This window comes from Variovorax sp. YR216 (assembly GCF_900107745.1).
In the GTDB taxonomy this organism is placed as follows: domain Bacteria; phylum Pseudomonadota; class Gammaproteobacteria; order Burkholderiales; family Burkholderiaceae_C; genus Variovorax.
In genome coordinates this window covers 54133-109194 of the sequence record NZ_FNRO01000009.1, presented here as the reverse complement: position 1 = coordinate 109194, position 55062 = coordinate 54133, and the positions used below count along the sequence as shown (strand labels likewise).

The window sequence follows — 55062 nt, the reverse complement described above, 5'->3', positions numbered from 1 at the left end:
ATGTCGATGTCATCCGCTCGGGCCGTGAAGGCGGTCAACGCGACCATGCAGGCCAGCAGCAATTTGACGAAGTGGGACGATTTCATGGCAGATGCTTCCTCGGCATTTGGCAATTTGGCAATTTGGCAATTTGGAAACTGGGGTGGACGGCTCATGTCAGTTGCATGCGCTACCGACCGCGACTCGCGTCGCCACGCCCTGGCGCACCGTGACGGCAGGCGTGGCGGAAACGGCGGCATTGGGCGGCGTCGTGCTGGCAGTGATCTCCCAGTTCGAGTTCGCGCACATCGAATCACCATTGCCCGCGCCGCCGGAGATGCCGGAGTTCTGCACGGAGCCGCTGGCGTAGCAGGGCACATCGGCCGGGTTGCCGGCGTCAAGGTCGACGGATTTGATCGGGCTCACACTGACGCACGTGGGGAGAGGATTCAGATCGACCGAATAGGTCGACCCAGCCGCCCCGCTGTTGTTGATATCGACTGTGACGGGGCTAGGCGTCGCGAGTGTCGTGAAGTCGGTGCTGATGACCTTCTCGATGGTCTCCTGGGCGGCGGCTTCCGCCTCCCTTTGAGCTTGCATGTTGCCCGCGACTTTGGAATTGACATTGCTCACCTTGATCGCGGAGACGACGATGAGCGTGAGCACCACGAGGAAGATCATCGAGACCAGCAACGTGGCCCCCGATTGCGCGCGTTTCACCGCTCCAGGCCCGATGCAAATCATGGAATTTCCCTCTGGCCAGCGGCATTGTTCAAGCGCACAACGGTGCTGTAGACGTGACGCTTGATCTGGTCCTTGAAGGGGCCGAGCGTTGGAAAAGCCAGCCCCATGTTGTAGGTTCTGGTGTCCTTCCATCCGGGAGAGCTTTCGGTGTTGCGCGCGAGCACGTGAACTCGCACCGACATCACGTTGCCCCAGTTGGTCGAGGGCACAGACCAGTCGTAGACCGGAGTCGCTGCGGTCGTCGAACAGACGGCAGCCGCGACTTCAGCGACCGGCTGCTTTGTCGCCTCATCGATGGGCGGATTGGCTGGATTGCTGGTGTAGCAATCGGGTGAACCATTGCCATCCAGGTCGACGCCGTAGTCGAGCTGAAGGTTCTCGATGCCTTCGACCAGCGGCGTGACGGTGATCGCGCCATTGACGTATTCGGCCATCTTGAGCGTCGGCGTGGTGTCGGTGCCGCACACATTGCAGGTGCTGACGAAATACAGGTGCTGGACGACCTTGCGAACGGGGGCGAGTTTGCTCGACACGCAATCCTTGGTCATGAGATTGAAACTCGACGCGCTGGCGCCGCTGGCAATCACGAAAGGCTGTGTGTCCGTGGCACAGGTAGACACCTGCAGATAGGTCTCGGCGGCCGCGACGTTGGCTGGAGTGACTGCCGTCGTGCTCACGCGGGTGACGATCAGCATGGCCGTATTCGCCATGACGTTGCTGATGCACGTGGGCGTCGTGCTCACGTTGTAAAGCTGCAGTGGAATGGTTGATATGCCGGGGCGCGCGACGGCCGTATAGCCGAGGTTGGCCATCGTCAAGGGACACGTGACCGGCAGGGCGAAGTTGTACGAGCTGCCGGCGGTCTGGCCGATGAAGCCGGCGAGCTCGATGTCGTTGGTCAGAAGCTCGATCGCGTAGCGTCCGTTCTCGATTTTGCGAGACGCCTTGTCGAGCTCCGAGCGTGAGGTGACCGTCGTGACGATGAGGCTGATGAGCCCGATCATCAGGAACAGGCCCAGCGTCATGGCCACCATCAGTTCGACCAGCGTGAAGCCTCCGCTGTAGCGTGGCGGCCGTGACCGCTTGTGCATTCTCATGACAAGGTTCCAATCCGAACCTTGGTGGTCACGACGCGATGACGCTTTTCACTCCCGTAGGCGCCGCTCCCGCATGGGAACGCGGCTCCATTGCTCAGAGGCGCAGAGGTGTCCACGAGACCCTGCCAGGAAACCGCGATCAGGTAAACGTTGTTCGTCGGGTCGTCGAGCGTGACACAACCGACCGCACCGATCATGGTTCCGATCTGGACGTTGTTACCTGACGAATCCTTAACCGTCTCGGACTGGCCCTGGATCATGTTGCGCCAAGCGGTGAGATCGGCTACGGCCTGGGTCTGCTGCTGGGCAGTGCCTGCGGTGCAGGCCGGGACCGTCGAAATCGAAGAACTCAGTTGAATCCCGGCCGTGCCGTTCGAATAGCAGCTCGCAACCTTGCGGTTCGCGTTCAATCGCCCGGCCATGTCCTGCACGAGCTGGACCGCCTGGGTGCGCTGGTAGGACTCCAGCTCCGACAGATTGGCGCGGCTGCTGATGCCCGCCAGGCCGAGCAGGCCAAACAGGAGAATGACGAGCGAGACCAGAATCTCGATCAGCGCCGCCCCGCGCTGAAGTCCATGTCGGCGCGGACGTTGTTCTGCGATTTTTGACTTCATCAAGGGCAAGCTCCCACACTGCTGCTCGGCACGCCACTCAGGCCGATGGAGATGAAACGGCAACTCACACCGCTGATCGCCACGGAAGGGGCAACGGTGAATTTCGTATTCGCGGTGACCGCGCGGCCGTCCTTGCCGTATGAGACGGCACCCAGGGAGGCCGAGTCGGTGATCGACAGTCCGCTGTAGGCTTCCTGGTTCTGGATCACCGGCGCCGTGCCGTCGGTCACCGTCCACCCCTTGTCCCAGGACGTACTGCCTTTCGTGAACGACACGGTTCTGGCACGGGTGATCGCTTCGCTACGCGCCAGGGTCAACGAGGCCATCATGTCGAAGGACGCGTTGCGTAAACGCTGGTTGATCACAAATGAACGAAACGACGGAAGCGCGACGCCCACCAGAACCGCCAGCACCACCACGGTGGTAATCAGTTCGATCAGTGTGAAGCCGGTGACGTGGCGCCGCGCCGAACTGCGGCTTACCAGCATCCTTGAACCCCCGTCTGATTTCCAAGCGCCTTCTTCAGTCCCGTGTCATCGATGCTCAACGTCCCGCACTGGGTGTCTCTGGCGAGTTGACTGTTGATCGGAGTCGCCGTCACCGTGAATCCCGGCGGCGTGGCACCGGTCGGGTTGGTATCGATCTGGTAGTTGGCAGAAACGTTGGAAGGCAGGGTCAGATTCAGCTGCGCCCAAGTCGCGTACTGCCGCGCATCCAACATGTAGCGCTGCTGACGATTGGTGACTTCCAGCATGTATCCCATCGCAGCCGCGCGATTGGAGCGCACGATGTACCTGGTGTACGAGGGATAGGCGATCGCTGCCAGGATGGCAACGATGGCGACCGTCACCATCAGCTCTATCAATGTGAAGCCTCGTAGCGAACCTGGTCCAGCAGCACGTCGACCCAAGCGCGCTATCAACCAGGGCGCATTTGGCGACGTCTTCATCGTCTGATGTCTGGGGGCATCCCGCTTCACCACGGCCTGCGGCGACCGCCGATACACGAGCTCCACCCGGTCATCATCGTAATACCGTGCATCCCGGCCACGATGGTCGACAGCGTCACTGACGGCAACAAGAACCGGGTGACGATCCACAACTTTCGTCGGCGACGGCCCGCACGGCAGGAAACCTGCAAATCCACACATCCAACTACTCCTGCTTGAAGGTCGGCAGGCGTTTCGGAAGCGACGCAGATGCGGGGGGCTGCGATCTGTGGGCCGCCCTGCAAGGCGGACGACGAGTGAACCCCGTGTCTGGCTCCGTCGTGCGCCTGCACGAGGGTCAGCCACGGGTTTTGGGCAGCTGTGCGCGCATTATCACCACAGCACTTGCCACACGACTCGCTCGCAGCGACGGGCGCCGGTAGTTTTTAACGCAAAGCCCTTTTGGATTCCTAGCGCGAGCGACTGGTGATCTCTGAAGCGACCTCTACCAGGCGACGACTCTCGCTGCGAGCCATGACACGCAGCGCAGAGAACGCCTGATCGATTGTCCGTTGGTGGCGTTCAGCGAGCATGCCAACCGCCGCGCTGATTTCGCGGCCGTCGGTGAGTGCCAGCACGAGCTTGTCCTCTCTGGCTTGCCCCACCTCTGCCGCGTACAGAGCAGTGCGCACGAGCGGAATGAGTTGATCGCCACTGATGGGCTTGACGAGGTAGGCGTAGGGGTGTGATGGATCGCTCTGGCGACGAACTCAGGTCTACCATGTGCCGTCAGAAAAACGATCGGCGCGTCTATCTTTTGCTGGCGAAGAACGCCGGCGCATTCGATGCCGTCCATGCCGGGCAGTCCGACATCCATGAGAACGAGCGCCGTAGTGCGCTTGGTCGCCGCATCGACGGCTCCATCGGCGTTCGGCACGGCGATCACGTCATGGTCATCGGCCCGCTGGAGCGTGAGGAAGACATGTCTGACGAGCGGGTCGTCTTCGACGATGAGAATGTGGGCCATGGTCAACTTGATCCGCCCGGGCCCATCGGGCGCAAGAATATCGTCATGATCATCTCCTGTTGGGTACTCCTCTGCGTCACCTCGGCGATGCCCTCCGACAAGGTCGACAAGAGGCTCAAACCGATGCCTAGCCCCTGGCCGCTTTTCCAGTCCATGGTGGCCGCTGATGAGACGCGATTTGTGACGGCAACGTAGCCGCAATGCTGAGCGCCCATCCCGATGGCCACACGGACGGGCGCGGCCACACCGTGCTTGATTGCGTTGATGATCATCTTGGTCGTCATCAAGGCGACAGGAAGGGCCTGATCCGGAGGCAATACCGCCTCCGGCAACTTGTAGTCTTCTGTCAGCGCCAACTGGGGCCCGCGGAAACCCTGCACGCACCAACTTCAGCTGTGTGCGCACCAACTCGCCGAGCGCGATGCCGATGCTGCCATGCTGCGCCTGCAATCCATGGATGCCGACCAGAGCCAGAACGTGACCGTGTAGCGTCTCAAGGGCCCCGGACATGACTGGATCCTTGTCCGCAGCACGGCGATGGGTCTCGAAGAGACCGTGGTTCTTGATGCGATGGTGAACTTCGCCGATCGGCGCGGCCTTCTGTGACTGCAGCGAGGCGATGCGAGTCTCTCTCTGCGTCACCTGACGCCGCAATTCGGCCCGCCATGCGAGGGCGATCGCCAGCAGCCTCAGTGCCGCGGCGGCACCGCAGACGGCCAGCAGAAGCCGCGTGGCGGCTGCACGGGCTGCCACATCGTCAACCAGCGCAGCGATGCGCGAAGATTGGTAGGTCTTCCGTGAGGGACAGCGTGCAAAAAGTGCGGGAAGAAATGTTTGGGCACAAAGTGCGCATCGTGCGGCAGGAAGGCGCCGGAGTTCTTTGGCTAAGCAGCCTCCATCTCCCACTCGCTGTCGACGTAGCACCGTTCGTTTTCAGTATTGCCAGGCCATGGCGTTGGCCTCTCTCGAGGCCGCAGCGTCTCGTTGAGAACTGCGGCACGAACCTGGACAGGGAGATGAGCGCCTTGGTTTTCGACACTCTTCAGTGGCACAAACCGCATGCTCGGGCGGCCCACGGCCTCACAGATTGCCTGCGCATCGGCCGCATCGATCTTATTGGACTTCACGTAGGGTTTGACGAACTGCGGGGCCATCAATTTGACTGTGTGGCCCAGGGTCTGCAACTTGCGCGCCCAATGGTGTGCGCTGCCGCACGCTTCCATTCCGATCAGGCACGGTGGCAAGTTGGCAAAGAACTCAACCACCTGTTGCCGCTTGAGCTGCTTGTTCATGACAGCTCTACCGTGCTCATCCACCCCATGGACCTGGAACACGTTCTTCGCCAGGTCGATGCCAATCGTCGTGATCTTCATGGTGGCTGCCTCTGCTCGTGTGGTTGAACATGCCCCCCAATGTCGCATGTTGCGATTCAGGTGAGGCGGGGGCGTCCATTCCATTACTTCACGACACCTGAAGCGTTGCCGCGACACGCTCGTGCCGCTGTTGGCCGAGCTTCCGGGCGTGCAAGTGGCGTCAGCTAAAGTCGGCAGGTATGCCTTCTTCCGGCTCGAAGGCTTCAACGATTCGCTCGAGGTCGCAAGGCGGCTGGTGGCCGAGGCTGGCCTGGGGTTGGCGCCAGGCAATGCCTTCGCGCCCGAGGCGCGGGACTGGCTGCGCTGGTGCTTCGCATCAAAGGATCCGCAGCGACTCGCGAAGGACGCGGAACGGCGGCGAGACTGGCTCACGGCGAAAAAAAATGTTCCGCGGCCGGTTGGCTAAAGATCCGGTTGGATGACTGAACCGCCCCCGCGGCGGTGGCGCTATGCACTCGCGAGGCGGCTGCTCACTGAGGCCGCGTGGAGCCGCCGGCAGCTGAGTCGGCGACTTGCGCGACCGAAGAGAGCTGGCGGGATTCGTATGGGTTATTCGCCGATCCCGAATCGCTGGAAGAGTGCCGATTTCAGTCGCTTGATTTCCACCATCGCGTCTGTTTTGGGGGCTTGCTGCCCCGACAAGACCGCGGCGGCCTCGGCCGCAGCGTCCCTGGCAACACGAGCATTCAGCGAGCATCGAATCAATTCGCGCTTCCGATCCTCTGGATTGATGGTAGCGAAGTTTTTCATGAGCGTTTCTGCAACTTCAAGTGCTGCGACCGCCGCAGACAGCGTCATGTGGATGCCAGCGCGCACCCGATTGCCGTAATCGGTCTCTTCCTCCACAGTCAACTCTTTCCGTTTCTCGTCGGGAGAAAGCACGCCGATGTTGGTTGGGGCGAAGTACGGCACAGCTTGGACGCCGTGCTGTCGCGCCAAGATCACTTCCTGGAGCGCGACTCTGACCGTCTCAACTGTCTCTAGGTCTGGGGTTTGCATAGCTGATCTCATTCACCTCAGGAAGCGGGATCTGAAAGTACGAGTGCCGCGCGATATGCGGCGCGACCTGCGGTCTTGGCGTCGGACGCCAGCCTCTTCCACTGGCGTTCGGGCTCGAGGAGCGTTTGGTCGGGCGGTTGCTCTATCAGTGAATGGCAGACCGCAAGCATTGCCATGGATGACATCAGGCAAGAGTGAATCGCCGCCAACTCCGGGCGTTTTCGATCGCTCGCCGTCTCTTCCTCCCGCACGCGCGCCTCCTCGGCCGGAGAAAGCGAAAGCAGATCAGTCTGGGTCGCGAAGCTGAAGCCTGGCTCGCTTTCCAAGACGTGATGCATCGCCAACTCGACTGCATCAACCGCGCGTTCCAATGATTGCAATGAGTCTAAAGTTCTATGCGTCGCGCTCCCGATTCTGTTCTGCAGCTGCAAGTAATAGAGCTGCGAAGTCTGAGTGTTACATATTCCCATTTTTGCCAGTGTCTCGCATCCACCAGACGCGCGATGTAGGCCCACTTCCCGACACGGCGCAGGTTGGCGACGCGACAGAAATTCAGAAATTCGAACGCGGGCGACAACACCCTGGATCTGGTGCTGGCGGTGCTCCATTAGCAAACCGTCAGTTATTGCAGCGGAATCAAATGGGCCCCCGGTCGATGCTCTCGCGCCAGGGGACACGGCAATGTTGACGGTCGCACAGACTGCGCCCGCCGCCTTGCTGCCTGTCACCGTGTAATCGGCGACGGCGCTTGGGCCTTCGGGCGCCGCCGCACGCACCCAAGCGCAGCCGGACCAGGATGCTCAAACCCCACGCGGGAAAGCGCATGGCGAAACTTGCCAAGCGAACTCCCTGATGGAAATCACCGATCAATGTGATGCGACTCCGGCAAGGCGCATGCTTGCGTGAACTCCTTGCGTAAGACTGCAGCCTGCAGGCGTCAAATCGACTGGCGAAGCCTCCAAAATCTGGACCCAACTCGGCGCGAAGACCCTCGATGGCCGCGGTGTTCGCACCGCCCGCCCTTTTCGATGTTGATCTTCTCCAGCACGCCGTAACTCGATGCCACAGGGATTGCCTGCCGAAACACAGCACTGGCAGGATTTTGATCGATCACCGACAAACGGTAGCGTAATCGACGAACATGTCACGCTCGGTCATCATCTGTCTGCACCTTCCGGGCCCCGTTCAAGTTCGCCGCGTCAAAGCACAAAGTCGAGCCCTCGGCCATCCAATTGGAGCAACTGGACGTGGCAACGTTGATAGCGGCAACTCAGCCCAGAAGCGCACCGTCCGCCTGGCGGCCATTCGAACATTCTTTCGCTTCCTCCAACATCGCAAACCGGCAGCGCTCGAACAGATAGGCCGGGTCCTTGTGATGACGTTCATGCGGACCGTTACGCGGCCGGTCACACACGATGCCGCCTTTAGCCGTATGCGCCAGGCCTGCGGGTATGGGAGTACGGACCTGCGTAGGTCACGACCTTCTTAATCAAGGCTCGATTGAGCCCATCAGTTTGTGACATGCTATCTGGAGTATCCACGCATCGATGTGGCTCAGGGCGTCTTCGCCGATGCCGAACTCGCCTACATTTAGTCCAAGCAGCAGCCTCATCGCATAGCACGAGTCCACGAGCTTCGAAGCGCGCCACTCGGATTTCCGGCAACTGTCCGCCTGCTTCCGAATCAACTCGACGAGCGAGTTGCAGTCTTCGAGCAGCTTCAACGCTCGATCGGAGACATGGCCCGTCGCCGCAAGCCGTGCGGACAGGTTCTGACGCATTCGCAACGCGAGATCTAATGCCAGTGATTCAATTCTTTCGATCAGAGCGACCGGGTTGTTGAAGGTCACATTTCGGCCCTCCGAAGGTTGGAGACGGGCTCAAACTCTTGGGGCATTTCCTTTGAGGTCTGGCTATTGCCCGCACGCTGCAGGACATCGCATTGCCGAGGGGGTGGACGACCGTATCGGCCATAGCCGCTTGCGCGCCTGTCGGAAAGAGGCGGCGGCTTTCGAGTAGGTCGCAGAGGCAGTCGATGCTGAATGTGCGAGCATGAGGAGACGCACAGCGTCTCAGCAAGAGGCGCCGAAGAAAAGACTACCTGACTCTGGCGTATTCCGAACAAGAATCTCCAGCTCGGCCGAATATGCAACACTTCTACTTTGCCGGGGGATATGAAATTTGAACTTGGCGTTGACACAAGAAACCGCCACAGATTAAGAATACAGCGATTCAGGGGCGAGCTGTACATGAGCTTCGAGCTTGGCGGCAACTGGAAGGCGACGGCGAGCGATTCGCGTCGGCGGCTGTCTGAACAGAGTGCCTTGGAGCACCGCTCACCCTGAAGCGGCGCGCCATCATGCAGCAATCGAAGCAATGCGATGCTGCGGCTTCAGATGCTGGCAGACACTCACCCCTTCATGCCGCATCGCTAGGCGGATTCGGACACCATCCTCAGTTTGAGCATCGACGTAACCCGGAAATACACGGCGATTCGACCACCTCTCCCAAGTCACGAATCGGCTGCGCCTCATTTTCGACGCAGCAGGAAGGTCAGCTTTTCTCTTGTGTGAGGGGGCTCGAGCTCATGCGGCTCTGTCGGCGCGAAATAACTATCGCCGTCGCTTCCGCCGCGGGCTTCGAAGTTCCATGACTCCACCCGATAGCCGCCCTCATGGACCGGCCAAGTAGTCACACATCGTTCGGCGCGAAGTTCCTGTCGCACATGCTCTATAGCGTCCTCTAGGGTAGGGAACGCTTGGATTGACTTCCGGATGCTCAAATTCATTTTGTCTTTTTTCATGGTGGTGATCAATTCCGTAATGCGGCAAAGGATGACTCACTTCGATGCTTCCAGGACAGAAAGAACGAGGGCGCAGATGCTGTCGATGAGAAAAGGTCTCCAGTTTACGCCCGTGGTTTCAGCGGCCCTTGTAGGCGGTTTGCCCATGACAAGTCATCGTACTGATCGGGTACGAGGCCAGTCGAGAAGTACTTCGCGCGTCGCCGTTCGTCCACGAGTTGCACGAAAGACCCGGAATTGAAGAAGATGGCAGTCCTCGAAGCACTCGTCAGGGAAGTGCTCAGGCGGTGAAGCTTGGCGTGAGCAGGCAGACGTTGTACAGACGTCATCAGCAAGCTGACCGGCGTCAGCGGCTTGGCGCCGGCGACGTCGCGTTCACAGCGACGAATTCAAGGCAAACGCCGTGGCCAGTTGCATGCAGCCGGGCATGTCGATGGCGGCGGTGGCGATGGCCCAAGGCGTTAACGCGAATCTGCTGCGCCGATGGGTTCGCGATTCAGAGATGAAGTCGGGAACCACCGTCGTCAGCGCGACCACCGCCGAGGCCCCCAAGGCGCAAGAAGCCCAGACATTGTTCGTCCCGGTCAGCTTGCCGCCACCAGTCCAGCCGGCTCATGTCCCGGACGTTCGCATTGAGCTGCGACGTGGGCCGATGGCGGTCACCGTGACATGGCCGGCGAGCGCCGTCAGCGAGTGCGCGGCGTGGATGCGCGAGTTGCTTCGATGATCCGCATCGACGCGATGTGGCTGGCCGCCGATCCCATCGACATGCGCGCCGGCGCCGACCGCCTGTTGGCGCGCGTCGTGCAAGTCTTCGGTGCAGCGCAGGCGCACCATGGCTACCTGTTCGCGAATGTTCGCGGCACGCGTGTCAAGCTGCTGGTGCACGACGGCTTCGGCGTGTGGTGCGCGGCGCGCCGGCTCAACGCGGGGCGCTTCGTCTGGCCGGGCACGACCAACGCGACGCCCTTGCCGTCACTCACTCCTGCGCAGTTCGACGCCTTGGTCCTGGGTCTGCCGTGGCAACGCCTTAGATCGATTCATGACCGAGCCATAGCGCGATCACCGAGCAGTCCACGCCCGCCTGCAGGAGTTCCATTGCCGCGCTGTGCCTCATGACGTGAGGCGACTCCCGCTTGGACGCCAACGTTGGGCATCGCTTGCTGGCGACTTGCACATGCTTGGCCAGAAGAGCTTGAACGCTATCGCGCTGAGCCGGCCCCCGTGAAGATTGGGGAACAAGGCGCTGGAGCCGCGCCGCGCCGGCTCGTTGAGCCACGCCTGAAGGGCGATTCGGGCGTTCCTTGTCAGTGGAGTGCATCGTTCCTTCCTGCCTTTACCTACGCACCGGACGTGCGCGCCTGCGTCGAGATGGATGGCGTCTCTGTCTAAGCCAATCAGTTCGGAAAGGCGTAAGCCGGTCTGGACTGCGAGCAGCAGCAAGGTATGGTCGCGGCGACCCAGCCAGGTCATCCGATCGGGCGCGGCAAGGATTGCTTCGATTTCGAGGTGTGTCAGGAAATGCACTTCACGCTTGTCGTGTCGCTTGCTCGGTATCGCGAGCACGCGCTGGATAAGGGCGCTGTGAGCCGGCTCCTCGAACGACACAAACCGGAAGAAGGAGCGGATGGCGGTCAAACGCAGGTTGCGTGCCAGTTCGCGCTCGAGCACTTTGGGGTTGTCACGCCAGCGCTCAAGCCATTCCTGAGCTACGTCGCCCGGATACACGTCTTCGATCCCCTCTTTGAGCGCCTTGACGAGCGACGACGCCAGCGCTGCCGGCGCCAACTTCGGGGGCGGCAGGTTCTGATTCCATTCGTCGTCGACTGGTCCCGGAAATGCGTTGATCACTCGGATGCCAGCAGGCCTCATCTCGGCCCGCAGGCACTGTGCCAACGAAAGTGCAGCAGCCTTGGATGCAGAAAATGTTCCGTGCGGCGGGAAGTTGCTCAACGCATAGACCGAGAGCACATTCACCCATGCTGCCGCATGCGTCTCCCCATCTGCGGAACGTGCACGCAACGCCGGACCGAACTCCTGCGCGAGCCGCAGCAGGCCGAAGTAGTTGACGTCCATTTCCAACTTAGCGACGTCTGTGCCGCGGCGCGCAGAGATCCCGTAGGTTCGATGAGCCTCCGCGGTATTGACGATGATGTCCACCTTTCCCCCGACTATTTCTGTCGGCTTTCGCAATGCCAACCACCATGTCGGGCTATGTCCGGCGCGTGCTTGGTCGTCGGTATTTCGCCCCGCTGTAGTCGTTGGTAGATCTTCGGTAGATCGATCTACCAATTTGCTGCACTCCGCGGAGTCGGGCAACGCAGTCGGACGACTTGTCCGATGCAACGGCTTGCTCAGGTATGTCTCAAGACGATCTCTGACGCTACGAGTTCAAGGTGTCGTTCAATTGACTGCGGCGGTTCGTCCCCTCAGGCCCGCTGCGCCAACCTTCGGGGCCGCGTCGCAAATCCTGGACGGCCGGTGAGGCTGCCACTGGAGGCTAGCGGGGGCGCTCCTACGTCCAGGTCGCTTAGCGTCTCCTCCTTGCGCTTCGAAGATCTATCTCTCGACTTTCATGCCTCTCTTGCGAGCGCCAACTTCAAGGGAACGGGTCGGCGAGCTGTAGCGTCAACGCCTCGGGCCGACAGGCGTGCCTCACGGGCGAGGCCCGTGCGGAACTGGCACGCAATGAGCCCGCGGGGAGCCGGCGGCATCGCTCGCCTCAGCGTTGCAACCACCGAGCTTGCGCGGCAGCTGGGGCCAACCAGTCTCACGCTGTGGAAAATCGACAGGAAATGGTGTCGCACTCGACAAGTAGTACTGACGCACGACAGGCAGGACAGAAGGCGCGCTTTTCCGGGTCCGCCGCCCCTCCGCAACGCACTGTTTCACGACATTTTGATACGCTGGATTTTTTCTTTCTATGACAACGAGTTAGATCGTTTTTCGGCTGTTTTGATCGAGATGTTCCACGGAAATCCAGGTCCACAAAGGCTTTTCTTGCCTGCGAGTAGATGAGCGGGTCATAATTAGGTTATTAAGTAACCAAAATGTGCCTGCATATGAGCGATTCGGACATCCTCCTGCCGCCCTCGGCCAGCCTCGACGCAGTCCCCTCCTCCACGCCGGCAACCTCATCGACATCCCCGCCGTGGCCGTCGACTTGTACGCTCGCGGAACTCGGCCGCATCCTGACGATGATGCACGGGCCACAGGCACCTTCTGAATCCTCGCTCAAGAAATGGAACGCCACGGGCGTCTTCGAAGGCTGCACGTCGGACGGCACCGAAGGGATGGTCGAAGTCGACCCGTCATTCACTCGGGAGAGTCTGCGCCGCCCCCGCCGCGCAGGACGTCCTGGGCTGCGTCTGCACACCGACCTTGCGATCCAGCGGGTTCAGGATCAATGGCCTCACCTCATGCATACCGACACGCAGGCTATCGTCGAGTTGGCGGTCGCCCGCACCGCGGATCGCTTGCAGTCCGCAGTCGAGCGACTGAGACCATCGGACGCAATCGCAGAAGTCCCGTCCGCTCCCACGTATCGCCCCGACGCCACTCTGGAAAAGATCGAGGTGCAGCTCGCCGCGCTCCATGAGGAAATGGTTGCAGTGAAGCGCGAGTTGGCGCAGTTCTCCGCCTTGCGCAACAACCTGATCACCAAGCTTGACGAGGCAGTCGCTCGCGCCCAGGACGCTTTGTCGGGGCGTACGCCGGGCGCCGGGCCGGACCCGCTCGTCGAGGCACGACGGGATCGTGACATGGGTGTGTTGAAGTCGATGATGGGCGACATGCTGGAAGCGCTCGAGCGGATCGAGAACCGGAGCGGGGCCGGCTCCTGAGGGTGGTGAACGGTTCACCACCCTCCCCTCGCTCATGAAAAAAGGGGGTGGTGAACCGTTCACCACCCCCTTTTCATTCGCTCCGATTTCCTCAGCTCAGGACGGAGCGCAGTGCCTTTTCGACTTCCGCCTGAACGACCGCGCTGACCGGTCGATCGAACTTCAGCAACAGCCGTCCCTTCTTGTCCTTCGACACCGAAACCTTGCCGGCGCGTCCTACGATCTCGGAAGTCGAAGAAGCCGACGCCGCTTCCGACGCTTCGCCAATCAGCGCCGCATAGATCGTCCCCGCAGTGACGGTCGCACCGCTGTGCCGCACACGCCGGGCACGCTCCATCAATCCGTCCGGGTCGCGCTGCAACGCTTCGCTCAACGGCTTGGCCCAGCGGTACTGGATCTCGACTGGTGAATCGAAAGCCTGCACCACCACGTCCGGCAACTGCGCCACGCCCACCGCCTTGCTGACCAGCCCGTGGTCGACACCCACCGCCTCGGCCAGCTTTCGCATCGATTCGAACAGGCCGGATTCCAGGGCGTTCAAGTACATCACGCCCTGCTCGTAGGCCGAGAGATCTTCGCGCTTGCGGTTCTCACGGTCCATTTCACCGAACAGCTCGCGGTCGCTCATCTCCTTGATCACCGCGCTCACCGGCAGCCCCAACTCCAGGCAGGCGGCATGGCGGCGGTGCCCGAACACCACTTCATACTGAAGCGGCGGTTCAGCGCCCTTCTCCGCTTCACTCAAATCTTCGCTGCGCACCGGCCGAACCTTGATCGCCTGCACATTCCCACCGGCGCTCCGGATGTCTTCCTTCAGCTCGGCAAACTCGCGCATCGCGAAAGCGGTCTGGTGGCGATTCGCCCAGCGCGAACGGCGGATGGTCCGCGGGTCCAGTTGCCTGACTGGATCCGCGCCCACGAAAGGCGCATGGTCTCTCTCGAGTTGTTCAAGCCGCTTGTTCGCCACCGACTCGGCCTGCATGAATGCCGCCATGCCGCCGATCGCGGTGCGCGGCGGCCGAGCCGCAATGCCAGGCGCCACTGCACCCGGCACCGGCGAATTGGCAGCCGGTGCATGCGCTTCCGGCAAGCTCGCCACGTCGGACGGCAAAGTGATCGCGTTGCCCTTCTCGAGAAATCGACGACTCGCCATCTCAGACTCCTTCCATCATTTCGGGACGTACCGCAGCTTCCGACACGTGACTCAGGTTCTTGAGCCACACCGCGCGGACGACGCCCTCCATGTAGGCCACCAGGTTGTCATAGGCCTCGCGGGCCCGTTTGTAGGTCCGTGCATTCCAGTCGTAGCGTGAAATGTCGTAGACCGTGTTGAACTCCGCGCTGGCCGCCGACGTGACCACGGTGCGCGGGATCTCCGCCGGCAGCACCTTGTCGCCATAGGTCTGGATGATCCACTTGCGGACCATGGTGCTGGCGTCGTCGCTGTCGACCCGCGACAGCAGCACATTGATGAAATCGAAGGTCTTGGTGCTGCCGCCCGCGCCAATCAGGTTCTCGGTCAGGTCGGTGAAGAGGGTCCAGAACTGGGCACCCGATGCAAAGTCCAAGGCGTTCGGTGGCAGAGGCATGATGATCCCGTTGCTGGCCATCAGTGCGTTGACGGTGCCGTACGAGAGCGCCGGCGCGGTGTCGATGATGATCACGTCGTAGTCTTCGCGCACATCGTCGATGCCGAGATTCAGCACATTCCAGAACTCGAAGCCGTTGGCCATTTCCTTGACCTGCCGCGCCGGCAGGTTGAACTCGATGCCGAAGAGCAGGGGAGCCGCAGCCACGATGTCGAGCCCGTCCCAGTAGGTCGGCCGAATCGCGTAGCGGATGGAGTCCTCCTCCCCGAGCGCGAGCAGCATGAAGGTGTCTTCCTCTTGGACGTCGAGGTCCGGCACGAGGCCGGTCAGCGTCGACAGCGACCCCTGGGGATCCGCATCGATCATCAGGACCCGGTGCCCCAGCAGCGTCAGCCCCTGGGCCAGCGTCATCGCGGTGGTCGATTTGCCGACGCCGCCTTTGAAGTTGGCGATGCTGATCACCACCGCTTCGGCGCCCGCAGGCCGCAGCCGGTTGCGGCGGAACTCCTTGACCCAGGTCCGCGTCTCCGCGAGACTGAATTCTCTGCGTCGGCTCTTGGGGTCCAAGTTGCCTTGGGGCAGGGGAGGCAGGTCGGTATTCTTCATCCGGTAGCTGAACTGGCCCGGCTCCAGCCCGCAGCGCTCGGCGACTTCCTTCTGGATGAAGACCGGGCTGTTCTTCTGCGCCGAAGGCGCCAGCATCTTGGCCCGCACTGCGCCGACCATCTCGCTCGCCCGCTGGGCCTGCAGCTTGATGTCCGCCATGGTCGAAGTCTTCAAAAAGATCTCGGTCGGACTTGTTTGAGTTAGTTCGTTCATCCACACTCCTTCGCTTAGATGCATTTCACACATTCCATTTTGTGTGATTTGGACAAATTGTCCCCGATCACCCAAAATCCTCCAACACAAATCCCGAAATCACTCATGTGAAGGGAAAGGAGTGGGTGTTACTCGCTTGAAAAGCCCCGGGGACGGGTTGAAGAGATAGAAATTCCTTCAAAGCCTCTAATACCTTTAGGCTGACAAATATTCAATAAAATCAATAGGTTACGTTGATTTCACGAGAATCAACAGGAGACTTTCGAGCTTTGGCAGGATCCGGACAGGGTGGGTTCGGGGGCAGATCCGAGGCCCCGCGGGAGCCTGGCTGTGTGAGTTCAGGGGCGCCGAACCGTCGCGAAAAGGACGCAAAACGTCGCCTCCGGCCCCGATTGAGGTGTTTGACCTGAGCTCGAACGGGAGCAGATGGCCATCGGACGCCGCAAATTGGTGCGAAGCAACATGAGCTTTCACGGGATTTGCATGCCGCCGCCCGTGCGCCCCGAATGAGGCCCCCGGTTCAGATCGATGGATGAGCGCACTTGGCATACATGAAAATGCGCTTTCACCTGACGCCGAAGGCGGTTACAGTCCCCCCGCCCCTCTCCCCGACATGCCCCTTTCCTCCTATTCATCCGCCGACAACGAACTGCGCCACGAAGTGGCGGCCGTGGGCGTCGACGATTACCAGCCGCTCAAGAAGCCGGTCAACGCGCTGGCGGTCGTCGCCCAGAGCGAGCGCATCACCGTGCTTGCACGCAAGACCTACAACGTCCTGCTGAGCCTGGCCCAGGACGAATTGCGCAAGGGCGCCGAGGTGGAGGTCCATCGCGCGCCGCTGGAAGAAGTGGTTCACCTGCTGCGCTACGACTCGAACGACATCGCGGTCGTCAAGAAGCACCTGCGTTCGATGGTCAAGACCACCGTCGAGTGGCAGTCGCCGACGACGGGGGAGGGCAGCCGCTGGACGGTCTGCGGCCTGCTGTCGCAGTGCGAACTGGAGAAGGTCCGCAACCAGGTCTGGGTGTCGTGGGCCTTCGCGCCGGCGCTGCGCCACGAGCTGCTGAATCCGCGCGTCTTCGCGCGCATGAACCTCGCCATGGTCTCGCAGCTCACGACGCATGCCGCGGTCTTTCTCTACGAGCTGGCCTGCCGCTACCAGAACGTCGCCCGGAGCCCGCGCCAGGCCTGGCGCTGGTGGCACGACCCCATGACCGGGCGGGTGCCCGACCCGGAGCGCCTCGAGAAGCTGGATTACTCCTTCTTCAAGCGCGACGTGCTCAAGCCCGCGATCGCGCAGGTCAATGCCAACACCGATTTCACGATCGAGCTGATCGAGCACAAGAGCGGCCGCTTCATCAACGAGATCCAGTTCAATATCAAGGTGAAGGACCAGCGCCTGCCCGGGCTGCAGCAGGCGCCCGAAAAGGCCGATCTCGAATCGATGCGCCAGGCGCGGGAGATGGGCATCACCGACGCCCGCGTCGAGAAGATCGTCGACACCTACGGCTCGGAAGCGCTCGCGAGTGCGCTGCCGGAGCTGCGCCGGCGCGTCGAGAGCACATTCCCGGCGCCGGTGCGCGACCCTGAACGCTATCTGATGTCGCTCATGCCGGGCCATGCGCAGCGCGCAGCGGCCAATGCGGTGGCGAGGGAAGCCCGCAAGGACCCGGACAGCCCCGAGTCGCTCGAAATCCAGGGCCGCCGCCGCCAGGCCTACGAAACCGCGTGGAAGGAGCGCCGGCTCGCCAACATCGAGGCGGACTTCCGCGCGCGCCAACCCGACAGCCAGCAGCAGACCATCCGCGATCTGCTCGCGGCCATGGAAGCGCAGGACCTGCATCCTCAGATCATCAAGCGCTTCAAGAAGGACGGCTGGTCCCATCCGCTCGTCAAAGGGCGCTTTCTTGCGATGTACGCCGAGGCCACCATCGGCGCGGGATGGAACGTCCCCACCGACGAGGACCTGCTCGCGGTCGCCGCGCACCTGGGCGACGCCGGCGTGGTCTGACCGCCTCAGCCGGGATGCTTCCCGGTGTGATGCCTCGCCAGGTGGACACGGTCGTCCAGCGTCGAGAACACCAGCGCGAAGGCGATGCCGACGAGCGCGCCGAGCGCGGTGTCGAGTACCCGCGCCATCGGCATCGCAGCCGCGGCCGCGGGCAATGCGAGCGAAGTCATCAGCAAGGCCATCGGCGTCACGAAGATCAGCCCGAAGGCGTAGTTGAAGCCGATCACCACTTCGGTGACGAACTGCAGCACGACCACCGCGAAGAGCACGAACCAGAACGAAGGATGGTTCGCCAGGATCAGTCCCGCGATGCCGGCGCCGACCACCGTGCCGAGCATCCGCTGCACTGCCCGGTGCATCGTGACGTGCAGATGGCCGCCCTGCAGCACCGCTGTCGCGCCGATGGCTGCCCAGGCGGGAAAGGGCAGGGCGGCGGCGTGCGCCAGCACCGATGCGATGCCTGCGCAGAAGGCGACGCGGCCCGCCGCGACGAGCCAGTGACCCGCGGGCCGCACGCTGCCCGGAGCCGGGACGGGCGGCGCGGTCTCCGAACGCAAGCCGTCAGTGAGGTGGCACACGACCCAGGCGACCACCGCGCCGGCCGCAGTGAGCGCAAGACGCGCGACCACTGTGTGCCATGAATCCACCGGACCCAGCGCAGCGGAGGACGCGAAGACGAAGATGACCGCGCCCGGCCCACCGATCCGCCACTGCGTCACCGCCACGGTCAATGCGCCGGCCAGCAGTGCAAGGCACAGCAGCATCGATTCGGTCGATGCGCCCGCGTGCGCGACGAGCGTCGGCAGGCCGACCGAGACCAGCAGCACCGCGCCCGCCATGGCGACGATGCGCATGCGCCGCCCGGCGGGCGCGAACCGGCCGAACAGCGCCGCCAGGGCGCCCAGCGCGGGAAAGCCCTCGAGATGCGCCCACGGCGAGAAGTGCGCGAGTGCCACCGCCATCAGCACCGCTGCCGACACCTGCATGCCCGCGACGGCCGCATTGCGCAGCGGCGGGGAGGTCGCAACCGAGAGGCTTTCGCGGATGCGTGCCGGTGCCAGGAGGAGGCGTGCGGATTCGCCCCGTCCGACTTGGCGCGGCTCCTGGAAATCAGGCCGTGGGGTGGTCATGGTGCGTGCGCGTAGGTTCAGTTCGATGCCGCGATGCGCGATTCGATCTTCTCGAATGCACGCAGCAGAACGCGGGCCTCTTCCTCGTCGATGTCGGCGAGCAGTTCGTCCTCGATCGCCGCCAGTCGCTTGCGGATCGAGGTGACCGCGCGGCGTCCGGCCTGCGTGAGATGGAGCAGCTTCACCCGGCGGTCGGAGGTGTGCGGCCGGCGCTCGACGAGTTCCTGGCCGACCAGGATGTCGAGCAGCCGGACCAGGCTGGACCCGTCGAGCCCGGCAGCGGCGGCGAGCTGGCTCTGCGAGACGCCGTCGCCCATTTCGTGCAGGTGGACCAGCGCCGACCAGGTGGCATCGCTCAGGCCCGCCGAGGACAGCCGCGCATCGAGCGCCTGCCGCCAGCGGCGGGCGAGCCCGACGAGGCGGATGCCGATGCGCCGATGGTGTTCCGGGGATGGGGTGGCCATGAGTGTGATTATATCCAAATCATTTGAATTCAAATGATTTGAAACCAATGCACCCAGGGCGAAATGCAGGAAGGGGCCCGGAACCGTGCGCCGACGGTGCCCGTCGGGACAATCCTCGCTTGCCGAGTTCGCCCGCCTTGCCTACGCTTACGCCTTACCATTCGTTTCAGACAGCTTGCAATGGCCCTCAAGCGGTTCGTGGTCATCTTTGTTTCGCGTCGCAACACCTTGCGCAGCATCCTCGCCCAGGCCTGCCTTTCCCATCTCGGAAGCGACCGCTTTGCGGCGTACTCGTGCGGCCATCCCGCGCATCTCGGCGACAGCATCGACCCCGCAGCCATCAGCGCCCTCGCGAGCGCACGCATGCCGGTGCCAACCCAGCTGCCCCGCGCCTGGAGCGAGTTGACGCGCGGCGGCGCGCCCCAGGCCAGTTTCGTCATCACGCTCGACGCCGGGATGCTGTCGCTGCAGCCGAGCTGGCCCGGGCAGCCCGATGCTGCGCTCTGGGATTTTCCGGACGTCGCCGCCATGAGCAGTCCCGATGAGTCCGCCCGCGCGGCGCTCCTGATGCTCTACGCGTTGCGCCGGCGGCTGGAGCTGATGATCAGCCTGCCGCTGCACGGCTCGGACCGAGATGCGATCCGGTCGGATGTGCGTGATCTCGCGTACATGCAGTAACAGCAAAGCGCGCCGGCGGCGCTTCCGGCAGCTTCCCGGCGCGCTGTCAAGCGCTGCCCGAGGGTTGCCGCTCTAATCGCGCGCTTGACGCACCTCGGGCCGGGCTGGCAATGTTGCAATGCAACATGAACGATGAAAGCGTCACCGGCCAGCTCCGCGACCGCCTCGAAGACCTCGCGGCGGAAATCGGGCACGCGCGCAAGCGCATGGACCTGGGCCACCTTGCCGCACTGTGCTTCTGCGAGGTTCGCCCATGGGCCCGCCGCAGCGGCGAGAGCACGCTGGCGGATCTCTCGTGGCGCCTTTCCATCCAGCCGCTGCCGCTGGACAGAACCACATTCCTTGCACAGATCGACCGGCTGATCGAGGAGCTCGAGCAGGCCTGTTCGCGCGCAGGCGTCGACAGCGCCGCCATCACGCTGCGACAGGCCCGCGCCGACTAGGCTTATCCGGAAAGGTGCTAAGCCTGTACCTTTTTATTCGTTCACCCGCCGGCCCCGCTTTCGAAGAATGGACGTCTTTCGCACTTCCAGGGCAAGACTTCCATGCTTCATCGACAGAGCTTTCTCCGCCTCGCGGCCTCGCTGCTGCTGGCACCCATGCTCGCCATCGCGGCGCCTGCCACCGGCGAGCCTGTCTTCTTCGGCGTCAGCGGGCCGCTGACCGGGCAGAACGCCCAGTACGGCGCGCAATGGAAGGCTGGCTTCGACCTTGCGCTCGACCAGATCAATGCCGAGGGCGGCATCCATGGCCGGCCGCTCGCGTATGTGTTCGAAGACAGCCAGAGCGACCCGCGGCAGGCCGTGGGCCTGGCGCAGAAGTTCGTCAACGACAAGCGCATCCGCATCGAGCTCGGTGACTTCTCTAGCCCGGCCTCGATGGCGGCATCGCCGATCTACCAGCGCGCCGGGCTCGTGCAACTCGGCTTCACCAACTCGCATCCCGATTTCACCAAGGGCGGCGACTACGTGTGGAGCCCGTCGATCAGCCAGTCCGATTCGCAGCCGCTGCTGGCGGACCTCGCGGTCAAGACGCTGGGCTTCAAGCGCGTGGCGGTGCTCTACCTCAACACCGACTGGGGCCGCACCAGCCGCGACGTCTTCGTCAAGGCGGCGCAGGAGCGCGGCGCGCAGGTGGTGGTCGCCGAGGGCTATCAGCCCGATGAGAAGGACTTCCGCTCGACGCTGGTGCGGGTGCGCGATGCGAATCCAGACGGCCTCGTCCTCATCTCGTACTACCCCGATGGCGCGCTGATCGCCGGCCAGGTGCGCAGCGTCGGCCTCAAGCAGCCGATCGCGGCCAGCGGCTCGGTGTATTCGCCGAAGTTCATCGAGCTCGGCGGCGCGTCGGTCAACGGCATCTTCACCAACACCGCCTTCTTCCCCGAAGAGCCCCGCGCCGAGGTGCAGGATTTCGTCAAGCGCTTCCAGGCCAAGTACGGCAAGGAGCCCGATGCCTTCAACGCCTACGCCTACGACGCAGTCGTCATCGCGGCCGCGGCGCTGCGGCAGGCCGGTCCCGACGCCGACCGGAAGGCGGTGCGCGATGCGTTCTACAAGATCAAGGACGTGCCCAGCGTGGTCTTCGGCAAGGCGAACTTCGACCCCGAGAGCCGCCGCATCATCGGCGTGAAGAGCGTCGATCTCGTGGTGAAGGACGGCAAGTGGGCGCTGGGCGACGCGAAGGCGCGCGCCTCGGTCGCCTCCGCGAAGTAGTCGCGCACCCGTCGCCGCATGAGCTTCACTTCCTTCTTCGACTACACGGTCAACGGCCTGATCATCGGCAACATCTATGCGTTGCTGGCGGTCGGGCTGGCGCTGATCTTCGGCGTCTCGCACCTGATCAACTTCGCGCACGGGTCGGTCTACACCGTGGGCGCCTACATCGGCTGGGCGGCCATCACCTGGCTGCGCACGCCGCTGCCGGTGACCATCCTCCTGGTCGTCATCGGCGCCGGCCTGCTGGGCATGCTGATCGAGCGCGTGGGCCTCCGGCCGCTGCAGGGCGCGGCGCGCATCGCGCCGCTGCTCGCGACCATCGGCATCAGCTTCGTGCTCGACATCCTGGTGCAGCTGGCCTTCAGTCCCGATCCGCGCGCGCTGCCGACGCAGCTTCCGGACTGGCGCCTGCAGATCGGCAGCGGCACCATCGGCGCGCTCGACCTGCTGATCGCGGGCATCGGCATTGCCAGTGCCGCGCTGCTGTTCGGCTTCCTGCGTTTCACGCGGCTCGGCTGGGCGGTGCGCGCCACCGCGCAGGACCGGGACGCCGCGCTGCAGATGGGCGTCGACGTGAACCGCGTGAACCAGACGGTGTTCGCGATCGCCTCGGCGCTCGGCGGGCTGGCCGGCCTGCTGGTGGGCATGTACTACAACAACATCAGCCCGGCCATGAGTTTCCAGGCCACGCTCAAGGGCGTGGTCGCGACCGTGGTGGGCGGCGTGGGCAATGTGCCCGGCGCGATCGTCGGCAGCATGCTGCTCGGGCTCATCGAGAGCTACGGCGTGGCGCTCTTCGGCACGCCGTATCGCAACCTCTTCGCTTTCGCGCTGCTGCTGGCGATCCTGCTGTGGAAGCCGAACGGCCTGCTGGGCCGCAGGAAGGCATTGCCGCCCGAGCCGCTCACCGGCACCTTCATCGCCCCGAGCAAGCCGTGGCGCGTGCCGCCGCGGTTGATCGCCGCGCTCTTCGTCGCCGCTGCGGTGCTGCCGCTGTTCGATCCGTCGCCCTACATCCTGCAGACGCTCACCAACTCGTGGCTCTATGCCGCGCTGGCGTTGAGCCTGACGCTCGTCGCGGGAACGATCGGCCAGATCTCGCTCGGCCACGCAGGCCTGCTGGCGATTGGCGCGTACGCGTCCTCGCTGCTGGTGCTGGACCTTCACCTGCCGGTGGGCACCTCGATCATCGTGGCGGGCCTCGTCACCTCACTGATCGGCACCGCGCTGATCTTCCCGGCGTTCCGGCTGCGCGGCCACTACGTGTCGATCGCGACCCTGGGCATCGGCGAGATCGTCGCCCTGACGATCCTCAACTGGGAGAGCCTCACGCACGGGCCCATCGGCATCTCGGGCATCCCGCCGCTTGCGATCTTCGGTCGCGATGCGTCGTCGAACAGCGCGTTCTACTGGGCTTCGCTGGGTGCGATGACGCTGCTGGCGCTCCTGCAGTGGCGCCTCTTGCGATCGCACCTGGGCCGCACCTTCCGCGCGGTGCGCGAAGACGAAGTCGCCGCGCGCGCCTACGGCGTCAGTCCCGACCGCTACAAGGCCATGGCCTTCGGCTTCGGCGGCTTTGCGGCCGGCGTGAGCGGCGCCTTCACCGCGCACCTGTATTCGTACATCAACCACGAGAGCTTCACCTCGCAGATCTCGATCCTCGCGCTGACCATGGTCATCCTCGGCGGGCTCGGGAACATCAGCGGCGCGCTGCTCGGCGCAGTGGCGCTGGTCAGTCTGCCGGAGCTGTTCCGCGTGACCGCCGAGTACCGCATGCTGGTCTACGGGATCGCGCTGCTGCTGCTCATCCGCTTCCGCCCGCAGGGTCTGCTGGGCACCGTCTGAAACCTGCATCCACACCATCGACACCATGAGCCATCTCAACGACTACCTCGCCGAGAAGCGCGCCGCGGTTCTCGCGCGCAACGCCGCGATCGGCGCAGGCACTGCGCAACCCGCGCACCTCAAGGCGCACGTGCGCGCCGAAGGCCGCAGCGGCGTGCGCCGGCTGCGCATCCGCGAGCACCAGGTCATCAGCGACAGCCCGCCGGACTTCGCCGGCTACAACCTGGGCCCGAGTTCGCCGGAGCTCCAGCTCGGCGTGCTGGGCACCTGCGTCACCCACATCTTTCTCATCCAGGCGGCCGAGCGGAAGGTGCCGCTCGAAAGCCTGGAAGTCGAGGTGACCGGCATCATCGATCCGCGTGCCGGCAAGCCCGGCCACGAAGAGACGCCGATCTGGCCGCACCAGATCGGCTACACGGTGCACATCGATTCGACCGCATCGCGCGAAGAGATCGACGCGCTGTTCGAGGCGGTCGAGCGCAACTGCCCGATCCTCAACCTGCTGCGCAACCCCCAGACCATCCGGGCCGAGGTGAAGCTGATCGACTCGAAGGCCGGGAAGAATTCCGGCCGGAAGGAACCCGATGTCCTTGCTGCTTGAAGTCACCGGCCTCACGCGGCGCTTCGGCGGGCTGAAGGCGGTCGACGGCGTCGACCTGACGCTGAACGAGGGCGAGCTGGTCAGCGTGATCGGCCCCAACGGCGCCGGCAAAACCACGCTCTTCAACCTCGTGACCGGGCTGGACCAGCCCGACGACGGCAAGGTGCGGTTCGAAGGCGCGGACATCACCGGCTGGCCGGCGCAGAAGCTCGCGGCACGCGGCCTCGCGCGAACCTTCCAGCACGGCCGGGTGTTTGCCAATCTCAGCGTGCTCGACAACGTGCTGCTCGGCGCGCACACGCGGCTGCAGGCTGCCAAGCCCCGTCTCGGCGGCGTGCCGGGCGTCGGCGCGCTGGCGGAACTGGCGCTGGCGCTGCTGCAGCCGCCGGCCGTCGCGCGCGAGGCGCAGCGCCTGCGCGACGAGGCGCTGGAGATCATCGCGCTCTTCGGCCAGCGGCTTGCGCCCCGCATCGACCATCCGGCCTACAGCCTCTCGTATGCCAACCGCCGCCGCGTCGAGATCGCGCGTGCGCTGGCGCTCAAGCCGCGCCTGCTGCTCCTGGACGAGCCGACCGCCGGCATGAACGAAAGCGAGACCGCCGAGATGCTGGAGATCATCCGCGGGCTCAAGTCGCGCGGCCAGTCGATCCTGCTGATCGAGCACAAGCTCGACCTGGTGATGCGGCTTTCGGACCGCGTCGTCGTGCTCGACGACGGCCGCAAGATCGCCGAAGGCAGGCCCGAGGCGGTGCGCAACGATCCAGCTGTCATCGAGGCCTACCTCGGCCATCGGCATGTGGGCGACCGGACGGCGGTGGCGGCATGACCACGCTCGCCACCACCGTCGCCCGCACCGGCCTTCTGCCCTCGGCGCTCTGGCGGGACGACGAAGACGACGGGCTGCCGGCGCGCAGCGACACGATCTCCGGCCCGTCGGCTCAGAGTCCGCTGCTCGAACTGCGGAAGATCAACAGCTTCTACGGCCCGGTGCAGGCGCACTTCGACCTCGACCTCGAAGTCGGGCACGGCCAGATCGTGAGCCTGCTCGGCGGCAATGCGAGCGGCAAGTCCACCACCATGAAGGTGGTGCTCGGCCTGCTCAAGCCGCGCTCGGGCGAACTCCGATTCGAAGGCCGCCCGATCGGTGGCCTGAGCACGCCGCAGGTGGTGCGGCGGGGCATCGCCTCTGTGCCCGAGGCGCGCCGGCTCTTCCCCGCGATGACGGTGCGCGAGAACCTGCTGATGGGCGCCTATGCGCGCACCGATCGCAAGGCCGTCGCGGAGGATCTGGCGCGCATGCTCGACCTGTTCCCCCGCGTCGCCGAGCGCATCGACTTCCAGGCGGGAACGCTGTCGGGCGGCGAGCAGCAGATGGTCGCGATGGCGCGCGCACTCATGGGCCGGCCCAAGCTCATCTGCATGGACGAGCCGACGATGGGCCTGTCGCCGCTCTACGTGGACAAGGTGCTCGAGCTGATCGCGCAGATCAACCGCCAGGGCGTCTCGGTCTTCATGGTCGAGCAGAACGCGAGCCTGGCGCTGCAGATCGCGCATTACGGCTATGTGCTGCAGACCGGTCGCATCGTGTTGCAGGGGCCCGCCCATGAACTGCTGGCCGATTCGCGCATCCGCGACGCCTATCTCGGGGGCGGCGATGCCGCCCGAACCGCTTCCTGAAATCTATCGGACATGACTCTCCAACTCGATCACATCGTCATCGCCGTCAACGACCTCGAAACGGCCATCGCGGACTACACCGCACTGGGATTCAACGTGCTGCGCGGCGGGGACCACCCCGGGCGCACCACGCACAACGCGCTGGTGGTCTTTGCCGACGGCAGCTACTTCGAACTCATTGCCTGGAAGGCGCCGGCGCCGGAGGAGCGCTGGTGGCAACTCCTGCAGCGCCACGGAGAAGGCGTCGTGGACTTCGCGCTGTTGCCGCAAAGCACTTCCGAAACTGTCGCCGCAGCCGCGCAGCGCGGGCTCGTCCTCGACGGCCCGCTCGATGGCGGACGCCTGCGGCCGGATGGGGAACGCCTGCGCTGGCAGACGGCGCGCGCGCCGTCGCCGGACCTGCCGTTCCTGTGCGGCGACCTCACGCCGCGGGCGCTGCGCGTTCCTGAGGGAAGCGCGCGCGTGCATCCCAACGGCGCGACCGGCGTCGCGAGCCTCGCGATCGCGGTGCACGACCTGGATGCGACCCTGGCGCGCTATCGCGCGCTCATCGGTCCAGCGCGCGACGCGGTGGACACGCACGTCGGGCGCCCCGCGAGCCTGCCGGGCGGACAAGGCCGGGTGGCGCTGGTCGAGCTCGGCCCGAGCACGCTCGCGCTGACTTCGCCAGAGTCGAGGCTCGCCGCCCGGGGTGAAGGGCCCTTTGCCGTGGTGCTGCGCACATCCGGCAAGCCCGGCACGCTCGGCCTCGCGCTGACGCACGGCGCCAGCATCGAGCTGGACCCATCCACCGTGCCGGCCGCTGCCAAGGCACCGCGCGCCGAAACCGCGACGGCCTGACGACATGGCAGACACCTTCACGTCCACCGGCAAGCGCCTCGGATTCTTCACCCGCGTCCTGGACGACGCACCCGCCGCCGATCGCTATCGGCTCGCCATCGAGCAGATCGTGCATGCCGAGGCCTTCGGTTTCGATTCCGCCTGGGTGGCCCAGCACCACTTCAATGAAAGTGAGGGCGGCCTGCCGTCGCCGTTCGTGCTGCTGTCGCACGCGGCGGCGCGCACGCAGCGGATTCGCCTGGGCACCGGCGTCGTGACGCTGCCGCTCGAGAACGCGGTGCGCGTCGCCGAGGATGCGGTGGTGCTCGACCTGCTGTCCGGCGGCCGCCTCGAATTCGGGGTCGGCACCGGCGGAACACCCTCGGCCTTCCATGCGTTCGGCCTCGTCAGCGAAGCGCGCGCCGAGGTGTTCGCGCGTCATCTGGCGCTGGTACGCGAGGCGTGGGCCGGCCGCGCGCTGGAAGGCGGCGCCCGCATCTACCCGTCGTCGCCGCAACTGCTGGGTCGCATCTGGCAGGCCAGCTTCACCGTGAACGGCGGCAGCCGTGCGGGCGCCGCGGGCGACGGGCTGATGCTGTCCAGGACCCAGCCCCGGCCCGATGGCGCGCAGCATGCCTCGCTGGCCGACCTCCAGGACCCGATCATCGATGCCTACCTCGCGCACCTGCCGGCTGGGCGTGTGCCGCGCATCATGGGCTCGCGCTCGGTGTTCGTCGCCGACGATCGCCAGGAGGCGCTTCGCCTGGCCGAGCTGGGCCTGCGCCGCAGCGTGGCGCGCCTGTCCGATCCTGGCCGCCCCGGCGCCGATGCCACGCTGCAGGAACTCATCGCGGGCTACGACGTTCACGTCGGCACGCCCGGGGACGTCATCGCTTCCCTGCGGGCCGACCGCACGCTGGACCGCGTGACCGACATGGTGTTCCAGGTGCATTCGGTCGATCCGCCGCACCCGCTGATCCTGCGCTCCATCGAGCTGATCGCCACCGAAGTCGCACCCGCGCTCGGCTGGTCGCGACAGGACCGCGCGCCCGCTTTCAACGAACCCTCCCAACCCCTCGCCGCATGACCTCATCCACTGCTTCCGATGTGATCGACCAGCTCGCCGGCATCCCGCCGGGAAATGCCATCGACGCGATCCGCGCCCGCCGCGCGCAGGCGCGCCTCCATGGGCAGAACAGCTATCTCGCGCTCTTCGAGCCGCCGCTTCCGCTCGTGGGCGAATTCACGCTGCCGGAGCGGTTCGCCGTCGCGACCTTCGTGGCTGCACTACACCGCCAGGCGCAGGCCACCGCCTTCTATGCGGACGGTCTCGCGCGAGATGGCAGCGATCGCGGCCTCGTCGATGCGCTGGTGACCGAAGCGGCCGCTGTCGATTCGTCGGGGCCGTACGGCCGTTATCCGGCCGGCCGCCTGACGCTCGAAGACGTGCCCGGCCCGGCCTGGCGCGTGAGTGACGCGCTTGCCTGCCTGCTGGGGCCGCGCCTGTCCGCCGCGCTGGTGCATGCGCATCTGCTGGTGTTCCATCCTCGCGATGCGCAGGCGCAGGACCTGCAGGCGTTGCTCGATGCCGGGTGGTCGACCACCGACATCGTCACCTTGTCGCAACTCGTCGCGTTCCTCGCGTACCAGGTGCGCGTCGCAGCGGGGTTGCAAGTCCTGCGAGACACGCCCGTCGCCACCCAGGCAGAAGCCTCTGCAAGCGAGGCCGTTCAATCATGACCACATCGACGCTTTCCCATCCCTCCAACGTACCGCCCAGCGCCTTCACGCAAGACGAGCTCGAATGGCTTCCGTGGCTGGAGCCGCTCCAGGAAAGCGAACTGACGCAGAGGCACTTCGACGGCCTGGTGGACGCATCGCGTGCCAAGTCGCCGTACTTCATGCTGCTCGCGCGCGACCCGGACATCCTCGGCGCGCGCACGCGGACCGACAAGGACATCTTCTACAACCCCGAGGCGGGCCTGCCGCGCGCGGAGCGCGAGCTGTCGGCCGCGGCCACGTCGCGCTACAACGGCTGCATCTACTGCGCGTCGGTGCACGCGCGATTCGCCGCGCACTTCTCGCGCCGCAGCGACGAGGTTCAGCGGCTGCTCGACGAAGGCGTGGGCACGCGCATCGACGAGCGGTGGGATGCCATCGTCGCCGCATCGGTGGACCTGTCGGCGACACCGCCGGCCTTCGGCCCCGAGCATGTCGAGCGCCTGCGAGCGGCCGGCCTGGACGACCTCGCGATCTCCGACGTGATCCATGGCGCGGCGTTCTTCAACTGGGCGAACCGGCTGATGCTTTCGCTCGGCGAGCCGGCCTCGAAGGCGTGAAGCGGCGAGATTCGCGCTGTGGCTTACCTGGCAAGAGCGGCCCATCGTTTCCTGGCGCTCTCCAGCAGCCCTTCGCGTTCGATGGCCGGCTGTGCCTTGGTATCCCCTTCGGCGATGATTTCAATCGCGCAGGGCCTGGCCAGCTTCGATCCGAGCTCATCGTTCCGAGCGAGTGCGGCGTGCCTGGTGCTCGAAATCACGTGGACCCGGAGGTGCCGGCCGATGGACACGGAGAGCTTCTGGCATGCCGCGGACATGTCTTTTTCGTCCGGCACCTTCTGGCCATGCACGACCAGCAGTTCGACCGTGCCGTCGAGGTCCTCGCCGAGCACGAAGGCGCGCAGGACCGAGTCCTTGAATTTTGAGCGGAGCATCGCTCGAACCGGCTCCGCTGCTGCAAAGGACTTGAGGGCGATGCCTCTCAACTCGCTGTAGAAGACAAAAGACGTGTTCGCGCACACCGTGTCTGGCGCGTCGCTCGTCGACTTGCATTTGATCAGGATGCCGCTCTTGACGAGGTGCTCTTGGGTGCGCTCGACGTCTTCGATGCTGAGCTTGGACGCCTTCGCGAGCGCATTCACGGTGAACTTGCTGGTGGGGTTCGCATACACGACCTTCAACAGCTTCTGGACTTCTGGGGAGAGGAGGAAATCTGCGGCACTCATTCTGGCTGGCGTCACTTGGCGCTTTGCATTATGGCCATCGCCTCGACGCCGCCCTATTGTGCGTCGACCCCGTCTCGTATTTCGGCAGTGCCATCAAGGACACGGATATGGACCATCCACCGTCAGGGCTTTCGCGTCGCGGCTTCATGGGAGGCGTTGGTGCCGGAGGTTTGGCCCTTGGGGCCAGCCTGATGGGTCACCCTGGAAGGGCAGTTGCCGCATCCGTGATCGACGTGAGCAGGGTCACCACGCCCGTCTCTAACGTGCAGGCCCTGCCGAACGCCTACTACCTGACCAACGTCCGACGGCTGGGCCGCGCTCAGCCCAGACATGCGCCGTCGCGCCGCAGCGCTTCGCGAAGGCTCTTCGCGCTGATGCCACGAACACTGGCGCCGGATGCTCCTTCCGCAGCCATCGCCGCGGCAGTGCCTGCCGCCTGGCCGACCGCCATGGAGATGGTCATCACCCGGATGGCAGCCAGCGCCTGGTGCGTCGCCGAGATGCCGCGGCCTGCAACCAGTGCGTTGTCCAGTCCCACGGGGCACAGGCTGCGATACGGGATCTGGTAGGCATGGTCGTCGCCCAGCGCCGAGTACACCAGCTCGCCACCGGCCGCCGGATGAATGTCGATCGGATAGGCGCCTGCCGCGACTGCGTCATCGAAGTCGACCGGCGCCAGCAGTTCCTCGGCGGTGAGCACATGGTCGCCGAGCACCCGCCGCGTTTCGCGCACGCCGACCTGGGTGCCGAACGCGAGCAGCCGGCCCGACGCGCAGCCCGGCACATGGGCGCGCAGGTACTGCGCGGCGCTCCAGGCCTGCCTGCGCCCTTCGATCTCCGCCTGCCCGAGGGCCATGGCGTCCGTCGCGTCGATCGCAAGGCGGCTGATGTTGAACCAGCCGTCCGCCGAATAGGGGTCGCGCGCCACATGCAGGGCGGCGCGCGCCAGCGCCTTCTCTTCATAGCCACGTCGCGCCAGGGCCGCCAGTTCCGCCGGGGACAGCGCATCGAAGCGCGCGAAGTCGATCGGGCCGAAGCGGAACATCATGGTCGCGGGCTGAAGGGCTTCGCCGTCGTCGAGCGGCAGGAATTGCGCACCGGCCTGCCGCATGGCATCCATGTCGCCCGACGTGTCCACCAGCACACGGAGCCCGATGCGCACGACGCCGCCCTTGGTCAGCACGCGGACGGAATCGATCCGCGAGCCCTGGCGCGAGACATCCAGCAGGTTGGCATGCAGCAGCGGCTGCACGCCGGCATCGCGCACCATGTCGTCGAGCACGAGCTTGAGCACTTCGGGTGCGTATTCGACGCGGTCCATCCGATGGCCGGTCGACATCACGAAGACCTGGTGCGCGGCAGCCGCGCCGTATTCGCGCAGGCGGTCGACGACCTCCTGCGCGAGACCCGACACCACACGCCGGCCGTTCGCCGTCTGCCAGCTGTTGAACTGGGCGACCGCACCTGCAGTCGCGTTGCCGCCGAGAAAGCCGTAGCGTTCCAGCAGGATCACGCGTGCGCCGCGACGCGCAGCGGACACCGCGGCGATCGTGCCCGCCACACCGCCGCCGCAGACGAGCACATCGGTGTCCAGCGGCGCGGCTTCCGGGCGTGCCGAAGAGAGGGGCTGATCGATCACGCGCGTCACCCCGCCTTGATGCCGCGGGCCTTGATCACGCTGGCGTACCGGGTGGTTTCCGCCTGCAGGAACTGGGCGGTTGCCTGGCGGTCCATCGCCATCGGCGTGACGTTCAGCGAGGCGAAGCGCGCGTTCACCGTGTCGGAAGCCAGCGCTTGCGCGAGCAGGCCTTCGAGCTTCGCCAGGCCCTCCGGCGGAATGGTTCCCTTGGGCGCGAGCAGTGCGGCCCAGCCCTGGACTTCCAGTGCAGGAAGCTTCAGCGAGCGCAGCGTAGGAACACCCGGAAGCTCCGGAACCGGCTGCGGCGAGGAAACCGCCAGCGCCCGGATGCGGCCCGACTTGATGTGCGGCGCGACGCTGGGCAGGTTCAGGAAGCCGAACGCCACCAGGCCGCTGATCAGTTCCGGCAGCAGGGCGCTTTCGCCCTTGTAGGCCACGGGGGTGATCTGCACGCCGGCTTCGCTCGCGAAGATCTCCGAGGCGATGTGCGCGAGCGTTCCGTTGCCGCTGTTGCCGGCTGCCAGCTCACCGGGGTGCGCCTTGGCGTGGGCAATCAGATCCTGCAGGGACTTGATGTTGGAGCTCGCCGGCACCACCAGGACGAGGGGCTGCGCCGACACCATCCCGACCGCATCGAAGTCGCGCACCGGGTCATAGCCGATCTGGGGATTGAGCGACGGGTTGATGACCATGCTGTTGCTGGCCATCAGGAGCGTGTGGCCGTCCTTACTCTGGGCCGCGGCGAGGACGCCGATCGCGCTGCCCGCGCCCGGCTTGTTCTCGACGATCACGCTTTGGCCGAGCTTCGGCGCGAACAGGTCGGCAAGAACGCGGGCGGACGAATCGGCACCGCCGCCCGGCGCGAAGGGAACGATGATCCGGACCGGCTTGGTTGGCCAGGCTTGCGCCGCCAGTGCGCGAACGCTCACGCCGGCGGCGAGCAGCGCCAGCATCGAGCGGCGATTGATCTTGAACGTCATCAGCTTGTCTCCAGGTTGCACTCGCATTGATGATGGGCCGCGGTCGGGTATATCGGCAAATACCAAGATTCAAGACACTCATAACATCGTGTTATTCAACTTCCTACGACCATGAACCTGCGCCAGATCGAGGTTTTTCGCGCCGTGATGCTTGCCGGATCGGTGACCGATGCCGCACGGCTCCTGCATGTGTCGCAGCCCGGCATCAGCCGCATGCTCGCCCACATCGAGCTGCAACTGGGGCTGAAGCTCTTCGAACGCGGCCGAAGCAAGCTCAGGCCCACGCCCGAAGCGCAGGCGCTCTATGCCGAAGTCGAAAGCGTCTATCGGGGCGTGCGGCGCATCGAGGAGCGTGCGCGGGACCTGCAGGCAGGCGGCGGGCTGCCGCTTCGCATCCTCGCGAGCCCGAGCACCGCGCTCGAGATCGTGCCGCGCGCGGTGTCGACCCTGGCGGCGAGATTCCCGACCGCGCGCATCTACATGGAGGCGCAGCTCGTGCGCGAGATGGTCGGCCAGCTGGCGCGCAACGAGGCGGACATCGCGGTGTCCACCCTGCCGATCGACCATGCGCTGCTGGTCAGCGAAGAGGTCGGAAGCTGGTCGATGGCGTGCGTCTTCCGAAGCGACCATCCGTTTGCGAAGAAGAAGAGCGTGAGCCTGCGGGACGTGATGGGCGAGCCGCTGATCGCCTTCAGCCCGGACACGCCGCAAGGCCGTCTGCTCGAAGCGCAGGAGGCCGGCAACAAGCGCGAGTCATCGGCCCGGATCGAGGTGCGCTCCGGGCAGGTCGCATGCGCGCTGGCGGCCTGCGGCGCAGGCGTCGCGGTGGTCGACGAGTTGACCGCGCGCGCGTGGAATCGCAAGGCGCTTTGCTTCCGGCCGCTGCGCGGCGGCCCGGTGCATCCGGTGTATGTGGTGCGGCATGCCAACCTGCCGCAATCGGCCATGGCGCAGGCGTTCGTCGCTTGCGTGAAGACGGCGTTCAGGGCGGCCCGAACACAAGGCGGGTGAGTTCGCCGTTCGTGGCCGCCCGCAAAGCACTTCTTGCGCAGCATGGTGGCCGTCGCTACGATCACCCGGCCCGCTCTCGGTCATACCAACGAACAGGAGCGCCACGATGAAGTCTCGGGTCACCCGCCGTTCGGCAGCCTGGCGAACGATCGGGGTTGCAATGGCGGTCGCAGGGGGTAGCGCCAGCCTTCCCGCGTTCGCGCAGTCGGGAGCGACGCCGTCGTTCAAGGAAGTCGATTCCATGGAGGCCCGCGTCCAGGGCTGCGTGACCTGCCACGGCCAGAGCGGCCAGGGCACCGAGAACGGCTACTTCCCCCGCATCGCCGGCAAGCCCGCGGGCTATCTGTACAACCAGCTCGTGGCCTTTCGCGACGGCACGCGGCACTACGCGCCGATGAACTACCTCGTCGCCTATCTGCCGGATGCCTACCTGAAGGAGATCGCCCAGTATTTCGCGAGCCGGCGGCCTCCGTTCGCGCCGGGCGAAGCGATGAAGGCCGACCCGGAAACCTTGCGCAGAGGCGCGGCCCTCGTGGCGGCCGGGGATTCCGGCAAGGGCATCCCTGCGTGCGTCGCCTGCCATGGCGTCGGGCTGACGGGGATGGAGCCGGGGATTCCCGGCCTCGTCGGACTGCGGTCGACCTATGTGGTCGCGCAGCTCACGCGCTGGCGGGTCGGCGAGCGCCATGCGGCCGAACCCGACTGCATGAAGCGCGTGGCGACGCGCCTCACCGACTCGGACATGAACGCCGTGGCGGCCTGGCTGTCGCAGCAGGGTGCACCCAAGGACCCATCGCCGGAACCGGCCAACCTCGTTCGCATGCCGCTCGCATGCGGCAGCCAGAAGTGACGTGATGAAACTGGCATTCAGGATCCTCCTCGCGCTCGTGGTGCTGGCGCTGGCAGGCGCCGCGGTCCTCTGGTGGCTGCGGCCCGCCGCGTTGCCCGAGCCCGGCCGGGCCAGCACCGCCCCGAAGGACGCGACCAGCGAGATCATCGCCCGTGGCGAGTACCTCGCGCGCGCCGGCGACTGCGTGGCCTGCCACACCGAGGCCACAGGCAAGCCGTTCGCGGGCGGCCGGGCCATGCCCACGCCCTTCGGCGCACTCTTCGTGCCCAACATCACGCCCGACGACGAGACCGGCATCGGCCGATGGACCCCTGAAGACTTCTACCGGATGATGCACACGGGGGTCTCCAAGGACGGCGCGCTGCTCTATCCTGCGATGCCGTTCGCCTCCTACACCAAGGTCACCCGCGCGGACAGCGACGCCATTTTTGCCTACCTGATGTCGGTCACGCCGGTGCGCCAGCAGAACCGGCCGCACGAGCTCAAGTTCCCGTTCAACAACCGCGACCTGCTGATCGGCTGGCGAACGCTCTACTTCAAGGAAGGCGAGTTCGTCCCGGACCCGAAGCAGAGTGCCGAATGGAACCGCGGTGCGTACCTGGTGCAAGGGCTCGGCCACTGCGCGATGTGCCACACCGCGATCAATGCGCTCGGCGGATCGAGCGAATCGAAGGCCTTCGAAGGCGGCATGATCCCCAACCAGAACTGGTACGCGCCATCGCTCACGTCCAACCGCGAAGCGGGGCTGGGCAACTGGGAGATCCAGGAGATCGCGGACCTGTTGCAGGTCGGCGTCTCGCACCGCGGCACCACCTACGGCCCGATGGCGGAGGTGGTCTACAACAGCCTGCAGTACCTCAGCGACGAGGACGTGCGTGCCATGGCCGTCTATCTCAAGGCCCTGCCGCAGCGCGACTCCGAGCCGCCGCCGACCAGCCAGGCCCGGCTCGTGAGCCCGGGCGTGATGGAGACCGGGCGCAAGATCTACGGCACGCAATGCGCGATGTGCCATGGGGACGAAGGCAAGGGGCATCCGCCGTCCTTCCCGCCGTTGGCGGGCAACCAGTCGATCACGATGGCCTCGCCGGTCAATTCGATCCGCATGGTGCTCAACGGCGGCTACGCGCCGGGAACGCGCAAGAACCCGCGCCCGCACGGCATGCCGCCCTTCAGCCACATCCTCGACGACGAGGAAGCGGCTGCCGTGGTGACCTACATCCGCGTGGCTTGGGAGAACAGCGGCACGCCGGTCGACGCATCCCAGATCAGCGAACTTCGCAAGTTGCTGCCCCAGTGAGGAAACCATCCATGTCCAGCATCGACGAGCAAGAGGAAGACCGCCGCGTCGACGACATCGTGCGCCGCGGGCCGATGGGTGCGTTTGCGGTCGCGGGCATCGCCACCGCCATCGTGGTGGCGATCTACTTCATCTTCTATTTCGCGGTGTACCTGCCGCGCGGTGCGGTGCAATGAGCGCAGCCATGCCTTCGCATGACGAGTCCGAGCTGGTTGCCGTCGCGGCCGAGCGGCGATGGACCTGGATCGTCGGCGCCATCATCGCGGTACTGATGTTGATGATGGTCGTCACCGGCCTGCACTGGGCCTCGATGCCGCCGTCGCGCGTGGAGACGGTGGATGTGAAGACGCTCCATCTGCGCGGGGAGTTCGTCGAACGCAATCTCGGCACCGCGGTCGAGGCGGACGGCCGGGTGGTGGTCCGCCTCATCGCGCAGCAGTATTCGTTCGAGCCTCAATGCATCGTGGTCCCGGCCGACACGCCCGTGACCTTTCGCGCGACGGCGACGGACGCGATTCACGGCTTCATCATCGGCCGCACCAACGCCAACACGATGGTCGTGCCTGGCTTCGTGGCGACCTTCACGACATCGTTCAGCCGGACCGGCGAACAGCTGATGCCGTGCCACGAATACTGCGGCACCGGGCACGAGGCCATGTGGGCCCGCGTGCAGGTGCTGCCGCAGGGCGAATTCACGGCCAAGGCGCGGCCGGGTGAAAGGCTCAGTTGTGTTGCACGCTAGAAAACTCGTTCTGGCCCACTTCTGGGTGGCCTTCGTCGCCTTTCTCGGCGCGCTGGTTCTGGGGGCGTGGCAGATGTACGTCCGCAGCCCGCTGTCGACCTGGATCAACAACCCCGAGCACTACTACCGCTCGGTCACCGGCCACGGCACCGTCATGGCCTACGTGCTGCCGACCCTGGTCGCGATGGGCTTCGGTTACGCGATCTCCGAGCTTGCGCTGAAGAAGCCGCTCATCGGCCTGCGATGGGCGTGGGCCGGATTCTGGCTCGTCGTGGTCGGCACGGCGGTGGCGGCGGTGACGATGGCAGTGGGCAAGGCGTCGGTGCTCTACACCTTTTATCCGCCAATGCTGGCGAGCCCGTTCTACTACCTGGGCGTCGTGCTGGTGGTCGTGGGCTCGTGGATCTGGGTCGCGCTCATGTCCATCAACCTGCGCGCATGGAAGAAGGAGAACCCCGGCGAGCCCGTCCCTCTGGCGATGTTCGGCAACGTGGCCGGCGCGTACCTGTGGGCGTGGACATCGCTCGGCGCGGCGATCGAGGTCCTCGTGCTGATCCTGCCGGCGTCGCTCGGGCTCACCGACACGATCAACGCCGGGCTCGCGCGCGTCTTCTTCTCGTGGACGCTGCATGCCATCGTGTACTTCTGGCTGATGCCCTCGTACATCGCGTTCTACACGATCGTGCCGCGCGCCATCGGCGGCCGGCTGTACAGCGACACCATGGGCCGCGTGGCCTTCGTGCTCTTCCTCGTGTTCTCGATGCCGATCGGCATCCACCACCTCTTCGCGGACCCGCAGGTGGGCGCGGGCTTCAAGTTCGTGCATGCGGTGATGACCGCGATGGTGTCGGTGCCCACGCTGCTCACGGTGTTCACCATCGTGGCCTCGGTCGAGATCGCGGGGCGGCTGCGCGGCGGCCAGGGAACCTTCGGCTGGCTCAGGACGCTGCCGTGGGACAACCCGATGATGCTGGCGGTGACGTTCTCCTTCATCATGCTCGGCTTCGGCGGTGCCGGCGGCATCATCAACATGAGCTACCAGCTCAACGAGACGGTGCACAACACGCAGTGGGTGACGGGGCACTTCCACCTGATCTTCGCCGGCGCGATCGTGCTGATGTATTTCATGATCGCCTACGAGTTGTGGCCGCAGCTCACCGGATGCGCGCCGCTGTCGGCCGGGCTGGTCAAGACCCAGATCTGGCTGTGGTTCGTCGGCATGATGGTGCTGTCGATGCCCTGGCACCTCGTCGGCCTGCTGGGCATGCCGCGGCGCATGGCCTACTACGACTACACGCATCCCGAGTTGCAGCCGCAGGCCTGGACCGTCACCGTGTCGGCGATCGGCGGGTTCATCCTGCTCGCGTCCGGGATCCTGCTCGTGTATACGCTCGCCACCGCGCGCAAGAAGGAAGGCGCGGCCGTGGCGCCCTTCACGTTCAGCCGCACGGCACATCCGGCGGCGCATACGCCGGTCGCGCTGAATGGCTTCGGCCTCTGGGTCGCGATGATGATCGGGCTCACGATCGTCAATTACGGCTACCCCATCGTGCAGCTGGCTTCGCTGAAGGAAGCCTCCGTGCCCGTCATACCGATCGGGAGCCGGTGATGAAAGTACACGGCATGCCCGGCTGGAGCAATCCATGGTTCCGCAAGAGCGTCATCTGGTTGATCGTCCTGACGGTGGGCGCGTTCCTGGTGGGCTTCGTGCTGCTGCCTTCGGTGCACGGCGACTTCAGCGCGAAGGGGCTGTGGGCGAGCATCTGCCGGGCGGCGGGGGTGCCCAGCGACTGGTCGTTCGGCACCACGCCGCGCGAGGCGCCCACCGCCACCGACGTGGTCCTGGACCGTGCGATGGGCAAGGAAGGCTCGCGGCAGGCGATCGGCCGCGGTGCCACGCTGGCGCTGAACTGCACCATGTGCCATGGCGCGCAGGGGATGAGCACCTCCGATGCGCCCAACCTGGCCGGCCAGTACCCGGAGGTGATCATCAAGCAGCTGATGGACTACCGAAGCGGCAAGCGCGCCAGTCCGATCATGGTGGCGCTCGCCACGAACCTGTCGGACGCGGACATCGCCGACCTCGCGGCCTACTACGCCTCCCTGCCGAAGGCGCGAACCGCGCCGACGACCTATGACGAGGCGCTGCCCGCGCTGGTTCGGGTCGGCGCGCCGCTGCGCAACGTCGCGCCCTGCGTCTCGTGCCATGGCGGCATCGACCAGAAGTTCGGCGCCCCGTGGCTGGAAGGCATGCCCAAGGGCTATCTCGCGCTGCAGCTCAAGGCCTTCCGGTCGGGCGAGCGCGGCAATGATTCCGAGGCGCAGATGCGCAACGTGGCCCGCTCGATGACCAACCAGGAAATCGAGGAAGTGTCGGTGTTCTACGCACGGAAGGCCGGCACGCCCTCGGAGTGACCGAACGGCAGCCGCACGCGACTTCGAAGGAATTCAGCATGGCACTCGAACACGCTGCCCCGGGCGAGGCCCGCGATGTCCGGCCCTTTGGCGCGGCGCTGGCCGAGCAAAAGACGTCGGCCATCTTCAAGTCGCGGCAACTCGAAGTCATGCGCCTGGTGCTGCAGGCCGGCAGGAAGCTGCCGCCGCACAAGGTTCCGGGCGAGATCACCATCCACTGCATCGAGGGGACGATGGTGGTCGGCCTGGGGAGCGGTCCGCGAAGACTCGAAGCGGGGCAGATCCTCTTTCTCGAGGGCGATGCAATGCACGATGTCTGCGCGGAAACGGATGCTTCGGCGCTCGTAACGATCGTGCTGCGCGATGGCTGATCTGCTGAAGATCCAGGAGCCGGATGCCGTCCCGACACTGCCGCCGCAATGGTCGGCCTTTCTCGAACTGGGATTCCGTCCCTTGTACATCGCCGGATGCTTCTGGGCCGCGGTCTCGGTGGCGCTCTGGGTGTTCGTGCCGGAGTTGCTGAAGGGCCGGATGCCTGGCGTGTTCTGGATCAGCCCTCACCGGCGCGCGGGCGTCCGGTGATGAAGATGTCCACGAAGCCGTCTACCGGGTCGTCTGCATCCAAGTGATGGCTGCATGAGCGAGCGGGTTGGTTCGGCTATTTGCCGCTACCTCCGCCGCCACCTCCACCTCCTCCTCCTCCTCCACCACCGCCACCGCCACCGCCACCGCCACCGCCACCACCACCACCGCCACCACCACTCCCGCTTCCGCTTCCGCTTCCGCTTCCGCTTCCGCTTCCGCTTCCGCTTCCGCTTCCGCTTCCGCTTCCGCTTCCGCTTCCGGAACCGGAGCCGCTTCCTCCACCGCCGCTCGACCCGCTCGACCCGCTCGACCCGCTCGACCCGCTCGACCCACTCGACCCACTCGACCCACTCGACCCGCTCGACCCACTCGACCCGCTCGACCCGCTCGATCCATGCCCGGAAGACGAACCGGAAGAACTCGAACTGCCTCCCGACCCCCCGCCAGGGCCTCCCGGCTCGATCAACACTTCATCGACGACGATGCGCCGCTGCGCATCCATGCGCCCCTTCACGCGTACGAACTGGTTCACCACCAGATCCGCCGAGCTGCCGCCCTTCACGAGCGCCTGCGGATCGAGTTGCAGGCTGGCGCCCTGGTCGAGGCTGAGGGATCCCTTGGCGACATCCTGTACGTAGCCTTCGATGAGGACGTCCCGCACCCGGCCCAGCTGATCCGTCATCGGAGCCGGCGCCACCTGTTGCGCCATCAGCATCTCGCCGTTCCAGCGACCGGCGACGAGCACTTCGGCGCCACGGTCGACATGGCGCGGTGTCGCGCCGCCAGACAGTTGCACGCGCGTCCCGCTGACTTGCATTGCGTCGTCCGTGACGACCTCCACGCGCCCGATGATCTGCGCCAGCCGCACCCCGGAGGTCGGCGCAAGCTCTTCGATTCGCGACGCGACGAGCACACCGTCGGACTGACGATGTCCGCTGAGGCGCACCCAGTCGCCGATTCGCTTGCCATTCAATGCGCCGGCCGGCCGCACCCTTGCCGTCTGGCCGAGCACGCGCACGGTGCCCGCGGTGGCGTCGATGGCTTCCATCGGCCCCACGAGCGCGTGGATCATCGCGATGGCTTGCGCCTGCATGTCATGGCCTGCACCCGTGGCGCGCACCGCCACCATCTGGCCCACGGCCAGCTCGCCGGCAGATGCCGGTCGGCCGTTGTCCGAGATCGGCGTGCGCGCGTCGAAGCGCACTTCGACGCCGTTGACGCAGATGCTGGCGAAGCCGGTCACCACGCCGACGATGCCCGTGCCGCCGATCCCACCCGTCGGATCGGTCGCTCGCGCCGTGACGCCAGTGCCTCCGATGCCGCCCGTGGCGCCTTCACCGCCGGCGCGCGCGCTAAGGCCTGTACCGCCAATTCCCCCGGTGCCACCGCTGCCGTTGCCCTCACCCGCCGCACGCGCGCTGCGCCCGAGCGGGTTCACCGGTGATGCGCCGGTCTCGCAGACGTCGGGGCTCTGCGCCCCTGCCGCTGTGGCCGAGAGCAGCAGGGCGCAAGCGAGTGCACGAAGGAGGCGACGGTTCATTTTTTCGACCCCTTTGCTTTCTTCCTGGCTGGCGGCGCGGGCGGTGCGTCGGCCGCGGCCGAATCCTCCGCATAGAAGTAGACGCCGAACGTCATCCGCTGCCGCTGGGAGTCGTCACCGATGCCGCGCTTGGCCGATGCAAGCGCGGTCTTGTTGACCGCGACCAGCGCCTGCATCCCCAGCGTGCCGGCCTGCTGCGCCAGCTTGGCAACCGTGTCGGCGCCCAGCCCGTCGTAGTGCACGCTGCGCTCGAGAAAAGGCGGCTGGCCGCCCGAAAGGTTGTGCGCTGCGGCCGCCGCATGGTCGTGGAGGTTGTGGCCGAGGTAGAAGCTCATTTCATCGAAGCCCTTGGTCGGCACGAAGGCGCCGGCATTCAGGCACACGCGTCCTTCATCGTCGATGTGCACGACGCCCAGTCGCAACCATTCGTCCAGCACCACGCGCGGACGGATGTCCCGGTTCACTCGGGCAACCAGGGCCTCGAACGACAACTCGCCGCCTTCGCTTGCAAAGCGGTTCAGCGGCAGGGGCGCGCCGGACCTGTCGATGTACGGCCGTGTGCCCATCCACTGCGCGACCACCTGTGCGCCGAGTGAAACCACTTCGGGCACCGTCTCTTCGCCGGATGCCATCGCCTGCCGCAGCCGGCTCACTTCCTTGCGGTGCACGCCGGACACGAGGCTCACACGGCTGTCGGTAGGCGGCATGTCGTCGATCCGGAAGTCGCGGTCGGCGATCTCGACGAAGAGGGACTTCAACAGCTCGCTGGCATACGTGAACGTCACGCCGCGCGACAGCATGAGCTTCACCAGGGGGCGCAGCGCATGAATCAGCGCCTGGACGAAAGCGCGCGGTGGACCGGCATCGGAGGGAGCGGCGTCGTTGGACATGGCACAAGGGGCAAGAGGAAGGCGGGAGTGGTTTGTGGGAAATTGTCACACAAACATTTGACGTGGGTAAATTTCCCGCATATTCTGCGTTTCAGGCGTGGGTAAATTTCCCACGTCTTCAACTTTTCACAGGAGACCGACATGGACAACTTCAGAAGGACGGCCACGGCGAGCATCTTCGCGTTGGCGTTGGGCGTGATCGCGGGTCCCGCGATGGCACACGGCGGAGGGGGCGGGAGCGGGGGCGGGGGCGGCGGCGGAGGAGGCGGCGGAGGAGGTGGCGGAGGAGGTGGAGGTGGAGGTGGAGGCGGGGGTGGAGGCGGGGGTGGAGGCGGGGGGGGAGGTAGGGGGGGAGGAGGGAGCTCAGGCGGATCGAGTGGTGGTTCAGGTGGTTCCAGTGGTTCCAGTGGTTCGAGCGGTTCCAGTGGTTCGGGTGGTTCGATTGGTTCTAGCGGTTCTAGCGGTTCGAGTGGTTCTAGCGGTTCTAGCGGTTCGAGCGGTCCCGGGTCCAGTGGATCAGGTGGTTCCGGTTCTCCCGGCTCGGCGACCGCAAGCAGTGGCGGAAGCGGCCACGGCGCTGGCGAGAGCGCTGGCCATGGCATCGGGCATGGTGCAGACGACGCGCCGGGCCACGCCGATGCCGTGGGTCCGCATGGCGTGGGTCACGGCGCCGACGATGCACCTGGCCATCACTGAGCGCCTCGGCCAACATACTTGTAAATGACTGCGTCCGTTGTCCGCCGCCTCGTCTGCTCGCGCGTTCAGGAGCAAAGAGGCGGCTGTTGCCTCTTAGACCATGAGAGTCAACGTGAACCTTCCTCTTCTCAAGTTTGCTGCCGCTGGTGTTGTTTCGTCCTGTCTTGCATTGATGGCGACCACCGCCAATGCGGAAGTGAACTGGTCCGTCAACGTGGGCGTCCCGGGTGTCGTCGTCACCGAGCCTGCACCGGTCTATGTGGCGCCGGCGCCCGTGTATGCGCCGCCGCCCCCGGTCTACTACAGGTCGGCGCCCGCGGCCTACTACCGCGCTCCGCCGGCGTACTACGCGCCTGCGCCCGTCTACGAAGGACCGGCCTACTACGACGCGCCTCCCGCGCCTGTCTACTATCGCCGCGGCGAATGGCGTCATCGCCATCACGAGCGCGGTGACGACGATCGGGACTGACCTCCGCACACGCGTGCGCCTGTTGCTCAATGCGCTCCGGCGGCATGCGCTCGCAGCGCCTCGTACAGCCGCGCGGCGGCCGCACCCAGCCCGCTCGCCGGCCGTAACGCCCCGATGGGCGCCAGCGGATGCGCGTCGCCCCCGCGCAGATGCACGAGCCGTCCGGCATCGAGCAAGGGCCTGACGAGGTTCAGCGGCAGCAGCGCGAGCAGATCCTGCTGCTGTAGAAGCTGCCATAGCATCGGTGCCGACCGGGTCACGATCGGGTAGGTGGCCGGCATGGCGGGGAAGCGCTCCGCGAGTTCGTCGAAGCGCCTGCGCGCCGACAGCGACGCGGGCAGCAGGAGCCAGCGATGCGAGGACAGCGCTTTCACGCTGGGCGCGCGTGCGCCTGCCAGCGGATGGCCGGGCCTGCACACGACCACGAAGCGGTCGCCGCGCAGGGGATCGAACATCCATCCTTCGGGCACGACCGCGGGCTCGCGGCAAATGGCCAGGTCGACCTCGCCGCGCGCGATGGCCAGCAGCTGGTCTTCGCCTTCCGCCTCTTCGAGGCGCACCTGGATGTTCGGATGACATTCGCTGAATCGCGGCAGCGCATCGAGCAGCAGTCCGTGAACCGCCGAGGCCGATGCGATCAACCGGACATAGCCCTCGCCCTGGTTCTGGCGCGCGGCCAGCGCCGCCGCGCCGTCGGCGAGGCCGAGCAGCAACTGGCGCGCGACAGGGAGCAGGTCCGCGCAGGCGGCCGTGGGGCGAACGCCCCGGGCATGCCGGTCGAACAGGCGGATGTCGAGCAGGGACTCCAGGTAGGCCAGCGTCTGGGTCACCGAGGACTGCGTCATGCCGATCGCCTGCGCAGTGCGCTGCACGCTGCCCAGTTCGGCCAGGAACAGCAGCACCTGGATGTGCCGGAACTTGCCGCGCGCGAGGAGGCGGTTGAGCAGGGCGGAGGGCGTTTGCATGAGGATTCGGAAAGTCTAATGGCTCGGGGCAAATATTAATTTGTCACCGATACCTCGCTCTGGCGAAGATGCGTGCTGCGGGCCACGTACCTGCACCCGCCCCGGCGGCGTTCAACAGTTGGAGACACCATGAAGCCCCTCATCCGCGCCGTTCGCGCCGTGGCCGCCACGGCGATCGTCTTTCAGGCCCTTGCCTGCGGTGCGGCCTCCGCGCAGCCTGCGGACTGGCCGTCGCGCCCCATCAGGATCGTGGTGCCCGCACCGGCCGGCGGTCCCTACGACCGCACGATGCGTCCGGTCGCGCAGCGGATGGCGCAGACGCTCAAGCAGCCGGTGGTGATCGACAACCGGCCGAGTGCCGGCAACGTGGTGGGCACGCAGGTCGGCGCCAGTGCGCCGCCCGACGGCTACACGCTCACGATGACGGGGATGCTCAACACCATCGCGCAGAGCATGTATGACAACCTGTCCTTCGATATCGTCAAGGACTTCGAGCACATCGGGGTCATCGGCGAAGGTGCGCAATGGCTGGTGGTGCGCAGCGATGCGGGCATCGCGAGCCTTCAGGACCTGGTGCAACAGGCGCGCCGCGAGCCGGGCAAGATCAACTATGCGAGCTCGGGCGCGGGCAGCACGGGCCACCTCGTCATGGAACAGCTCCAGCGCGCCGCGCAGATCCAGCTCACCCACGTGCCTTACAAGGGCGCTGCACCGGCGCTGCAGGATGTCCTGGCCGGCGTGGTCTCGGTGATCGTGGTGCCGCCGACGTCGGTGACGCCGATGGTCCAGAGCGGCAAGCTGAAAGTGCTCGCCACTTCCAGTGCCGCACGTGCGACCGGCTCGCCCGACGTGCCGACCTTCGCGGAGCTTGGCTACAAGCAGCTCACGGTGACCTCGTGGGTCGGCCTGTCTGCGCCGAAGGGCACGCCCAAGCCCATCGTCGACAAGGTGCACGACGCGCTCGAATCGGCCCTCAAGGACCCGGCGGTGCTCAAGCAGCTCGAAGCCGAAGGGTTGGCCACGCTCAGCGGCACGCCCGCGCAGTACGCACAAATGGTGCGCGCCGACACCGAGCGCTGGGGCAACCTGGTGCGCAGCCTCAACCTCAAAGCCAACTGATCCGACACGCCATGCCATTTGCCGATTCGCGGGGACGCCGCATCTACTACGAACGCCACGGCCAGGGACCGGCCGTGCTCTTCCTGCACGGGGCCGGCTCGAACGCCGCCACATGGTGGCAGCAGTTGCCGTTGTTCAGTCCGGACCACACCTGCCTGACGATGGACATCCGTTGCTTCGGTCGCTCGGTGGCGCCGCTGGATGAGTTTTCGCTCGACAACTTCGTGGCCGATGTGATGGCCGTCCTCGACCGGGAGCACGTCGATCAGGTGAGCATCGTGGGCCAGTCGCTGGGCGGCATGATCGGCCTGAAGACGGCACTGGTGCATCCGCAGCGCGTGGCCGCGTTCGTGGCCTGCGACAGTTCGCTCGCCATCGATCACCCGGTGCTGCTCGGCATCCTGGAAAAGCGCCAGATCAGCCAGCGCGCGACCTCCATCGAGCAACGCTCGCTGGGCCGTTGGTTTCTCGAGACGCATCCTGACAAGGCGGCGCTCTACGCGCAGATCAATCACTTCAACCCCAGCACGCATTCGGTCGCCGCGGCGGATTGGGGCGCCACGCTCGCTTCCTTGATGCAGCCCGGCCGGGTGATTCCGATGGCGGCTTTGCGCGATGTGCATTGCCCGACGCTGCTGCTCGTGGGCAGCGAAGACCCCATCGTTCCGGTGGCCGTCGTGAACGAGCTGACCGGCTGGATCCCCGGCAGCGAAGTCGTGGTGGTCGCCGATGCGGGGCACTCGACCTATTTCGAGAAGCCGGCGGAGTTCAACCGGCACGTGCTCGATTTCCTGCGCCGTCGTGTCAAATAGCCATTGCCTCGCCAAGCAATCACAAGAAGGAGACAAGGCAATGTTCAAAGGGAAGACCCTCGCGCGTGCGCTGTGCCTCGCGGCAATGAGCCTCGCTGCGCATGCGCAGAACGTCGGCAGCTTTCGGGACGCCGGCAAGTCGGCGGTGAACTACACCAACCCGGTCGCGTCGTCGACGGGTGACTGCGCGAAGCTCGGGCAACAGGTGGTGTCGGTCGAAGGAACGCGGATGACGGTGCTTGCGTCGGAAGTCGTCCCGGCGGCACAGGGCGTTCCAGACTTCTGCCGCATTGTCGCGATGCTCGACCCCGAAGTGCTGATCGAGGTCGCGCTGCCCATGCGATGGAACGGCCGCCTGTACATGCGCGGCAACGGTGGCTATGCCGGCGAGCGGATCGACGCGCCCAATCGCGTGGCCTTGCGCGACGAAGCGCTCAAGCGGGGTTTCGTCGCCGCGCAGACCAACACCGGCCATGATGCCGTTGCCCAGCCGCTCGGCACCTTCGCGCAGAACAACCTCGCCAGGCTCGTCGACTACAGCCACCGCGCGGTTCACCTGACTGCCCAGGCATCCAAGGACCTGGCGGCCGCGTTCTACGGACGAAAGCCCGCCAGGTCGTACTTCGATGGCTGCTCGACCGGCGGACGGCAGGGACTGATGTCCGCGCAGCGCTACCCGGCCGATTTCGACGGCATTGCCGCGGGGGCGCCGGTGCTCAACTTCACCGGGACCATGTACGACTACGTCTCGTACGCACCGCTGGTGAGCAAGGCGGGCTTCACCTCGGCGCAACTCTCGGAGATCGGCCGTGCCATCGTCGCGAAGTGCGATGCGGCGGACGGCTTGCAGGACGGGGTGATCAGCGATCCGCGCCAGTGCAGGTTCAACCCGAGGACCGACCTGCAGGGTCTCAGCGAAGCGCAGATCACGGCGCTGGAGACGGTGCATGCCGACATGCAGCACAAGGGGAAGAGCGTCTTCCCCGCGTGGCCCTGGGGCTCGGAGGCGCCCGACACCAACGGGATCAGCGGGTGGGCCGAGTGGTTCGTGTCCATTCCGCCGCCGCCTCCGCCGCCGGGCGCCCGCCTTGCATCGGTCGGGCAGGCCTTGCCGCCCGGCGAAACACGCCAGAGCGCCTACGCGCAGACCTTCCTGCGCTACTTCGCCGACCAGCCCGCGAGCCGTCCGGATGCCGACTGGCGCACGTTCAACCTGGACGAGGGCTATCGGGCCACGAGCTTCATGAGCCAGTTGCTGGATGCGCGCAATCCCGACCTCGGCGCGTTCAAGGCGCGTGGCGGCAAGATGATCACCTACCACGGCTGGGCCGACCCGGCCCTCAATCCGATGATGACCATCGGCTACTACGAGGAGGCCGGTCGCGCCACCGCCAAGCTCGACGACAGCTACCGCGTGTTCATGGCGCCCGGCATGCAGCACTGCGGAAACGGGAACGCACCGAACGTGTTCGACGCCGTGACCGCCGTCATCGACTGGGTCGAGGCGGGCCGTGCGCCGGCTTCGCTCGTGGCCGTGCAGCAGCGGCCCGACGGGTCGGAGCGAAGCCGGCCGCTGTGTCCCTATCCGCAGGCCGCGCAGTATGTGGGGGGAGATGCGGACAAGGCGGCGAGCTTCGCATGCCGATGACGGAATCCGGGCCGGACGGCGCAATGCCTGGCGCGTCGTGTTGACACATGTCGGCCGGCGCCCCTATGTTCGGCGCTGAACACGGTCGACGTCATGTCAACTTCATCCCCACCTTGCACCGCTGCCGAAGCGGTGGCCCGCCTTCAGGAAGGCAATGAGCGTTTCATCCAGGGCCGCGCGCGTTTTCCCACGGTCCAGAAGGAGGTCCTGGCCGAACTCGCCAAGGGCCAGCAGCCGTTCGTGACGATCCTCGGATGCAGCGACAGCCGGGTGCCGCCCGAACTGGTGTTCGATGCCTCCTTCGGCGAGCTGTTCGTCATCCGGGTGGCGGGCAACGTCCTCGGGCCGAGCATCCTCGGCACGCTGCAGTACGCCGGCTCGCATCTGAAGACGCCGCTGTTCGTCGTGCTGGGGCACGAGGGATGCGGGGCCGTCGAGGCCGCGATCGGTTCGCGGTTCCACGGTGCCCGACAGAAAAGCAGGATCGAGATCCTGCTCGAGAACATCGAGCCGGCCCTCGAGGGGCTCGATGGCACGCTGCCCCGCGCGACATTGCTTCAGCACGCCGTGGAGGCGAACGTGCGGCACACCGTACGTACCTTGCGTGCCACACCGGAGGCCCAGGCGCGCGAGCGCGAAGGCGTGATGACACTCATTGGCGCCGTCTACGAACTGCAGACCGGCCGCGTGCGCTTCCTGGCGCCGGACGAATAGCATTGCATTGCATTGCATTGCATTGCGACGAGACGTCGCAATTCGTTCCCGGGAACGTATCGACGTGCTGAGACCCACCATTCAAACGATCAGGCTCTGGATCTGGGCGGCTGCCGCCGGCGCACTGGGCGCCGCTTCGACCATCGGCTTTCGCTGGCTGACGCAGCAGGTCGAGTGGCTGGCGACCGGGCACACCGGCGGACTGGTCGAGACGGCCATGTCGCTGTCGGCCTGGCACCGCGCGGCGGTTTGCGCCGTCGGCGGGCTGCTGGCGGGGCTCGTGCTGCATTGGGGCGGCCGATGGGCCGCGAAGGGCCCGCGCGGCGATCGCAATCTCGATTACATCGAGGCGGCACGCGCCGGCCGCGTGGACCTGAACGACCGCACGACCTTCACCCGCACGCTGTCGGCGTTGTTCTCGATCGGCACGGGCGCGGCAATCGGGCGCGAGGGACCGATGGTGCAGCTCGCGGCGTGGGTGAGTTCATGGTTGGCGCGCTCGGTGGCCCTGTCGCCCGAGCAGCGCAACACCATCATGGTCTGCGGCATCGCCTCGGGCATCGGCTCCGCCTACCACGCACCGATTGCCGGTGTGGTGTTCGTGCTCGAACTGGCGCTGGGGTTCTTCGCGCGCAGCACGGTCGCGCCGGTGCTGATCGCGTCCGCGACCGCCAGCGCGCTGATCTACTGGCTGATCGAGCCCACGCCCCTGTACGTCATGTCGGGCAAGCCGGTGCTGCCGACGGGATTGGGCGTCGCGCTGTTGTCCGGCATCGTGTTCGGCGGCATCGGATGGGTGTGGCTCGCGTTGCTCGACAAGACGCGCGATCTTTTCTCCCGGGTAAAGTCGATGCCGATCCGGCTCGGCGTCGGCGGGGTGCTGGTGGGGCTGATCTCGGCGGCGATTCCCCAGGTCTGGGGCAACGGCTACAGCGTCGTCTCGCAGGTGCTCCAGGGCGAGCACCTGTGGCAGTGGCTGGCGGTGATCCTGGTGGCCAAGGTGGCGGCGACCGCGCTGAGTTCAGGCAGCGGCGCCATCGGCGGCGTGTTCACGCCTTCGCTGTTCGTCGGTGCAACCGCGGGCAGCGTGCTGGCGCAGATCGCGGCGACCTGGATGCCGGTGGCATGGGTCGGCGATCCGCGCGCGTTCGCGGTGGTGGGGATGGCGGCTGTGCTGGCCGCGGTGACGCATGCCCCCTTGATGTCCATCGTCATGGTGCTGGAGATGACGGACCAGTTCCAGCTCACTGTGCCGGTCATGCTCGCGTGCGGGGTGGCGCATGCGATCAGCACGCAGTTCGGTGCCAAGCCGATCTACGGCAATCCCATCGAAGCCAGGAGCGGATAGCCTGATCGGCTGCCTTTCGAAGCATCGGAGATGCGGTAGGTCTTGCGGAGGTTGTCGACGAGGGCGCGGACACTCACGAAGTCCGCGCCGTGCCGCCTGCCGGCCCTGAGACTAGGTGCTGACGCGCACCGCCGCAAAGACCAGCGAACCCAACACCACGGCAGCCGCAGTGACGATGGCCAGGCGATTGGCGAAAAGGCGACGCATCACGACCTCCTGATTTCAGCTGGGTTTCGAGTGTCCTACCGGTACGCGATGGTGGCAAGCCGAGTGAATCGGACGCGGAAACGCTGCAGGACAATACGACGTTTGAATGGAGTCCCCCCAACGATGAAGCACGTCTGGATCGACACCGACATGGGCTTCGACGATCTCGCCGCCGTGCTCACGGTCATGCAGACCCCGCCCTGGCACGTGGACGGCATGTCGCTCGTCGCCGGCAACGCCCCGCTCGAGGTGGTGATCGACAACGCGCTGCGTGCCACCGCTTACTTCGAATGGGGCTTTCCGGTCCATGCAGGCAGCGCGAAGCCGATCGCCAGCGAACTGGTCACGGCGCAGAACATCCTCGGCGCGGACGCCATGGTCTCGGCGGGGCGCAGCCTGCCGAAGACACGGGCGGCGCTGGCGTCCGGCGATGCGGTGGTCGCGCTTGGCGACTACCTTGCCTCCACCCCCGAGCCGGCAACGGTCCTCGCGCTGGGCCCGCTCACCAACATCGCGCTCATGCTTCGCGAGCGCCCAGAACTTGCTGCGCGGATCGGCCGGCTCATGTGGATGGGCGGCAGTGCCGGGCCGGGCAATCACACCGCGGCGGCGGAATTCAATGCCGCGGTGGATCCGGAGGCGATCAATGTCGTGCTCGAGGCCGGCGTGTCGCTGCACATGGTCGGGCTCGATGCATGCCGGCAGGTGCGCGTGCACGCGAGCGATGCCGAAGCACTGCGGGCGCTCGGCTCCGACAAGGCCGAAGTGCTGGCCGACCTGCTGCTCGGCTACGTGCGCATCGCCAGCCCGGCGGGCGCGCTGCCGATGTCGCTCTATGACCCGACGGCCGCGGCTGCGCTGGTGGCGCCCGAGGGGATGAGCTTCCGGCCGGCGCATGTGGTGGCCGAATGCAAGGGCGAGCACACGCGCGGGATGACGGTGGTCGAGTGGCGGGTGCCCAGGCGCGCCCAGCCCAATGCGCAGGTGGCCAGCGTGGCCGACGAGCCGCTGCTGCGTCGCGTGGTGCTGGACGCGCTCGCGCGCGCCGCCAGCTGATCAGTCCCGCAGCACCCAGCCGTCGGGCACGGCCTTCAGCAGGGGACTCTCGAACACGCCGACCACCCGCGCGGCGCGTTCGGCGCCGAGCCGCTCGACCCAGCGGCGGCCTTGCAGCATCGCGACCCCGCAGGCGATCACGTTGCCGCCCAGCGACTCGATCAGGTTCCACGCCGCGAGCAAGGTGGTGCCGGTGCTGACGGCGTCGTCGACCAGCACGAGTCGCTTGCCGTCGATCAGCGGTCGCAGATGGGGGTCGAGGTAGACGCGCTTGCCCGGTGTGGGGGAAGTGATCGAATGCACGGCGGCGGACAGCGCTTCGTCGTACCAGAACTTGCGCGAATAGCCCATCGGCACATAGCGCGCGTGCCCCAGTGCGCGCGCCACCACAGGCGCGAGCGCGAGGCCGAGCGTGGGCAATCCGATCACCAGTTCCGGCATCTGCGCCGACAGGCGTTCGGCAAGCATCGTGCCCAACGTGTCGACAACATCCAGCGATGCGTGGTTGACCAGCAATGAAGCGACGGCATGCGAGGGCTCGTTGGCGAGCCGCCGGATCGGCAGCACGAGCACCCGCCCATCCGGCAGGCGCGCCGGGTAGCCGAATTGCCAGGGCGCCTCCGGCCGCTCGACCACATCGGCCGGGACGATGCGCTGCCAGTAGTCGGTGGTGGGCTCGGTGAAGTGACGGGTCATGGCGAGGTCAGAGTGCTTCGAGCTGGCGCGACGGATCGGGGATCGGCGTGGCGGCCAGCAGTCGCTGGGTGTAGGGATCGCGTGGCGCGTTCAGCACCACGTCTGCATCGCCGCTTTCCACCACGCGGCCCTGGTGCATCACCATCACGCGGTCGGCCATGGCCCGCACCACGCCCAGGTCGTGCGTGATGAAGAGGTACGAGAGATTCCGCTCGCGCTGCAGATCGAACATCAGCCTGAGGATCTGCGCGCGCACCGAGACATCGAGCGCGGACACCGGCTCGTCGGCAACGATCAGCGCGGGGTTGGGTGCCAGCGCACGCGCGATGCCCACGCGCTGGCGCTGGCCGCCGGAGAGTTCGTGCGGAAGCCGGTCGCGGAAGTGCGCGGCCGGCAGCCCGACCTGGTCGAGCAGCGCATCGACTTCGGCCGCCGCGGCGCGCCGGTCGAGTCCGCGGTGATAGGTCAGCGGCAGCGCGACGCTCTGGCCGATGGTGCGACGCGGGTTCAACGATCCGCCGGTGTCCTGGAACACCACCTGGACCTCGCGGCGAAAACTGCGCGCCGCCTCGCCGGACCGCGTCGCGACGTCCATGCCCTTGTAGAGAATGGTTCCCTCGCTCGGTGCGGTGAGGCCCAGCAGCATGCGGCCGAGCGTGGTCTTTCCGCTGCCGCTTTCGCCGACCAGGGCCAGCACTTCGCCGGCCCGGATCGTCAGGGACACGCGATCCACCGCGCGCTGCATCTGCCGCGCGCGGAACAGCCCGCCGCTCGCGCGCACGGGAAAGAGCCGGCTCAGGTCGCGGGCTTCGAGAAGCGGTGCGGTCGTGCTTGCGTTCATGCTGACGCGACCTCGTTGCGCCGCCACGCGTCGGCGGCGATCGGTTCGTCGCTCAGGTGGCAGCGGTCGGCGCCGGCGCCGTGCGATCGCAGCGCCGGCACGGCGCTGTCGCAGAGACCGGCGCGGGCGATGGGGCATCGCGGATGAAAACGACACCCTTCCGGCCAGTGGCCGGCGATGGGCACGCTGCCCGGAATCGAGAACAGCGAATGCGCGCGGGACCGCGGGCTCAGGATGCTGCCCAGCAGGCCTTGCGTGTAGGGATGGCGCGGCGCCGCGAAGAGCGGCGCGACCGCGTTCGACTCGACCACCTGGCCGGCGTACATCACGTTGACGCGCTGGCATGTCTCGGCCACCACCGCGAGGTCGTGCGTGATCAGCAGGATGCCGAGGTCGAGTACCTTGCGCAGGCGCATCAGCAGCTTCAGGATGCCTGCCTGCACGGTCACGTCGAGCGCCGTGGTCGGCTCGTCGGCGATCAGCAAGGCGGGCCGCATCGCCAGTGCGGTGGCGATCAGGATGCGCTGGCGCATGCCGCCGGAGAGCTCGTGCGGGTACTGGCGGGCAACGCGCGCGGCGTTGGGCAGTTCCATCATGTCGAGCAGTTCGAGCACCCGCGCCTCGAGCCCCTCGGTATGCCCGTGCGCGCGCAGCGGCTCGGCGATCTGGCGTCCGACCGGCATCAGCGGGTCGAGGTAGCTCGTCGGGTCCTGGAACACCATGCCCACGCGCGCGCCGCGCACTGCACGCAGTTCGGCGGGGCTCAACTGCGCGAGGTCCCGGCCTTCGAGCAGGACCTGCCCCGAGGCCACCCGCGCCAGAGGCGACGGGAAGAGGTTCATGATCGCGAAGGCGGTCATCGACTTGCCCGAGCCCGATTCGCCGACGAGGCCCACCGCCTCGCCACGCCGCACGGTCAGCGACAGGTCGTTGACCACCCGCAGCGCAGTCGCGCCGCGGCCGATGTCGACCGACAGGCCGCGCAGGTCGAGCAGCAGATCGGCATTGCTCATTTCGGCCCCCGTGGGTTCAAGGCATCGTTCAAGGCGTCGCCAAGGACGTTGAACGACAGCACCGTGAGCGCGATGGCGAGCCCCGGAAACGCCGACATCCACCACGCGCTGCGCAGGTACTCCTGCGCGTCGTTGAGCATCGCGCCCCATGACACATGGTTGGGATCGCCGAGGCCGAAGAAGCTCAGGCTCGCCTCGATCAGGATCGCCATCGCGATGTCGAGCGAGCCGAGCACGATGATCGGCGCTGCCACGTTGGGCAGGATCTCGCGCACGATGATCGCGCCGTGACCCATGCCCGCCACCCGTGCCGCGTCGACGAACTGCGACTGTGCGAGCGCGGCCACCGAGGCGCGCACCACGCGCGCGAGCTGCGGCCAGGAGAGCGCGGCGATGACCACAATCATCTTGAAGACGCTGGTTCCGAACAGCGCGATCACGATCAGCGCCACCACGAAGCGCGGCAGCGTCTGGAAGAACTCGGCGATGCGCATCAGGAGCGCATCGAGCCAGCCGCCGAAGTAGCCCGCCAGCGCGCCGACGATCACGCCGACGACGACCGCGGCCAGCGCGCTCATGACGCCGACGGTGAGCGAGATGCGCGTGCCGAAGACCACACGTGCCCAGATGTCGCGGCCCAGGTCGTCCGTGCCGAGCCAGTGGCCGGGCGAGAGCGGTTCGAGCAGCGAGCTGTCGCCGCCGCCGAGCGGGTCGTAGGCGGTGACCAGTGGCGCGAAGATCGCGAGCGTGAAGAGCAGCGTGAGGAAGGCCAGTGCAAGCAGCGTCGTCGGCCGTTTCATGCGCGTTCGATCCTCGGATCGATCAGTCGGTGAATGATGTCAGTGACGAGATTTGCGATGACCACGGTGACGGACACCATCAGCAGGATCGCCAGCATCACCGGATAGTCGCGCTTGGAGATCGATTCATACAGCAGCCGCCCGATGCCGGGCCATGCGAACACGGCCTCGATCAAGGCCGAGCCCGCGAGCACGAAGCCGACGTTGTAGCCAATGACCGTCAGCACCGGTGCCGCGGCATTGCGCAGCGCGTGCACCACGACGACTGTCCACTCCGACGCGCCGCGCGAACGCGAAGCGAGGATGAAGTCGGCGTTCATCACCTCCAGCATCGCGGCACGGGTGATGCGCGTGATGAGCGTGAGGTAGCGCAGCGACAGGGCGAAGGCCGGCAGCACCAGGTACGACAGGTGCTGCATGAAGCCGCCGAAGCCCGGCGCCGCGCCGCGAACGGGGTTGTTGCCTTGAGACGGCAGCCATCCGAGCCAGATGGCGAACACGAGGATCAGCAACTGGCCGAGCCAGAAATCCGGAATCGAATAGCCCGCCGACGAAACGCCCTGGATCGCCGAGTCGACCAGCCCGCGGCCGGTGCGTGTGGCCGAACGCGCGGCGACGACGCCGAAGACGATGCCCAGCACGCTCGCGAACGCGAGCGCGGTCATGGTGAGTTCCAGCGTGGCGCCCAGCCGTTCGAGGATGAGCGCCGCCACCGGCTGCTGGTTGGCAAACGAAAAGCCGAAGTCGCCCTGGACGACCTTGCCCAGGTAGCGCAGCAGCTGGATCCACACCGGCTGGTCGAGCCCGAACTCGCGGCGCATCTGCTCGAGGTATTCGGGCGGCGCGGGAAAGTCGCCCACCAGCAGCGTGATCGGATCGCCCGGCGTGAAGGCGATCAGCAGGAAGTTGAGCACCACCACCGCGAGCAGCAGCGGAATCGCGTGCAGCAGGCGCCGCAGGATGAAGGAA

Annotated in this window: 56 protein-coding genes and 8 pseudogenes (2 of these 64 cut by a window edge); 33 read left to right on the top strand and 31 right to left on the bottom strand. The window is 66.0% G+C overall.

Features of this window, described 5'->3' with window-relative positions; genetic code table 11:
- The 10 genes and pseudogenes from BLW05_RS36305 to BLW05_RS21720 all read right to left on the bottom strand — a co-directional run.
- Positions 1–86 carry the beginning of a sulfatase-like hydrolase/transferase gene (locus BLW05_RS36305; protein WP_218135203.1) on the bottom strand. Its footprint begins 2578 nt before the window's first position, so the window shows 86 of its 2664 coding nt (coding positions 1–86); it begins with the start codon at positions 84–86; its stop codon lies off the left edge, out of view.
- Positions 87–156: 70 nt separating this feature from the next.
- On the bottom strand, positions 157–660 hold the full coding sequence (locus tag BLW05_RS21755) for a pilus assembly protein (protein WP_143044891.1): 504 nt from the start codon (positions 658–660) through the stop codon (positions 157–159).
- A 59-nt stretch (positions 661–719) separates the two neighbouring features.
- The gene (locus BLW05_RS21750; protein WP_093165740.1) at positions 720–1820 is read right to left on the bottom strand and encodes a PilW family protein; all 1101 of its coding nucleotides are present in this window, start codon (positions 1818–1820) and stop codon (positions 720–722) included.
- A complete protein-coding gene (pilV, locus tag BLW05_RS21745; RefSeq protein ID WP_093165633.1) occupies positions 1817–2434 on the bottom strand; it encodes a type IV pilus modification protein PilV in 618 nt (205 codons plus the stop codon). Before pilV ends, BLW05_RS21750 begins: the two co-directional genes overlap by 4 nt.
- Positions 2434–2922: a GspH/FimT family pseudopilin gene (locus tag BLW05_RS21740; protein WP_093165739.1), complete on the bottom strand. Its 489-nt coding sequence runs from the start codon at positions 2920–2922 to the stop codon at positions 2434–2436. The genes pilV and BLW05_RS21740 overlap by 1 nt, the downstream gene beginning before the upstream one ends.
- A complete protein-coding gene (locus tag BLW05_RS36850) occupies positions 2913–3584 on the bottom strand; it encodes a type IV pilin protein (RefSeq protein WP_371126958.1) in 672 nt (223 codons plus the stop codon). The genes BLW05_RS21740 and BLW05_RS36850 overlap by 10 nt, the downstream gene beginning before the upstream one ends.
- 248 nt (positions 3585–3832) lie before the next feature.
- Positions 3833–4000, bottom strand: coding sequence for an ANTAR domain-containing protein (locus BLW05_RS36530; RefSeq protein WP_256330433.1), 168 nt, complete (start codon positions 3998–4000; stop codon positions 3833–3835).
- 170 nt (positions 4001–4170) lie between these two features.
- Positions 4171–4389, bottom strand: a pseudogene (locus BLW05_RS36845) (response regulator); the annotation flags it as partial.
- 2 nt (positions 4390–4391) lie between these two features.
- Positions 4392–4769, bottom strand: coding sequence for a hypothetical protein (locus tag BLW05_RS36840; RefSeq protein ID WP_177142762.1), 378 nt, complete (start codon positions 4767–4769; stop codon positions 4392–4394).
- Between the two features lie 645 nt (positions 4770–5414).
- A pseudogene (locus tag BLW05_RS21720) lies at positions 5415–5762 on the bottom strand (transposase); the annotation flags it as partial.
- A gap of 94 nt (positions 5763–5856) precedes the next feature.
- Here BLW05_RS21720 and BLW05_RS21715 point away from each other — a divergent pair.
- A pseudogene (locus BLW05_RS21715) lies at positions 5857–6168 on the top strand (pyridoxal phosphate-dependent aminotransferase); the annotation flags it as partial.
- Positions 6169–6311: 143 nt separating this feature from the next.
- On the opposite strand, the gene BLW05_RS21710 reads toward BLW05_RS21715, so the two are convergent.
- The 4 genes from BLW05_RS21710 to BLW05_RS35495 form a co-directional block, all read right to left on the bottom strand.
- Positions 6312–6761, bottom strand: a complete 450-nt coding sequence (locus BLW05_RS21710) for a hypothetical protein (protein ID WP_093165631.1) — start codon at positions 6759–6761, stop codon at positions 6312–6314.
- 17 nt (positions 6762–6778) lie between these two features.
- Positions 6779–7099, bottom strand: coding sequence for a hypothetical protein (locus BLW05_RS21705; RefSeq protein WP_143044888.1), 321 nt, complete (start codon positions 7097–7099; stop codon positions 6779–6781).
- Between the two features lie 1151 nt (positions 7100–8250).
- The gene (locus BLW05_RS21700; RefSeq protein ID WP_143044887.1) at positions 8251–8610 is read right to left on the bottom strand and encodes a hypothetical protein; all 360 of its coding nucleotides are present in this window, start codon (positions 8608–8610) and stop codon (positions 8251–8253) included.
- Between the two features lie 680 nt (positions 8611–9290).
- On the bottom strand, positions 9291–9563 hold the full coding sequence (locus BLW05_RS35495; protein ID WP_143044886.1) for a hypothetical protein: 273 nt from the start codon (positions 9561–9563) through the stop codon (positions 9291–9293).
- Positions 9564–9936: 373 nt separating this feature from the next.
- On the opposite strand from BLW05_RS35495, the pseudogene BLW05_RS21695 reads away from it, so the two are divergent.
- Together BLW05_RS21695 and tnpB are read left to right on the top strand one after the other, a co-directional pair.
- Positions 9937–10290: pseudogene (locus tag BLW05_RS21695) on the top strand (transposase); the annotation flags it as partial.
- Entirely contained in the window at positions 10287–10682 is a 396-nt protein-coding gene (tnpB, locus tag BLW05_RS21690) for an IS66 family insertion sequence element accessory protein TnpB (protein WP_177142761.1), read from the top strand. The pseudogene BLW05_RS21695 and the gene tnpB, both read left to right, overlap by 4 nt.
- Here the strand turns inward: tnpB and BLW05_RS36835 are convergent.
- A pseudogene (locus tag BLW05_RS36835) lies at positions 10594–11024 on the bottom strand (tyrosine-type recombinase/integrase); the annotation flags it as partial. The gene tnpB and the pseudogene BLW05_RS36835 overlap by 89 nt on opposite strands.
- 189 nt (positions 11025–11213) lie before the next feature.
- Positions 11214–11735 (bottom strand): annotated as a pseudogene (locus BLW05_RS36520) (SDR family NAD(P)-dependent oxidoreductase); the annotation flags it as partial.
- Between the two features lie 890 nt (positions 11736–12625).
- On the opposite strand from BLW05_RS36520, the gene BLW05_RS21670 reads away from it, so the two are divergent.
- A complete protein-coding gene (locus BLW05_RS21670) occupies positions 12626–13405 on the top strand; it encodes a hypothetical protein (RefSeq protein WP_143044885.1) in 780 nt (259 codons plus the stop codon).
- 91 nt (positions 13406–13496) lie between these two features.
- On the opposite strand, the gene BLW05_RS21665 is transcribed toward BLW05_RS21670, so the two are convergent.
- Together BLW05_RS21665 and BLW05_RS21660 are read right to left on the bottom strand one after the other, a co-directional pair.
- The gene (locus BLW05_RS21665) at positions 13497–14558 is read right to left on the bottom strand and encodes a ParB/RepB/Spo0J family partition protein (RefSeq protein ID WP_093165624.1); all 1062 of its coding nucleotides are present in this window, start codon (positions 14556–14558) and stop codon (positions 13497–13499) included.
- A gap of 1 nt (position 14559) precedes the next feature.
- Positions 14560–15774, bottom strand: coding sequence for an AAA family ATPase (locus BLW05_RS21660; RefSeq protein WP_256330431.1), 1215 nt, complete (start codon positions 15772–15774; stop codon positions 14560–14562).
- 652 nt (positions 15775–16426) lie between these two features.
- Here BLW05_RS21660 and BLW05_RS21655 point away from each other — a divergent pair.
- Positions 16427–17824 (top strand): replication initiation protein, encoded by a 1398-nt coding sequence (locus BLW05_RS21655; protein ID WP_177142760.1) that lies wholly within the window; start codon positions 16427–16429, stop codon positions 17822–17824.
- 5 nt (positions 17825–17829) lie between these two features.
- On the opposite strand, the gene BLW05_RS21650 is transcribed toward BLW05_RS21655, so the two are convergent.
- Together BLW05_RS21650 and BLW05_RS21645 are read right to left on the bottom strand one after the other, a co-directional pair.
- Positions 17830–18954 carry an FUSC family protein gene (locus BLW05_RS21650; RefSeq protein WP_093165621.1) on the bottom strand — a complete coding sequence of 375 codons (1125 nt, stop codon included), beginning with the start codon at positions 18952–18954 and terminating at the stop codon, positions 17830–17832.
- Positions 18955–18971: 17 nt separating this feature from the next.
- A complete protein-coding gene (locus BLW05_RS21645; RefSeq protein WP_093165620.1) occupies positions 18972–19418 on the bottom strand; it encodes a MarR family winged helix-turn-helix transcriptional regulator in 447 nt (148 codons plus the stop codon).
- 180 nt (positions 19419–19598) lie between these two features.
- On the opposite strand from BLW05_RS21645, the gene BLW05_RS21640 reads away from it, so the two are divergent.
- The 11 genes from BLW05_RS21640 to BLW05_RS21590 all read left to right on the top strand — a co-directional run bounded on the left by BLW05_RS21640 (position 19599) and on the right by BLW05_RS21590 (position 29095).
- On the top strand, positions 19599–20096 hold the full coding sequence (locus BLW05_RS21640; protein ID WP_093165619.1) for an arsenate-mycothiol transferase ArsC: 498 nt from the start codon (positions 19599–19601) through the stop codon (positions 20094–20096).
- Between the two features lie 125 nt (positions 20097–20221).
- The gene (locus BLW05_RS21635; protein ID WP_143044884.1) at positions 20222–20539 is read left to right on the top strand and encodes a hypothetical protein; all 318 of its coding nucleotides are present in this window, start codon (positions 20222–20224) and stop codon (positions 20537–20539) included.
- Positions 20540–20641: 102 nt separating this feature from the next.
- Positions 20642–21811 carry an ABC transporter substrate-binding protein gene (locus tag BLW05_RS21630; RefSeq protein WP_093165617.1) on the top strand — a complete coding sequence of 390 codons (1170 nt, stop codon included), beginning with the start codon at positions 20642–20644 and terminating at the stop codon, positions 21809–21811.
- 18 nt (positions 21812–21829) lie between these two features.
- Entirely contained in the window at positions 21830–23659 is a 1830-nt protein-coding gene (locus BLW05_RS21625) for an ABC transporter permease (RefSeq protein ID WP_093165616.1), read from the top strand.
- A gap of 25 nt (positions 23660–23684) precedes the next feature.
- On the top strand, positions 23685–24260 hold the full coding sequence (locus BLW05_RS21620; RefSeq protein WP_093165615.1) for an OsmC family protein: 576 nt from the start codon (positions 23685–23687) through the stop codon (positions 24258–24260).
- Positions 24244–25086, top strand: coding sequence for an ABC transporter ATP-binding protein (locus tag BLW05_RS21615; RefSeq protein WP_093165614.1), 843 nt, complete (start codon positions 24244–24246; stop codon positions 25084–25086). Before BLW05_RS21620 ends, BLW05_RS21615 begins: the two co-directional genes overlap by 17 nt.
- Positions 25083–25937 (top strand): ABC transporter ATP-binding protein, encoded by an 855-nt coding sequence (locus BLW05_RS21610; protein ID WP_093165613.1) that lies wholly within the window; start codon positions 25083–25085, stop codon positions 25935–25937. Before BLW05_RS21615 ends, BLW05_RS21610 begins: the two co-directional genes overlap by 4 nt.
- Before the next feature lie 12 nt (positions 25938–25949).
- Positions 25950–26777: a VOC family protein gene (locus BLW05_RS21605; RefSeq protein ID WP_093165612.1), complete on the top strand. Its 828-nt coding sequence runs from the start codon at positions 25950–25952 to the stop codon at positions 26775–26777.
- 4 nt (positions 26778–26781) lie between these two features.
- Entirely contained in the window at positions 26782–27843 is a 1062-nt protein-coding gene (locus BLW05_RS21600; protein WP_093165611.1) for a putative FMN-dependent luciferase-like monooxygenase, read from the top strand.
- On the top strand, positions 27840–28496 hold the full coding sequence (locus BLW05_RS21595; RefSeq protein ID WP_093165610.1) for a CMD domain protein: 657 nt from the start codon (positions 27840–27842) through the stop codon (positions 28494–28496). The genes BLW05_RS21600 and BLW05_RS21595 overlap by 4 nt, the downstream gene beginning before the upstream one ends.
- Positions 28493–29095, top strand: coding sequence for an alkylhydroperoxidase domain protein (locus BLW05_RS21590; protein WP_093165609.1), 603 nt, complete (start codon positions 28493–28495; stop codon positions 29093–29095). The genes BLW05_RS21595 and BLW05_RS21590 overlap by 4 nt, the downstream gene beginning before the upstream one ends.
- A 23-nt stretch (positions 29096–29118) precedes the next feature.
- Here the strand turns inward: BLW05_RS21590 and BLW05_RS21585 are convergent, their stop codons facing one another.
- The gene (locus BLW05_RS21585; RefSeq protein ID WP_256330430.1) at positions 29119–29676 is read right to left on the bottom strand and encodes a hypothetical protein; all 558 of its coding nucleotides are present in this window, start codon (positions 29674–29676) and stop codon (positions 29119–29121) included.
- Positions 29677–29867: 191 nt separating this feature from the next.
- On the opposite strand from BLW05_RS21585, the pseudogene BLW05_RS36830 reads away from it, so the two are divergent.
- A pseudogene (locus BLW05_RS36830) lies at positions 29868–29966 on the top strand (twin-arginine translocation signal domain-containing protein); the annotation flags it as partial.
- A gap of 113 nt (positions 29967–30079) precedes the next feature.
- Here the strand turns inward: BLW05_RS36830 and BLW05_RS21575 are convergent.
- A complete protein-coding gene (locus tag BLW05_RS21575; protein WP_256330429.1) occupies positions 30080–31399 on the bottom strand; it encodes an FAD-dependent oxidoreductase in 1320 nt (439 codons plus the stop codon).
- Positions 31400–31404: 5 nt separating this feature from the next.
- The gene (locus BLW05_RS21570) at positions 31405–32379 is read right to left on the bottom strand and encodes a Bug family tripartite tricarboxylate transporter substrate binding protein (protein WP_256330428.1); all 975 of its coding nucleotides are present in this window, start codon (positions 32377–32379) and stop codon (positions 31405–31407) included.
- A 111-nt stretch (positions 32380–32490) separates the two neighbouring features.
- On the opposite strand from BLW05_RS21570, the gene BLW05_RS21565 reads away from it, so the two are divergent.
- From BLW05_RS21565 to BLW05_RS21525, 9 genes and pseudogenes are all read left to right on the top strand, one after another.
- Entirely contained in the window at positions 32491–33390 is a 900-nt protein-coding gene (locus BLW05_RS21565; protein ID WP_093165605.1) for a LysR family transcriptional regulator, read from the top strand.
- A gap of 106 nt (positions 33391–33496) precedes the next feature.
- Positions 33497–34240: a c-type cytochrome gene (locus tag BLW05_RS21560; RefSeq protein ID WP_093165604.1), complete on the top strand. Its 744-nt coding sequence runs from the start codon at positions 33497–33499 to the stop codon at positions 34238–34240.
- A 4-nt stretch (positions 34241–34244) separates the two neighbouring features.
- Positions 34245–35537, top strand: coding sequence for a c-type cytochrome (locus tag BLW05_RS21555; RefSeq protein WP_093165603.1), 1293 nt, complete (start codon positions 34245–34247; stop codon positions 35535–35537).
- An 11-nt stretch (positions 35538–35548) separates the two neighbouring features.
- Positions 35549–35713, top strand: coding sequence for a hypothetical protein (locus BLW05_RS36015; protein WP_093165602.1), 165 nt, complete (start codon positions 35549–35551; stop codon positions 35711–35713).
- A gap of 8 nt (positions 35714–35721) precedes the next feature.
- Positions 35722–36279, top strand: coding sequence for a cupredoxin domain-containing protein (locus BLW05_RS21545; RefSeq protein WP_093165601.1), 558 nt, complete (start codon positions 35722–35724; stop codon positions 36277–36279).
- On the top strand, positions 36266–37888 hold the full coding sequence (locus tag BLW05_RS21540; protein WP_093165600.1) for a cbb3-type cytochrome c oxidase subunit I: 1623 nt from the start codon (positions 36266–36268) through the stop codon (positions 37886–37888). The genes BLW05_RS21545 and BLW05_RS21540 overlap by 14 nt, the downstream gene beginning before the upstream one ends.
- Positions 37888–38694, top strand: a complete 807-nt coding sequence (locus BLW05_RS21535) for a c-type cytochrome (RefSeq protein ID WP_093165736.1) — start codon at positions 37888–37890, stop codon at positions 38692–38694. Before BLW05_RS21540 ends, BLW05_RS21535 begins: the two co-directional genes overlap by 1 nt.
- A 38-nt stretch (positions 38695–38732) precedes the next feature.
- Positions 38733–39065 (top strand): cupin domain-containing protein, encoded by a 333-nt coding sequence (locus BLW05_RS21530; protein WP_093165735.1) that lies wholly within the window; start codon positions 38733–38735, stop codon positions 39063–39065.
- Positions 39058–39243: pseudogene (locus BLW05_RS21525) on the top strand (NnrS family protein); the annotation flags it as partial. The gene BLW05_RS21530 and the pseudogene BLW05_RS21525, both read left to right, overlap by 8 nt.
- A 109-nt stretch (positions 39244–39352) precedes the next feature.
- Here the strand turns inward: BLW05_RS21525 and BLW05_RS36010 are convergent.
- A complete protein-coding gene (locus BLW05_RS36010) occupies positions 39353–40819 on the bottom strand; it encodes a DUF5666 domain-containing protein (protein ID WP_177142759.1) in 1467 nt (488 codons plus the stop codon).
- Positions 40816–41709, bottom strand: a complete 894-nt coding sequence (locus BLW05_RS21510) for a DUF6502 family protein (RefSeq protein ID WP_093165597.1) — start codon at positions 41707–41709, stop codon at positions 40816–40818. Before BLW05_RS21510 ends, BLW05_RS36010 begins: the two co-directional genes overlap by 4 nt.
- Positions 41710–42517: 808 nt before the next feature.
- Here BLW05_RS21510 and BLW05_RS21500 point away from each other — a divergent pair.
- Positions 42518–42874, top strand: a complete 357-nt coding sequence (locus tag BLW05_RS21500; RefSeq protein WP_371126957.1) for a hypothetical protein — start codon at positions 42518–42520, stop codon at positions 42872–42874.
- A gap of 26 nt (positions 42875–42900) precedes the next feature.
- Here BLW05_RS21500 and BLW05_RS21495 read toward each other — a convergent pair whose 3' ends face one another.
- Entirely contained in the window at positions 42901–43839 is a 939-nt protein-coding gene (locus BLW05_RS21495) for a LysR family transcriptional regulator (protein ID WP_093165595.1), read from the bottom strand.
- Positions 43840–43968: 129 nt separating this feature from the next.
- Between BLW05_RS21495 and BLW05_RS21490 the strand changes: the two genes are divergently transcribed.
- The 6 genes from BLW05_RS21490 (at position 43969) to BLW05_RS21465 (ending at position 50743) form a co-directional block, all read left to right on the top strand.
- Positions 43969–44958: a Bug family tripartite tricarboxylate transporter substrate binding protein gene (locus BLW05_RS21490; protein ID WP_093165594.1), complete on the top strand. Its 990-nt coding sequence runs from the start codon at positions 43969–43971 to the stop codon at positions 44956–44958.
- An 11-nt stretch (positions 44959–44969) separates the two neighbouring features.
- A complete protein-coding gene (locus tag BLW05_RS21485) occupies positions 44970–45770 on the top strand; it encodes an alpha/beta fold hydrolase (protein WP_093165593.1) in 801 nt (266 codons plus the stop codon).
- A gap of 40 nt (positions 45771–45810) precedes the next feature.
- A complete protein-coding gene (locus tag BLW05_RS21480) occupies positions 45811–47418 on the top strand; it encodes a tannase/feruloyl esterase family alpha/beta hydrolase (RefSeq protein WP_177142758.1) in 1608 nt (535 codons plus the stop codon).
- Between the two features lie 93 nt (positions 47419–47511).
- On the top strand, positions 47512–48132 hold the full coding sequence (locus BLW05_RS21475) for a carbonic anhydrase (RefSeq protein ID WP_093165591.1): 621 nt from the start codon (positions 47512–47514) through the stop codon (positions 48130–48132).
- Between the two features lie 64 nt (positions 48133–48196).
- On the top strand, positions 48197–49480 hold the full coding sequence (locus tag BLW05_RS21470; RefSeq protein WP_256330427.1) for a chloride channel protein: 1284 nt from the start codon (positions 48197–48199) through the stop codon (positions 49478–49480).
- Positions 49481–49810: 330 nt separating this feature from the next.
- Positions 49811–50743: a nucleoside hydrolase gene (locus tag BLW05_RS21465; protein WP_093165590.1), complete on the top strand. Its 933-nt coding sequence runs from the start codon at positions 49811–49813 to the stop codon at positions 50741–50743.
- On the opposite strand, the gene BLW05_RS21460 is transcribed toward BLW05_RS21465, so the two are convergent.
- The 5 genes in view from BLW05_RS21460 to BLW05_RS21440 are tightly spaced (at most 7 nt apart) and all read right to left on the bottom strand, a layout consistent with a single transcriptional unit that may run on beyond the window.
- Positions 50744–51439, bottom strand: coding sequence for a phosphoribosyltransferase (locus tag BLW05_RS21460; protein WP_093165589.1), 696 nt, complete (start codon positions 51437–51439; stop codon positions 50744–50746).
- Between the two features lie 7 nt (positions 51440–51446).
- Positions 51447–52280, bottom strand: a complete 834-nt coding sequence (locus BLW05_RS21455; protein WP_093165588.1) for an ATP-binding cassette domain-containing protein — start codon at positions 52278–52280, stop codon at positions 51447–51449.
- On the bottom strand, positions 52277–53293 hold the full coding sequence (locus BLW05_RS21450) for an ABC transporter ATP-binding protein (RefSeq protein WP_093165587.1): 1017 nt from the start codon (positions 53291–53293) through the stop codon (positions 52277–52279). The genes BLW05_RS21455 and BLW05_RS21450 overlap by 4 nt, the downstream gene beginning before the upstream one ends.
- Complete coding sequence (locus BLW05_RS21445; RefSeq protein ID WP_093165586.1) at positions 53290–54093, bottom strand: ABC transporter permease; 804 nt, start codon at positions 54091–54093, stop codon at positions 53290–53292. Before BLW05_RS21445 ends, BLW05_RS21450 begins: the two co-directional genes overlap by 4 nt.
- On the bottom strand, positions 54090–55062 hold the 3' portion of the coding sequence (locus BLW05_RS21440) for an ABC transporter permease (protein ID WP_093165585.1). The gene runs 5 nt beyond the window's last position; the window shows 973 of its 978 coding nt (coding positions 6–978); its start codon lies beyond the right edge, outside the window; its stop codon occupies positions 54090–54092. The genes BLW05_RS21445 and BLW05_RS21440 overlap by 4 nt, the downstream gene beginning before the upstream one ends.

What these genes read in the sequence shown, in the direction of transcription:
- BLW05_RS21650 (WP_093165621.1), bottom strand. Translation starts at nt 18,954, where the DNA reads ATGACCACCCCACGGCCTGATTTCCAGGAGCCGCGCCAAGTCGGACGG.
- BLW05_RS21595 (WP_093165610.1), top strand. Translation starts at nt 27,840, where the DNA reads ATGACCTCATCCACTGCTTCCGATGTGATCGACCAGCTCGCCGGCATC.
- BLW05_RS21450 (WP_093165587.1), bottom strand. Translation starts at nt 53,293, where the DNA reads ATGAGCAATGCCGATCTGCTGCTCGACCTGCGCGGCCTGTCGGTCGAC.
- BLW05_RS21750 (WP_093165740.1), bottom strand. Translation starts at nt 1,820, where the DNA reads ATGAGAATGCACAAGCGGTCACGGCCGCCACGCTACAGCGGAGGCTTC.
- BLW05_RS36015 (WP_093165602.1), top strand. Translation starts at nt 35,549, where the DNA reads ATGTCCAGCATCGACGAGCAAGAGGAAGACCGCCGCGTCGACGACATC.
- BLW05_RS21645 (WP_093165620.1), bottom strand. Translation starts at nt 19,418, where the DNA reads ATGGCCACCCCATCCCCGGAACACCATCGGCGCATCGGCATCCGCCTC.
- BLW05_RS21640 (WP_093165619.1), top strand. Translation starts at nt 19,599, where the DNA reads ATGGCCCTCAAGCGGTTCGTGGTCATCTTTGTTTCGCGTCGCAACACC.
- BLW05_RS21485 (WP_093165593.1), top strand. Translation starts at nt 44,970, where the DNA reads ATGCCATTTGCCGATTCGCGGGGACGCCGCATCTACTACGAACGCCAC.
- tnpB (WP_177142761.1), top strand. Translation starts at nt 10,287, where the DNA reads ATGATCCGCATCGACGCGATGTGGCTGGCCGCCGATCCCATCGACATG.
- BLW05_RS21630 (WP_093165617.1), top strand. Translation starts at nt 20,642, where the DNA reads ATGCTTCATCGACAGAGCTTTCTCCGCCTCGCGGCCTCGCTGCTGCTG.
- BLW05_RS36010 (WP_177142759.1), bottom strand. Translation starts at nt 40,819, where the DNA reads ATGAACCGTCGCCTCCTTCGTGCACTCGCTTGCGCCCTGCTGCTCTCG.
- BLW05_RS21460 (WP_093165589.1), bottom strand. Translation starts at nt 51,439, where the DNA reads ATGACCCGTCACTTCACCGAGCCCACCACCGACTACTGGCAGCGCATC.
- BLW05_RS21605 (WP_093165612.1), top strand. Translation starts at nt 25,950, where the DNA reads ATGACTCTCCAACTCGATCACATCGTCATCGCCGTCAACGACCTCGAA.
- BLW05_RS35495 (WP_143044886.1), bottom strand. Translation starts at nt 9,563, where the DNA reads ATGAAAAAAGACAAAATGAATTTGAGCATCCGGAAGTCAATCCAAGCG.
- BLW05_RS21495 (WP_093165595.1), bottom strand. Translation starts at nt 43,839, where the DNA reads ATGCAAACGCCCTCCGCCCTGCTCAACCGCCTCCTCGCGCGCGGCAAG.
- BLW05_RS21465 (WP_093165590.1), top strand. Translation starts at nt 49,811, where the DNA reads ATGAAGCACGTCTGGATCGACACCGACATGGGCTTCGACGATCTCGCC.
- BLW05_RS21710 (WP_093165631.1), bottom strand. Translation starts at nt 6,761, where the DNA reads ATGCAAACCCCAGACCTAGAGACAGTTGAGACGGTCAGAGTCGCGCTC.
- BLW05_RS36850 (WP_371126958.1), bottom strand. Translation starts at nt 3,584, where the DNA reads ATGTGTGGATTTGCAGGTTTCCTGCCGTGCGGGCCGTCGCCGACGAAA.
- BLW05_RS21590 (WP_093165609.1), top strand. Translation starts at nt 28,493, where the DNA reads ATGACCACATCGACGCTTTCCCATCCCTCCAACGTACCGCCCAGCGCC.
- BLW05_RS21665 (WP_093165624.1), bottom strand. Translation starts at nt 14,558, where the DNA reads ATGGCGAGTCGTCGATTTCTCGAGAAGGGCAACGCGATCACTTTGCCG.
- BLW05_RS21620 (WP_093165615.1), top strand. Translation starts at nt 23,685, where the DNA reads ATGAGCCATCTCAACGACTACCTCGCCGAGAAGCGCGCCGCGGTTCTC.
- BLW05_RS21740 (WP_093165739.1), bottom strand. Translation starts at nt 2,922, where the DNA reads ATGCTGGTAAGCCGCAGTTCGGCGCGGCGCCACGTCACCGGCTTCACA.
- BLW05_RS21490 (WP_093165594.1), top strand. Translation starts at nt 43,969, where the DNA reads ATGAAGCCCCTCATCCGCGCCGTTCGCGCCGTGGCCGCCACGGCGATC.
- BLW05_RS21530 (WP_093165735.1), top strand. Translation starts at nt 38,733, where the DNA reads ATGGCACTCGAACACGCTGCCCCGGGCGAGGCCCGCGATGTCCGGCCC.
- BLW05_RS21615 (WP_093165614.1), top strand. Translation starts at nt 24,244, where the DNA reads ATGTCCTTGCTGCTTGAAGTCACCGGCCTCACGCGGCGCTTCGGCGGG.
- BLW05_RS21655 (WP_177142760.1), top strand. Translation starts at nt 16,427, where the DNA reads ATGCCCCTTTCCTCCTATTCATCCGCCGACAACGAACTGCGCCACGAA.
- BLW05_RS21600 (WP_093165611.1), top strand. Translation starts at nt 26,782, where the DNA reads ATGGCAGACACCTTCACGTCCACCGGCAAGCGCCTCGGATTCTTCACC.
- BLW05_RS21565 (WP_093165605.1), top strand. Translation starts at nt 32,491, where the DNA reads ATGAACCTGCGCCAGATCGAGGTTTTTCGCGCCGTGATGCTTGCCGGA.
- BLW05_RS21445 (WP_093165586.1), bottom strand. Translation starts at nt 54,093, where the DNA reads ATGAAACGGCCGACGACGCTGCTTGCACTGGCCTTCCTCACGCTGCTC.
- BLW05_RS21455 (WP_093165588.1), bottom strand. Translation starts at nt 52,280, where the DNA reads ATGAACGCAAGCACGACCGCACCGCTTCTCGAAGCCCGCGACCTGAGC.
- BLW05_RS21570 (WP_256330428.1), bottom strand. Translation starts at nt 32,379, where the DNA reads ATGACGTTCAAGATCAATCGCCGCTCGATGCTGGCGCTGCTCGCCGCC.
- BLW05_RS21635 (WP_143044884.1), top strand. Translation starts at nt 20,222, where the DNA reads ATGAACGATGAAAGCGTCACCGGCCAGCTCCGCGACCGCCTCGAAGAC.
- BLW05_RS21560 (WP_093165604.1), top strand. Translation starts at nt 33,497, where the DNA reads ATGAAGTCTCGGGTCACCCGCCGTTCGGCAGCCTGGCGAACGATCGGG.
- BLW05_RS21545 (WP_093165601.1), top strand. Translation starts at nt 35,722, where the DNA reads ATGCCTTCGCATGACGAGTCCGAGCTGGTTGCCGTCGCGGCCGAGCGG.
- BLW05_RS21475 (WP_093165591.1), top strand. Translation starts at nt 47,512, where the DNA reads ATGTCAACTTCATCCCCACCTTGCACCGCTGCCGAAGCGGTGGCCCGC.
- BLW05_RS21510 (WP_093165597.1), bottom strand. Translation starts at nt 41,709, where the DNA reads ATGTCCAACGACGCCGCTCCCTCCGATGCCGGTCCACCGCGCGCTTTC.
- pilV (WP_093165633.1), bottom strand. Translation starts at nt 2,434, where the DNA reads ATGAAGTCAAAAATCGCAGAACAACGTCCGCGCCGACATGGACTTCAG.
- BLW05_RS21480 (WP_177142758.1), top strand. Translation starts at nt 45,811, where the DNA reads ATGTTCAAAGGGAAGACCCTCGCGCGTGCGCTGTGCCTCGCGGCAATG.
- BLW05_RS21610 (WP_093165613.1), top strand. Translation starts at nt 25,083, where the DNA reads ATGACCACGCTCGCCACCACCGTCGCCCGCACCGGCCTTCTGCCCTCG.
- BLW05_RS21625 (WP_093165616.1), top strand. Translation starts at nt 21,830, where the DNA reads ATGAGCTTCACTTCCTTCTTCGACTACACGGTCAACGGCCTGATCATC.
- BLW05_RS21755 (WP_143044891.1), bottom strand. Translation starts at nt 660, where the DNA reads ATGATCTTCCTCGTGGTGCTCACGCTCATCGTCGTCTCCGCGATCAAG.
- BLW05_RS21535 (WP_093165736.1), top strand. Translation starts at nt 37,888, where the DNA reads ATGAAAGTACACGGCATGCCCGGCTGGAGCAATCCATGGTTCCGCAAG.
- BLW05_RS21555 (WP_093165603.1), top strand. Translation starts at nt 34,245, where the DNA reads ATGAAACTGGCATTCAGGATCCTCCTCGCGCTCGTGGTGCTGGCGCTG.
- BLW05_RS21670 (WP_143044885.1), top strand. Translation starts at nt 12,626, where the DNA reads ATGAGCGATTCGGACATCCTCCTGCCGCCCTCGGCCAGCCTCGACGCA.
- BLW05_RS21705 (WP_143044888.1), bottom strand. Translation starts at nt 7,099, where the DNA reads ATGCATCACGTCTTGGAAAGCGAGCCAGGCTTCAGCTTCGCGACCCAG.